A 48,230-nucleotide genomic window follows, 5' to 3' on the forward strand; every position below is an offset into this window, starting at 1 on the left:
GTCTGTGAGGCGCCCACTATACTCAGGATGAGAGCTGATGCAAGTTTTTTCTTGATAAAAAGCTATCCCGCCCCCTGATTTGGTTAATTATCCGGCCGGTTGCGTATTTTTTATTCATTTAGCCGGATGATTGTTCAGAAGAAAAAATGAAACCGGTTGCATAATAAAAGCGATTTGATATCGTTCGCATACATATTGTATTAATTCAAATTATTGGTTGGCGGATGGGTATGAGCAAAACCGGCAGGTATTTGTTGTGCGGCGTATTATTTTCTTTATTGGTTGGTTGTGAATCTCGCCCGACAGATAAAGGTCAGCAGTATAAAGACGGGCATCTGACACAGAATTTACAGGAAGTGGCGAGCGTCAACAGTCCCGGCGTGCCGGTCAATGGCCCGGACTTTCTGAAACAGGTGGAAGCCATCCGGACAACCTCACCGCGCCTGTACAATCAGTACAGCGAGAACTTCCGTGCGGTTGAAAACTGGCTGCGTTCCGGTGCGGATACCGCGCAGCTGCGGCAGTTCAACCTGCACAGCTATCAGATGGAAGGCAAAGATAACTACGGAAACGTGCAGTTTACCGGCTATTACACCCCGGTTGTTCAGGCCCGTCATACCCGTCAGGGGGAGTTTCAGTATCCTATCTACCGCATGCCGCCGAAAAAAGGCAGCCGCCTGCCAAGCCGTGCTCAGATTTACAGCGGCGCGCTGAGTGATAACTATGTCCTCGCCTACAGCAATTCACTGATGGATAACTTCCTGATGGATGTTCAGGGCAGTGCTTATATTGATTTCGATGATGGTTCTGAGCTGAACTTTTTCGCTTATGCCGGGAAGAACGGACACGGTTATACCAGTATCGGTCGTGTTCTGATCGAGCGCGGCGAGGTGGAAAAGAAAGATATGTCGATGCTGGCGATCCGCAAGTGGGCCGATAATCACTCTCCGCAGGAAGTGCAGGAATTACTGGAGCAAAACGCCTCTTTTGTCTTTTTCACACCGAAGCAGTTTGCACCGGTAAAAGGGGCGAGCGCGGTACCGCTGATTGCCAAAGCCTCTGTGGCCTCGGATAAAACCCTGATCCCGCCGGGTACCACGCTGCTGGCGGAAGTTCCGGTGCTGGATAACCAGGGTAATTTTACCGGCCGTTACGATATGCGTCTGATGATCGCGCTGGATGTCGGCGGGGCTATCAAGGGGCATCACTTCGATATTTACCACGGTATCGGCCACGATGCCGGGCTGATGGCCGGTTTCTACAATCACTACGGTCGCGTCTGGGTACTGAAAAAAGGGATCCCGCCGATCCTGAACCCGGCGCTGTAGTCTTTCATTCTTGAGGTGTATACTTCGCGATGAAGTATGCACCCGCATTATTTCTTAGTCGTTTCTGTCATTTTCACCGCAGGTTTCTGTATTATGCAAACCCTTTTATCTGATGCTTATCTGCAGCGTTTTGCCGGTATTGGTCGTCTTTATGGTCAGCAGGCGCTCCGTTTGTTTGCCCGCTCTCATTTCTGTGTTATCGGCATCGGCGGTGTCGGCTCGTGGGCGGCGGAAGCGCTGGCACGTACCGGAATCGGTGCCATTACACTGATTGATATGGATGATGTGTGCGTGACTAATACCAACCGGCAGATCCACGCCATGCAGGGTACGGTCGGGCAGCCGAAAATTGAGGTGATGCGGGAGCGGATCCTGGCCATCAACCCGGAATGTCAGGTGCATTGTACGGATGATTTTGTCACGCCGGATAATGTTGCGGACATGATGAGCCCGGGGTTTGATTATGTGATTGATGCTATCGACAGCGTCCGCCCGAAAGCGGCGCTGCTGGCCTACTGCCGCCGTAACAAAATTCCGCTGGTCACCACCGGCGGCGCCGGCGGGCAGATCGACCCGACTCAGATTCAGGTCGCGGATCTGGCGAAAACCTTACAGGATCCGCTGGCGGCGAAACTGCGTGAGCGCCTGAAATCAGACTACGGTGTGCGCAAAAACGGCAAAGGACGGCTCGGGATTGATTGTGTGTTCTCGACAGAGCCGCTGCGTTACCCGCAGGCGGACGGCAGCGCGGCCTGTGGTATGAAGAACAGTGCGGAAGGGAGTATGCGGATGGACTGTGCTGCCGGGTTTGGTGCCGCCACCGTGGTCACGGCATCCTTCGGGTTTGTGGCGGTCTCTCATGCACTGAAAAAACTGATGGCAAAAGCGGAGCGTGCTGCGGCTGAGTAAGCCTCTCAGGCGCTGAACCGCTGCGCTATGGCGCGGGCGGCATCAATCAGTGCCTGAATGCCGTTTTGTCTGGACTGGCTGAGCTGCGCGCTCAGTCCGTATTGTTCATACGCTGCGGATAAATCCGCAGATAACAGTGCAGCTGGTGTCAGACCTTCCGCTTCGGTCAGCAGTACCGCCAGCAGGCCTTTAACAATCCGCCCGTCACTGTCCCCCCAAAAATGCAGCGTACCATCGTTGCTTAGAGTGCCATCCAGCCAGACGCGGTTTTCACAACCTTTAATTTCGGTCTTTTCACCTTTGCTTTCCGGCGGCAGTGCCGGTAACTGACGCGCCAGCATCACCAGCTGACGGTATTTTTCCTCCCATGAGCGGCAGGCGGAAAAGGTTTCCGTGAGCTGCTCACGGCGGATAGTGTGGCCGAACGGGTGTGCCGGAAATGTGTGTGTCATTTTTTTCTCTCAGTCGTCAGTCAGGATTTCAAGGGCAAACTGTACCGCCTGCACCAGCTGACGGACATCATCCGGCTGATTATACGGCATAAAGGAGACCCGCAGACAGCCTTCCGTGCCCAGTGCCTGACACAGCGGCTGCGCACAGTGCTGCCCGTGGCGCAGGGCGATATTTTTTTCCGCCAGCAGCGTGGCAATATCGCTGTGATGAATACCATCGATATTAAAGGCCAGCAGCGGGCTGCCGGGGCTGCGGTAACTGCGGAAACCGGGCAGTTCCGCGAGTTGCTGCTCCGCACTGTCACACAGTGCAATGGTGTAATCGTGGGCGGCAGTGAGATCGATTGTATCCAGCCAGCGCAGGGTTTCCCCGAACGCAGTAACACCGGCCACATTCGGTGTTCCTGCTTCAAAACGGGCGGGAACCGGTGCCGGGGTAAAGCTGAAAAAGTCGGTATCCGTCAGCATTTTGCCGCCGCCCTGCCACGGCTGCATATCACTGAGCAGTTCCTGACGGCCGTACAGCACACCCAGTCCGTTCGGGCCATAGAGTTTGTGGGCGGAAAACGCATAGAAATCAACGTCACTGAGGGTGACATTCAGCGGGCGGTGAACCACGCCCTGAGCACCGTCAGCGACAATCAGTGCGCCGTGCTGATGTGCCAGCTGCGCTGCGCGGGCAATATCCGGCTGACAGCCGGTGACATTGGACATCTGTGTAACTGCCACCAGCCGGGTGTGCGGTGACAGCAGGGTTTCCAGCTGATCGCAGCACAGTGTTTTGTCCGCCGTCAGCGGCCATTTCACCAGAGTTGCCCCGGTCTGCTGTGCCAGCATGATCCACGGGATCAGGTTGGAGTGGTGTTCCATCTCACTGACAATGATTTCATCCCCCGGCTGCAGACGCGGGCGGAAAAAGCCCTGAGCGACCAGGTTCAGGGATTCGGTGGTACCTTTTGTCCAGATACAGCTGCGGGCATCTTCAGCCTGAATCAGCTGCCGCACAGCGTCACGCGCCTGCTCAAACTGTTCAGTGACGGCTCTGGCCTGCCGGTGATGGCTGCGGTGAACGGTCGCGCCGCTGTCATTCTGATAATAGCGGGCGGTGGCCTGTGTCATCACCTCCGGTTTAAGGGCAGTGGCGGCGCTGTCGAGAAAAACAGTGTCGCAGGCAGTCCCGGGAAAGGCGCGGCGGAATGTATCGGGAGAAAAGGTTTTCATCAGTGTTATCAACGGCAGTCTGAGATAAACAGAGCTTATGCAAAAAGTGCGGTATCCGGTACATCAGAGGCGGGAGCCAGGTGGTGACCGGCCGGATCGCGGAGGTAGCACCGTCAGCGACGGTTTACTATAATCAACATCGTGACGGCTTTCCAGACGGGGAAAACGTATCTGCGGACGGAAGGCAAAAAAAAAGCACCGCAATCGGCGGTGCATTCAAAAAATCACTATGGACAGACAGGGTAAATGTACAGGAAGTGAAAAAAACAGTAGCTTAAGCTACTATGTCCGGAACTCCCGGACAACTTGCAAACACAACATCACAACCACATAGCCAAAAGTTTTGCAGTATCGCTACCGTTCAACTTTTCGTTCCGGCTCAGGAAGTGGGCATACTATAGGTATTTGCTGGTGTATCATCAAGGGACAATTTATAATGCTTCGGATTACAAAAACTAATCCCGACTAAACTTACGTTACCGGTATCCGGATCTGACAGAAAAACCAGAAAATGTCCAAACGATTGCCTCCGCTCAATGCACTGCGTGTCTTCGATGCTGCCGCCCGTCATTTAAGTTTTACTAAGGCGGCGGAAGAGCTTTTTGTGACCCAGGCTGCAGTGAGCCATCAGATGAAAAGCCTGGAAGATTTCCTCGGGCTGAAATTATTCCGCCGCCGGAACCGTTCGTTGTTGCTGACGGAAGAGGGGCAGAGTTATTATCTCGATATTAAGGAAATCTTCTCAGCGATAAACGATGCTACGCGCAAACTCCAGGCGCGCAGTGCCAAAGGGGCGCTGACGGTCAGTTTGTCACCGAGTTTTGCGATCCAGTGGCTGGTGCCGCGTCTGTCCGGCTTTCATCAGGCCTATCCGGGCATTGATGTGCGGATCCAGGCGGTTGACCGCGAAGAAGATAAACTGGCCGATGATGTGGATGTGGCGATTTTTTACGGCAGGGGCAACTGGCCGGGTCTGCGTACAGACCGGCTGTATGCGGAATATCTGATCCCGGTGTGCGCGCCGTCACTGATGACCGGTGAACGGCCGCTCAAAACGCTGACCGATTTGTCGTATCATACACTTCTGCATGATTCATCCCGCCGTGACTGGCAGGCGTATATCCGCCAGGCGGATTTACAGCAGCAGGTTAATGTGCAGCACGGGCCGATTTTCAGCCACAGTGCGATGGTGATTCAGGCCGCAGTGCACGGGCAGGGCGTGGCACTGGTCAATAATGTTATGGCAAAAAATGAACTGGATGCCGGTCGCCTGGTGTGCCCGTTTAAAGATATTCTGGTCAGTAAGAATGCGTTTTATCTGGTGTGTCAGGACAGTCAGGCTGATTCCGGTAAAATCGCAGCATTCCGTCAGTGGATTATGGCGCAGGCGGCGAGTGAACAGGAAAAACTAGGTTGGATGACAAGTGAGCAGGATTAACCTGAACTTCACATAAGGTATGGCAAATGAATAGTCGGTTGATGTTAATTTTTGCCGGTTTCAGCGGCTTTTTTTATGTTGCATTCGGCGCAATCGGATCGCACCTTTTAACTCCGGTTCTGGCAAAGCACCAGATGGACTGGATTAATCTGGGTCTCCAGTACCAGATCTCACATACACTCGCCCTGATGGGGCTCGCCGCTGTGCTGATGCGCAAAGTGGTATTGTGGTTTTACTGGAGCGGACTGTTTTTCGGGATCGGCATTCTGTTGTTTTCCGGCAGCCTGTATTGTATGGCGCTGTTACAGATGAAATATTTTGCCTATTTTACGCCGGTTGGCGGGGTAAGTTTCCTGTTAGGCTGGTTTTGTGTATTGATTGGCGCGTTGCGTCTAAGGAAAGTGGCTTCCGGCCATGAATAAAATAGCATTATATTGCCGTCCGGGTTTTGAAAAAGAGTGTGCCGCTGAGATCACGGATAAAGCCGGACGTCTTGAGATTTTTGGTTTCCCGCGGGTGAAAGAGAACAGCGGTTATGTCATTTTTGAATGCTATCAGCCGGATGATGCCGATCGCATTGCAAAAGAGATCCCGTTTAAAGAACTGATTTTTGCCCGTCAGATGATAGTTGTCGGCGAACTGCTGAAAAACTTACCCGAAAATGACCGGATTTCGCCGATCATGGGGATGCTGACCGGTGTGGTGGAGCGTGCGGGTGATCTGCGCGTCGAAGTGCCTGACACCAACGAAGCCAAAGAGCTGATGAAGTTCTGCCGTAAATTCACGGTGCCGCTGCGTGCGGCACTGCGTCAGGAAAAACTGCTGCTGGCAAAAGAGAACCGGGGCCGTCCGGTCATTCACGTTTTCTTTATCGCGCCGGGCTGCTGCTATGTTGGTTATTCGTATTCAAATAATAACTCGATGTTCTACATGGGCATCCCGCGTCTGAAATTCCCGTCAGATGCACCGAGCCGCTCCACCCTCAAGCTGGAAGAAGCATTCCATATGTTTATTCCGTACGACGAATGGGAAGAGCGTCTGGAAGGCGGATTACAGGCGGTGGATCTGGGTGCATGCCCGGGCGGCTGGACGTATCAGCTGGTGAAACACAGTATGCGTGTTCAGGCCGTGGATAACGGCCCGATGGCTGAAAGCCTGATGGAAACCGGTCAGGTGCGCCATCTCCGTGAGGACGGCTTTAAGTTCGTGCCGACATCCAAAAATATTACCTGGCTGGTCTGCGATATGGTGGAAAAACCGGCAAAAGTGGCTGCGCTGATGACCACCTGGATGGTTAACGGCTGGTGCCGCGAGACGATTTTCAACCTCAAACTGCCGATGAAAAAGCGCTATGAAGAGGTATCCCATATCCTCGAAAAAATGGCTTCTGAAATGAAAGAGCAGGGCGTGAATGCGCTGATCCACGCGAAACATCTGTACCATGACCGTGAGGAAATTACGGTGCATGTCCAGCGGGTGTGGGGTGCATATAACCCGGATCGGGTGTTCTGATGAATAATCCCGGCAATTATTGCCGGGATTCTTTTTTGTATCACTTCACTTTCGGCAGGAAAGAGATATCCATGTAGTATTTATCAGGATTTTTCTTGTCCACATAAACGGTGACAAACTCCTGATTAATAAACGGTGACGGGTCAAACGCAATATTGTGGCTGTAATACAGTTTCACCGTGTTTGCCGCAGTGTCATGCATCTGTGCTACAATCTGAAACGGGCTGCGGCCGTTGATATTGATCGTGGTATTCAGGATCACTTCACTGAACCGGGCTTTGACCGGCATCCCTTCCCGCAGCAGGCGCTGACCGGATTTACTCCGCAGATACATGATAATCAGCGGCAGCGTACCGACCAGTGCAAATACTGCCCCCATTCCGAGAAGAATCACGGCTCCGCCGTACAGACCGCCGAAAGCGTGGATAACCGCGTTATCCGGGCTGCCCGGCTGGTAAATAACATCAATGTCGTCACCCAGTGCATTGCGGTAACCGCTGCTGCAATAAGAGGACTCCATGACATACTCTTCCTGCCCGTCAGTGTATTTCACTACAGGGCAATAAGAAGCACCGTCATCCGAGCGGTGAACAGACAGATCGATAATTTGTCCGGTGACCACTATCCCGCTTTTTTCCTGTGAATAACCGGAAAGGTAAAAGTAACTGCCGCCCATCAGCATCAGCAAACCAATAACTGCAAAAATCCCTGAAATAATGCGTGCTTTCGTAAACATAAGCCATCCGCTAGCTGGTTAATATATTAATAAAACCGAGTGTAGAGGATGGCTGCCGGTTTACCTAACGATTTCAACTTAAGCTAAATTTGACCGGATTATTCCTAACGAAACTGAGTAAACACAGGCACTCCGTTTGTCTGGTTTAAGAGCTGCTGTTTCCCGCCGGTAAGCGCAGCTGGCTGAGATTTCCCTGTAAATGCAGATCCCGCTTCAGGGTGGCGACGTCACGGCAACTGTAAGCCATGGTTTTTCCGTCGATGAGTTTCTGACGCCATTTTTCCGGTACCTGGTCAATGTGGCTGTAGAGTGAATCCAGGTCAGCAAAGGTGCTGAGCAGTGTGGCCGCTGTTTTCGGGCCGATACCGGTGATACCGGGAATTTTACTGCTGCTGATACCGCTTAAGCCCCAGAAGTCCGGTAATTGCTGTGCGGTAACACCAAATTCGGCGGCAATAAACGGCATATCGAGCCAGCGTTTCTGAAAATAGTCGCGGATCTGGATCTGCGGGGAGAGCAGCTGGCAGTAGCCTTTGTCGGTGGATACTATCGTCACCCTGTGTCCCGCCTGACCGACTTTGTGCGCCAGTGTGGCGGCGAGATCATCCGCTTCATCGCCTTCGGAATGCCATGCCAGGATGCCGTGACGGGCAAACATCTCCCGCAGCAGCGGCAGTTCCTGCCGGACAACCTCCGGCATCTCACTGCGCCCGGCTTTGTAACCCGGCAGCAGCTGATGACGCCAGCTGTGACTGCGGTCGTCTTCATCAAAGACCGTGACCGCGTGTGTCGGTTGTGCATGATTCAGGATCTGCATCAGCGCCTGCTCACAGACCAGCAGGCCGGACTGGCTCTGCACGGCGTAGATCCGGCGGATCAGATTCATTGCATCGATAATCAGTAAATGGATCATAGTCGCTATATATAATTTCCCCGCCGGCGGCGGGGAAACAGTTCAGATAAAAAGTATCAGCGGATGATTTCGTAGCATGGCTCGTAAGCCGTGCCGCCCGGTAATTTCATCCGGTGCTGTTCCACAAATCCGCGCAGCATGACATCCATCCGCTGCATAATGGCTTCTTCGCCGTGGATTTTGAACGGCCCGTGCTGTGCGATAGCCTGCATACCGTTTTCTTTTACGTTACCGGCGACAATACCGGAGAATGCACGGCGCAGATCCGCCGCCAGTTTTTCCGGCTCCTGATTGCGGTACAGGTTCAGTGCGGTCATATTTTCATGTGTCGGTTCAAACGGATGCTGCAAATCACCGGCAATTTTAATCGACCAGTTGAAGCTGTAAGCATCACCGGTGCTGCGGCGGTTATCTTTCACTTCCGGCATGGCGCGTTTCATCACACGGGCAACTTCCACCGGATCATCAATAATGATCTGATAATGGCGGGTGGCTTCTTCGCCCAGAGTGTTGATGACGAAATCATTGAGCACACGGAAATAGTCGGCGCTCTCTTTCGGCCCGGTCAGTACCAGCGGCAGTACCTGATCTTTGTTTTCCGGATGCATCAGGATCCCCAGCAGATAGAGCAGCTCTTCAGCTGTGCCGACCCCGCCCGGGAAGATGATGATCCCGTGTGCCAGGCGGACAAAGCTCTCCAGCCGTTTTTCGATATCCGGCATGATGATAAGTTCGTTCACCAGCGGGTTAGGCGGCTCAGCGGCAATAATGGACGGCTCGGTCAGACCGATAAACCGGCTGTTTTTGTACCCCTGCTGGGCATGACCGACAGCCGCGCCTTTCATCGGCGCTTCCATGGCACCCGGTCCGCAGCCGGTACAGATATTCAGCTCGCGCAGCCCCAGCTCGTTGCCGACTTTACGCCCGTACAGGTATTCGGTTTCATTGATGGAGTGACCGCCCCAGCAGACGATCATATTCGGATCTTCATCAATATGCAGGGCACGGGCGTTACGCAGAATAAAGAAAATCAGGTTGGTGATATGCGCGCTGTTATCCAGATTCAGACCGCGGCAGCGCTCGGCATCGGTGATCTGGGTCTGTACGAACAGGATATCGCGCAGCACGGCAAACAGGTTCGCCTGGAGTGAACGGATAATTTTACCGTCAACAAACGCATTCTGCGGCGGGTTCACCAGTTCGAGTTTTACCCCGCGCTCACGGCGCAGCACGTTAATATCAAAATCCGGGAAACGGGACAGTAATTCATGACTGTTATCCATCTGGCTGCCGGAATTCAGCACCGCCAGCGAACAGTTGCGGTACAGACGGTACAGGTGACTGCTTGCTGTCCGTTTCAGAACATCAACTTCAAGCTGGGAAAGCAGATCCATAGAGCCTAACGGGCTGATATGTGTGATCAAGTAAAACTCCTTGTTATCCCGTGGATAAATTGTAGTCGTACAGGTTGCGCGCTGTCTGCCTTACTGACGGGCGAGACGGTCCGCAGACGGTGTAAAGTCCGTATTGGTGCGCCACGGATTGATATCCAGCCCGCCGCGCCGTGTATAACGGGCATAGACAGTCAGGGCAACCGGGCGGCAGTGTGTGTTCAGATCGGTAAAAATCCGCTCAACGCACTGCTCATGAAACTCGTTATGGTTGCGGAATGACACCAGATACCGCAGCAGTTTTTCACGATCAATTTTGGGGCCGCGATACTGTATGGCGACGGAGCCCCAGTCAGGCTGCTGTGTAATCAGGCAGTTTGATTTTAGCAGGTGGCTGACTAACGTTTCTTCAACGACATCGTCATTTTCATTGACGGCATCAATAAGATAATCACTGCTGAACTGATAATCAGTAATTGTAATATCCTGATAATCGATACACTCGCCGGTAAAATCAATGATTTTTTGTTCCGTGAACTGATCCGGGCGCAGCAGTTCCACTGTTACCGTTCCCTGTGCACAGGCGCTTAAATCCTGCTCCAGTGTGCGGCGGACATCATCCGCAGAGGCAAATACCGTCTGGTTAAAGCTGTTGAGATAGAGCTTGAAGCTCTTGGATTCGATCAGATTCAGCCCGGCGGCATCGAGGGAAACATAGCCGAGCGCAATGCAGGGCACGCCGTTCGGCTGTAGCCAGGAGAGTTCATAGAGTGTCCACAGATCCGCACCGCGAAAAGGCAGATTATCCGCATGCAGATGCAGTGCATCCCGGTTGAGGCTGCGCGGCACACCCTGTAACAGAGCGGGATTGTAATGCTGCTCATAACCGGTTTTTTTACCGAGCGTCAGTGACGCCAGTTCCGCCTTTCCTTCATACAGAGACATAAATAACCCTTTTACCTCAGGTGAAAAATAGTACCGCCTGTCGCCAATACAGTCTGTCATACGTTACTATAGCGGCATGATACTTTTATGTTTAACAGGTTTTGCGATATGACCCGCACAGTTTCTCAGGCGTTACATCAGTTTACCCGGCATTATGTCGGTTTATGGCAGGAAAAAACAGGTTTACCGCCGATCAGTCACGATCTTTATGGTATTCCTTCCCCGTGTATTATCCGCACCGGTGATGAGTGTGTGTACTGGGAACCGGCGGAATTCACTGCAGACAAGCATTTGCAGCCGGTTGAAAAAGCGCTGGATATTCAGCTGCACCCGGATATCAGTGAATTTTACACGCAGCAGTTTGCGGGGGATATGCAGGCTGTTTTCGAGGACATTCAGCTCAGTCTGGTACAGGTCTGGAGTGAGGATGATTTTATCCGCCTGCAGGAAAACCTGATTGGTCATCTGGTCACGCAGCGCCGTCTGAAACTGCCGCCGACACAGTTTATCGCCACACTGGAATCGGAATTTGACATGATTTCCGTCTGTAACCTGAGCGGAGAAGTGATCCTCGAAACGTTCGGCACCACAAAGCGCCGGGTGCTGGCGGCGGATACGGCATCATTTCTGTCACAACTGACAGCAGTATGCCCGGCATAAATATCACTGACAGCGGTGTGGGATTTTACCGGTGATGACTGTAATACGGTCTGCCGTAAAATGATGATTTACTTAAAATAATCATTAAATTCAGATAGTTAGTGTTTCTGTGTCACTGTGGTTTCCCGCCGGTATTATTGTTTGTCACGCCGTGCTGCGGCATGCTGTCTGTGCCCATAAGGAAGTGGACGGAAATACACGGATGTATTTTCAGCAGAGACAGGATGTTATTTTATTAAAAACGAGGGGGATTTTTCCCCTCGTTTTTAATCCCCCCGCAACTCCCCGTTATGCCTTTTTATGTCTTCCGGACAGGAATTGATTTTTACTTATCTGACCTCAATGTTACGCTACAGATATCAGCGGCATTGGCTGCGGAAAATGAATTTTACAGCGTAAACAGGTTTCAGTTATGACAAAACATCAGCAGATTATTGCGATTCTGACGGACATCGAGAATGAGATGCGCGCCGTCGATCTGTGGCAGGGGCAGCCTCCGGCAGCAGAAGCATTTGAAAGCGGACTGCCGTTTGCGGTGGATACCATGAATGCCCACGAGTGGTTACAGTGGATCCTTATCCCGCGTCTGTATGCCATGATTGAACAGGGCGCAGCACTGCCGTCCGCTTTTCAGATAGCCCCGTATTTTGAAGAGCACTACAGAGGGGACGAACAGGCTGCACGCTATCTGGTGCTGCTTGACCATTTACGGGCACTGGACGGGCTTTTCGCGTGACACAATCATTGCAGGACACGCCATTACCGGAAAAACCATTACTGGAAATCTGTTATCAGGATGAACATATCGTCGCGGTGAATAAACCCGCCGGATGGCTGGTACACCGCAGCTGGCTCGACCGTCATGAAACGGTATTTGTGATGCAGACACTGCGTGACCAGATAGGTCAGCATGTTTTTCCTGTTCACCGCCTGGACCGGCCGACCTCCGGCGTGCTGCTGATGGGGTTGTCGTCTGAGGTGGCCCGGCTGCTGTCGCAGCAGCTTGAGCGGCATGAAATGCAGAAAACCTACCATGCGGTGGTGCGCGGCTGGATAGAAGAAACGGCGACACTGGATTACCCGCTGGTGGAAGAGCTGGATAAAATCGCCGATAAATTTGCGGCGGAAAAACCGGCACAACCAGCAGTGACACACTACCGCCCGCTGGCGAAAGTGGAGTGTCCGGTGGCTATCGGGCGCTATCCCACATCCCGTTTTACCCTGACGGAACTGAAACCGGAAACCGGACGCAAACACCAGCTGCGCCGCCATATGCAGCATCTGCGGCATCCGATTATAGGTGATACCGCGCACGGTGATCTGCGTCAGAACCGGGGATTCACCGAACACTTCGGCAGCCGCCGGCTGATGCTGCATGCATCTGAACTGGCACTGACACACCCGGTCAGCGGGGAGCCGCTGGTACTGCATGCCGGTTTCGATGAAACCTGGCAGAGGGTGGCGGAACAGCTTGGCTGGACATTACCCTGATTTATTAATAATTTGATTTTACTGATGAAAAAGGACGGATAATGGCACGTATCGGTATTTTTATCGGCACAGTTTACGGCAACTCGCTGGCTGTGGGTGAAGAGGCGCAGACCATTCTGGAGCAGGCCGGTCATGAAGTGGTGTTATTTGATGAACCGGAACTGTCACAGTGGAAAGATTATCTCACGGATGTGGCACTGGTGATCACCTCCACTACCGGGCAGGGCGATCTGCCGGATAATATCCGCGAACTGTTTGCCGGTCTGCGGGATGACATCGGTTATCAGCCGTCGCTGCGCTACGGCATTATCGCGCTGGGTGACAGCAGTTATGATAATTTTGCCGGCGGCGGCCGTCAGTTCAATGAATTACTGCAGGAGCAGCATGCGCAGCGTATCGGCGAGATGCTGGTGATTGACGGCGCGGAAGTTGCCGCACCGGAAGAGTTCGCACAGCCGTGGCTGACTGCCTGGGCGGCACTGGTCAGCTGATCACGGAAAACAACGCCGCAGCGGCTTTGCAGCACTGCGGCAGTGTTTCATCCGGTTACTTGCGGGTCAGTTTTTCCAGATCGCTTTCAATTTCGGCGATCTTATTGGACACCACATGCTCCAGATGGCGGAGATCGTCGAGGATCTTACGCTTCAGATCGATTTCCGGCATTGCGCTTTCGGTCTGCTGGCAAATAGTATCCAGTTCTTCAATGACATAACGCAGGTTGCTGTTGATCTCGTTAATCTCTTTGAAACCCTGTGCATCCTGAATGGTCTTGCGCTGACGCGGGTATTTGAACTTCACGCTCTTGGCAAAAAACTCGCCTTTATCCTTGCGGAAATAGATTTTCAGAATGTCATTGTTCGCTTCCTGACGAAGAGTATAGCGATCAATATCTTCAGGATGCGTAATTCCCAGACTTTTTAAATTGTCGTACATGTGCGCCACCTAATTGATTGTTATTCTGTCCTGTTCCCGCCGCAAAAGGCGGAAGATAAGATGCACGGATAAAAAAATAGCGGAGTTATTATCCGCTATTTCTGAGATTAGTCTATGGTGCGTAACAATTCATTAATTCCGACCTTACCGCGCGTTTTTTCATCCACTTTTTTGACAATCACCGCACAATAGAGGCTGTAACGGCCATCTTTTGACGGCAGATTACCGGAGACAACCACAGAGCCCGCCGGGACACGACCGTAATGGATTTCGCCGGTTTCGCGATCATAAATTTTGGTGCTCTGGCCGATATACACGCCCATGGAAATCACGGAGCCGGTTTCCACAATCACCCCTTCCACCACTTCGGAACGCGCGCCGATAAAGCAGTTGTCCTCGATAATGGTCGGATTGGCCTGTAACGGCTCTAATACCCCGCCGATACCGACACCGCCGGAGAGATGCACGTTTTTCCCGATCTGCGCACAGGAGCCGACCGTCGCCCAGGTATCGACCATCGTGCCTTCATCCACATAGGCACCGATATTGACGTAAGACGGCATCAGCACAGTATTGCGGGCGATAAACGCTCCGCGGCGGGCTGCCGCAGGCGGTACCACCCGGAACCCTTCGCGCTCAAAACGCGCCTGGTCGTAATCCGCGAATTTCATCGGGACTTTATCAAAGTAACGGGATTCAGCCCCGTCCATCACCTGATTGTCACTGATACGGAAAGAGAGCAGCACTGCTTTTTTCAGCCACTGATGTGTCACCCAGGTGCCGCCGATTTTTTCAGCGACCCGCAGTTTTCCGCTGTCCAGTAACTCAATCACCTGATTAACTGCGTCACGCAGTGCAGGGGTGGCAGTTGCCGGTGTCACAGCGGCGCGATCTTCAAAGGCGGATTCAATAATGGCCTGTAATTGCTGCATCGGTGTTTGTTTCCTTTTATCTGGTGCTTTGATGAATTTACTCTGTTTTATCCTTTGAATTGAGGGCTTTTGTCAACCGTTCAGTCAGTTCTTCCTGAATATTTTTATCCAGCGCTTTATTATCCTTATCCGTCAGAATAAAAATATCCTCGACTTTTTCGCCGGTTGTGGTGATGCGCGCGCCGTGCAGCTGAAGGCCGAGTCCGGCAAAAATCTGACCAACTTGTGCCAGCAGCCCGGGTTTATCCAGCGCATATAATTCCATGTAGCTGCGCAGGCCGCGTTTATTGTGAATAAACTTCACCCGTGTCGGCACATCAAAATGGCGCAGTTTGGCGGGCGCGGTCCGGGTGCGGTGGTTCGGTACATAGTCTGTGGTGACTGCGCAGGCCAGTGCTTTGCGGATGGTGTCATGGCGATCGGCGGCGAGAGGCTTGCCGTCCGGCTCCAGTACCACAAAGGAATCCATTGCCATATTGTCGCGGTTGGTAAAAATCTGGGCATTCTGAACACTGAGATTACGGCGATCCAACTCGCTGACCACCGAGGCAAACAGAGAAGGGCGGTCGTTGCACCAGATAAAAATTTCACTGCCGCCGTGGCTGCGCTGGTTACTGATCAGGATCAGCGGTGATGCCATATCATTTTTCAGCAGTGCCCCGGCGTGCCAGGCAAGCTGCTCCGGGGTATGGCGCAGGAAATAATCCGCATGACAGCGCGACCAGAACCGGTTCAGTTTCTGCTCATCGGCACCGTCCTGACGCAGCAGAGCCAGCGCGCGATCGCGGTGGTGGCGGATCCGCTGGCGCAGATTCGGTTTGTTATGCACTCCGCGTAATAACTGGTTCTCGGTGCTGATAAACAGCTCGCGCAGCAGACTGCGCCGCCAGCCGTTCCAGAGTGAAGCATTGGTCGCCCATATATCGGCAACAGTCAGGCAGATAAGGTAACGGAGCCGCTCTGTGCTCTGTACCTCACCGGCAAAGGTACGGATCACTTCCGGATCCTGAATATCCCGGCGCTGTGCGGTCACCGACATCAGCAGGTGTTTTTCCACCAGCCAGCTGACCAGGTCTGTGTCTGCTTCATTCAGGCCGTGATATTCACAGAACTCCCGTGCATCTGCCGCACCAAGAACGGCATGATCACCCTGTCTGCCCTTGGCGATATCGTGGAACAGAGCCGCGAGGCGCAGCAGTTCCGGCTGCGGCAGTTTCGGCCAGACATCCACACACACCGGATGATTCACCCGCTCGGATTCCAGCCTGAAAGTATCGATTTTTCCCAGCACCCGCAGTGTGTGTTCATCCACGGTATAGGCATGGAACAGATCGAACTGCATCTGCCCGACAATATTGCCCCACAGCGGCATATAGGCACCCAGCACGCCGTGACGGTGCATCGGAACAAACGCAGCACTCACACCGCGCGGATGGCGCAGGATCGCGATAAACAGCTCTCTGGCCTCCGGATACTCCATCAGCGGACGGCTGAGGTGCCGCCGGGCATGGCGCAACTGACGGAGCGTACCGGAATGAATACCGGTGATGGTGTCATCGCAGGCCATGCGGTAAAACATCCGCATAATGGCCGCGGGATCCTCACTGAACAGCGAATCACGGATAAGCCCGATACGGTGGCCGTACAGCTGAAAATCCTTATCAAGTGGTTTTGGGGTATCGTGGTGCCCGGCGTGCAGAATAGCTTCGTCGAACAATTGCAGCAGCATCTCATTGAGTTCGGACACGCGGCGGGTGACGCGGTAATAGGCTTTCATCATCCGCTCGACCGGCTGGTTGTGCTCGCCGTCATACCCGAGCTGCTCCGCCACACTGAGCTGGCGGTCAAACAGCAGGCGGTTATCGTAGCGGCTGAGGGACAGATGCAGGGCAAAGCGGATGCGCCAGAGCATATCCAGACATTCATTCAGCTCTTCCCGTTCGGCATCGGTCAGAAATCCGGAACCGGCCATTTCATACAGCGATGTCGCGCCGAAATGACGGCGGGCCACCCAGAGCAGGGTGTGGATATCACGCAGCCCGCCCGGACTGCTTTTGATATCCGGCTCCAGGTTATAACTGGTGCTGTGATAGCGGGCGTGGCGCTCTTTCTGCTCTGCCAGTTTGGCGGCAAAAAAGCGTGGTGACGGCCAGAAGCTGTCATTAAATATCTGCCGCTGTAACTGCAGGAACAGCGGCAGGGTGCCGCAGATAAGCCGCGATTCAATCAGGTTGGTGGCGACAGTCAGGTCGCCGAGCCCTTCGCGGAGACACTCATCGAGGGTGCGGACACTGTGGCCGACCGTCAGTTTCAGATCCCACAGCACGGCAATAAACTCACCGATTTTCGGCGTGAGTGCTTCCGGCAGCGGGGCTTTGCTCAGAAGCAGAATATCGATATCCGACAACGGATGCAGTTCCCGGCGACCGTAACCGCCGACGGCCACCAGGGCGAAATCCGCCACCTCATCAAAACTGAAAAACTGCCACAGGCGGATCAGCAGCTGATCGATATAATCACTGCGGGTCAGCAGCAGGGTATGAACAGGCTGGCCTTCGCGGAAAGCCTCCGCCTGCCAGCGGCGGTAATGCTCCAGATGTTCCCGCAGCACAGGCAGTTGCAAATCATCATCAGTAAAGGATAACGGCGAGGCGGGTTTCAGGGCTGATGCGGTATTCCGGGCATTGTCCATACGGGATCCTTGTGGCAGAGGCGTTCTGCTGCAAGGTTACTGCGTCAGCGGGGAAATAACCAGTTTTTTGCCGGTCCGCCGGGGTTATATCAGCACCGGGCCGGACATCGGGATAAACTGCAGAATAATGCGTTTGTTTTCATCATCCACGCGGTAAATCAGGCAGCTGCGGAAGTAGTTATGCAGGACATCACTGAGGTTAATATAGGTATCTTCAGCGATCCCGCAGCCGTTGCTCTGTCCGTCAGTACGGCACATACCCTGATTGACGATATCTTTCAGATACGGGGAGGATTGCAGGATTTCCGGTGCGTTATCATCGGTACTGAAACTGAACAGAGCGCGATCCGGTGGGGCGGTCAGCCGGGTGATACGGTAGCTTTCCCCGGCATTCAGGTATTGTCTGCTCTCGGTTGCCAGCGCGGTGGTATCAATATTCAGGGCAGTGATGCTGATCCGGCCGTTGAAATAGGGATTTTCTGTCGGCAGCAGGATGTTTTTCCGCGTCGGAAACGATTGTTGTGACAACGCAACCAGCGTGAAATAGGAGCCGAGACTGCTTGCCGGGACATACACTGACTGGTGATCAAATACCGGTTTGGTAAAGGCCAGATCAAACAGATTCAGTTCGTAAACATTCTGGTGGATCTGCACACCGACAGCATACCCGCGCGCGACAAACTCTTTCTGCCACCAGCCGAACGACTTGGTCAGGAAATAAAACGGTACCAGCATGACAAGCAGGATCAGTGTGACAATACCAATAATGATACAGGCAGATTTCCGGGGGGAAGTTGTCATTCCGGTTATTCCTCAGCGTCCTGACGGCGGGGAGGTATCATGTCCGGCATGTGCGCCGGACATGAATACAGGGCGGTTACTGCGCAACGAGAATACGGGAAAGCGCACCTTCCTCGTCTTTACGCAGGGTCATGATTTCACAGCCGTCATCGGTGACAACCAGCGTGTGTTCATATTGCGCGGATAAGCCGCGATCTTTGGTTTTGACAGTCCAGCCGTCTTTCATGGTACGGATACGGTAATCGCCGGTATTCAGCATCGGTTCGATGGTAAATGCCATGCCTTTTTTCAGCACCACACCGCCGTCATCGCCGTCATAATGCAGCACCTGCGGCTCCTCATGGAAACCTTCGCCGATACCGTGGCCGCAGTAATCGCGCACGACAGAGTAATCATGGCCTTCCGCAAATTTCTGGATAGCTGCACCGATAGTCCGCAGGCGGATGCCCGGTTTGACCATACGCAGTGCCAGATAGAGGCTTTCCTGTGTCACGCGGCACAGACGCTCGCCCTGAATCGTCGGTTTTCCGGCGATAAACATGGCAGAGGTGTCGCCGTGGAACCCGTCTTTGATAACGGTAACATCGATGTTCACAATATCGCCGTTTTTTAAGATTTTATCTTCGCACGGAATGCCGTGGCAGACCACATCATTGACGGAGATACAGACAGATTTCGGGAAGCCGTGGTAGCCGAGACAGGCGGAAATGGCCTGCTGCTTTACCGTAATATGCTCGTGGCAGATGCGGTCGAGTTCACCGGTACTGACACCCGGCACAACATGCGGGGCGATAATTTCGAGCACTTCGGCCGCAAGACGACCGGCGACACGCATCTTCGCGATGTCGTCTTCTGTTTTGATTGTGATTGCCATAATTATTAATATCCGAACCGGGAATGCCCGTTACTTTACTTAGGAAACTGGTACTGAGACGCAGTATGTTATCAGCCGGAGAAAAGGATGCCAATCATTGCGCGGAAACCCGGCGGGCAACGGATAACCGCCGGCATGAAAACTGAAGAAAATGTGGTATCGCTGCTGCTTTTATGGTATAAAGCGCGCCGGCATTCCGTGTATTTTGCCCGGTTGCCGGAAACTTAAATTAACTCAACTGTTATAACACACACGAATCGGCACGTGCGCCGGGGTGCTCCGAAGCTTAACGCTGACAGGGAGTCGGAAGCATGGGATTCGTGGAGGCATAACCCCAACTTATTATTTACAGAGGTTTAAAATGGCTACTGTTTCCATGCGCGATATGCTCCAGGCGGGCGTTCACTTCGGTCACCAGACTCGTTACTGGAACCCGAAAATGAAACCATTCATCTTTGGTGCCCGTAACAAAGTGCATATCATCAACCTGGAAAAAACTGTTCCGATGTTCAACGATGCATTAGCTGAACTGAACAAAATCGCTTCACGCAAAGGTAAAATCCTGTTCGTAGGTACCAAGCGTGCTGCAAGCGAAGCGGTACAGGAAGCTGCAATCAGCTGTGACCAGTTCTTCGTGAACCACCGCTGGTTAGGCGGTATGCTGACTAACTGGAAAACAGTTCGTCAGTCAATCAAACGCCTGAAAGATTTGGAAGCACAGTCTCAGGACGGTACTTTTGACAAACTGACCAAGAAAGAAGCGCTGATGCGTACCCGTGAACTTGGTAAGTTAGAAAATAGCCTGGGCGGTATCAAAGACATGGGCGGTTTACCTGACGCTCTGTTTGTTATCGATGCTGAGCACGAGCACATTGCAATCAAAGAAGCAAACAACCTGGGTATCCCTGTATTTGCTATCGTTGATACTAACTCTGATCCGGACGGTGTTGATTTCATCATCCCTGGTAACGACGATGCAATCCGTGCAATCAAGCTGTACCTGGGCGCAGTCGCGACTTCTGTCCGCGAAGGCCGTTCACAGGATCTGGCTGTTCAGGCTGAAGAATTAGCCGCTGAATAATCTGAGTCCGCTCTCTGAGCGCTCTTATTAACCAGGTATTGCTGCAAATGGTTAGGGAGCCGTCATGGCTCCCTATACGCATCTGATATACGAACAACTCCCCGCAGAAACAGTTTCTGCGGGCTCATCGAGGAAATAACATGTCTGGAATTACCGCTGCACTGGTAAAAGAACTGCGTGAACGTACTGGCGCAGGTATGATGGAATGTAAAAAAGCACTGGTTGAAGCAAACGGTGATATCGAATTAGCTATCGATAACATGCGTAAATCCGGCCAGGCAAAAGCAGCGAAAAAAGCAGGCCGCGTTGCTGCTGAAGGCGTTATCTTATCTGCAGTCAGCGCAGATGCTAAATTCGGCGCACTGATCGAAGTTAACTGTGAAACAGACTTCGTTGCAAAAGATACCGGTTTCCTGGCATTCGCACAGGACATCCTGAATTTCGTTATGGCTGAGAAAACTGCTGATGCAGAAGCTATCGTTGCGAAATTCGAAGAACAGCGTGTTGCACTGGTTGCTAAAATCGGTGAAAACATCAGCTTCCGTCGCGCTGCTATCTTAGAAGGCGACATCGTTGGTTCTTACATGCACGGCGCACGTATTGGTGTTCTGGTTGCTGCAACCGGCGCAAACGAAGAACTGGTTAAACACATTGCTATGCACGTTGCGGCAAGCAAACCTGAATATACCAAACCTGAAGATGTTCCTGCTGATGTTGTTGCTCACGAGAAACAAATCCAGCTGGATATCGCAATGCAGTCCGGTAAACCTCAGGAAATCGCAGAGAAAATGGTTATCGGCCGTATGAACAAATTCACCGGCGAAATCTCTCTGACCGGTCAGCCGTTCGTTATGGAACCAAGCAAATCTGTCGGCGACCTGCTGAAAGAAAACAAAGCAGACGTGACTGCATTCATCCGTTTCGAAGTGGGTGAAGGTATCGAGAAAGCTGAAGCTGACTTCGCTGCAGAAGTCGCGGCAATGAGCAAATAATCATTGCATATCAGAGCCGCCGGAAGGCGGTTCTGTTTTATCTGCAGTACCCCTGTTTATCATCCGGGCATCCGTCCGGGTATCTCTGGCAATAAATTCATCTGTTTAGGACAGAACACCATGGCTACCAATGCAAAACCTGTTTATCAACGTATTCTGCTGAAGCTCAGTGGCGAGGCTTTACAAGGGAATGAAGGTTTCGGAATTGATGCGACTGTACTTGACCGTATGGCGCAGGAAATTAAGGAACTGGTTGAACTGCAGATTCAGGTCGGTGTCGTTATTGGCGGGGGCAATCTGTTTCGCGGCGCAGGCCTGGCCGAAGCCGGTATGAACCGCGTTGTCGGTGACCATATGGGTATGCTGGCAACCGTGATGAACGGTCTGGCAATGCGTGATGCACTTCATCGCGCTTATGTGAATGCGCGGCTGATGTCTGCGATTCCGCTCAACGGCGTTTGTGACAATTACAGCTGGGCTGAGGCAATCAGTCTTTTACGTCACGGTCGTGTGGTTATTTTTTCTGCCGGAACAGGCAACCCATTCTTTACCACGGATTCTGCGGCCTGTCTGCGCGGGATCGAAATTGAAGCGGATGTGGTACTGAAAGCCACAAAAGTGGATGGTGTTTACTCAGCCGATCCGGCCAAAGACCCGGATGCGGTGCTGTATGAAAAACTCAACTATCAGGATGTGCTGGAACGCGAACTGAAAGTGATGGATCTGGCGGCCTTTACCCTGGCCCGTGACCATAATCTGCCAATCCGTGTTTTCAACATGAATAAACCCGGCGCATTACGCCGTGTCGTGATGGGCGAGAACGAAGGTACCTTGATTTCGCGTGACTAAACGCCGGGACACCGGCGGAATTTGACGGTATCATTTATAAATCGATTCGCCAAAATTATAATGCGGGCCGCGCGACAGGCACGGTCTGAAAAATTACCCGTTTCCAAGGACTCATAACGTGATTAATGAAATCCAGAAAGACGCGCAGGAACGCATGGAAAAATGCGTCGAGTCGCTGAAATCCCAAATCAGTAAAGTGCGCACCGGCCGTGCTTCCCCGAGCCTGCTGGACGGTATCGTTGTTGAATATTACGGTACACCGACTCCGCTGCGTCAGTTAGCTAACGTGGTTGCGGAAGATTCACGCACCCTGGCTATCACTGTGTTTGACCGTTCCATGTCACCGGCTATCGAAAAAGCGATTATGGCCTCTGACCTCGGTTTAAACCCGTCATCTGCCGGTACGGTTATCCGTGTTCCGCTTCCTGCACTGACTGAAGAACGTCGTAAAGACCTGATCAAAGTCGTCCGCGGTGACGCTGAACAGGGTCGTATTGCTGTGCGTAACGTCCGCCGTGATGCGAACGATAAAGTTAAAGCACTGCTGAAAGACAAAGAAATCAGTGAAGATGATGACCGCCGTTCCCAGGACGACGTTCAGAAAATGACTGACCTGTTTATCAAAAAAATCGATGATGCACTGGCAGCAAAAGAAAAAGAGCTGATGGAATTCTGATCCGGATGCTGTGCTGAACAGAACATATAAAAATAGTGCCCTCAGGCACTATTTTTTTACTTATCAGTTGCGGAAATGACTTCTCACCCTCTGTTGACCAAAGTGCTATACTTTTGCGATTCGAAATAACGATAAAGTAACATTGAGCATTTATCATGAAAGGTTTGGCAATTCTCGGATCCACAGGATCTATCGGTAAAAACACACTCTCGGTTATTCGTCAGCACCCGGATCTGTTCCGTGCAGTGGTTCTGGCAGCCGGGAAAAATGTTCAGACGATGTTTGAACAGTGTCTGGAATTTAAACCCCGCTATGCGGTGTTATCCGACGAAGTGGCTGCCGGTGAATTGCGCATTCAGCTGAAACTCCACGGCAGTGCAACCGAAGTGCTCAGCGGCAGTGCCGCTATCTGTGAAGTGGTTCAGCTTGATGAAGTGGATCAGGTAATGGCTGCCATTACCGGTGTGGCCGGGCTGCTGCCGACCCTCGCGGCTATCCGTGCGGACAAGCGTATTCTGCTGGCAAACAAAGAAGCGCTGATCACCAGCGGGCGTCTGTTTTTTGCCGCCATGAGCACCAGCCGCGCTGAACTGTTTCCTATCGACAGCGAACACAATGCGATTTTCCAGTCCCTGCCGACCGGCGTGCAGTTATCTCTCGGGCATGCTGACCTGACTGCCGAAGGTATTGATTCCATTATCCTGACCGGCTCCGGCGGCCCGTTCCGCGAAACCACCTTATCTGAACTGGCAAATATGACGCCGGATCAGGCTTGTGCACACCCGAACTGGTCAATGGGACGTAAAATTTCCGTGGATTCCGCCACGATGATGAATAAGGGCCTTGAATATATTGAGGCACGTTATTTCTTTAATGCATCAGCAAAACAAATGGAAGTGATAGTGCATCCGCAGTCGGTGATCCACTCCATGGTCCGCTATACTGACGGGAGTATCATCGCGCAACTGGGCACCCCGGATATGCGCACCCCGATCAGCTATTCCATGAGTTATCCGGGCCGTATCACTGCCGGGGCTGAACGACTTGATTTTACCCGTATGGGCGGCCTGACATTCACTGAGCCGGATTATAACCGTTACCCGTGCCTGAAACTGGCAATTGAAGCCTGTGATGACGGGCAGGCGGCAACCACGGCAATGAATGCAGCGAATGAAGAAACCGTGCAGGCATTTTTACAAAACAGAATCCGTTTCACAGATATCGCGCAAATAAACCGTATGGTAGTGGAAAATCACCGGTTCACGGAACCTCAGTCAATTGATGATGTCCTTATTATTGATAAACAGGCGCGGGAACTGACCCGTAAATCAATCGGAAAAATCGCGAAGTAATTAATTTATATTAACGGGTTGCGTTTGTCGGTGAATAGCGCAAGTGATATAGTTCAGCGTTGCGATTTCTGTAAATCAGATTTTTAATGACCGGTTAATAACACCATGACGCTATCACTGACAAACAGAGACAACACCGTGAACCTGCACGGTGTTTTTGTGTCTGACGCCATGTATTAACCGATACCTCAAAGGATTAACTTGCGTGACAGTATCCAGTGAAAATGCCTCAGAAAAGCCGGGACCTCAGCATGTCGCCATTATTATGGACGGCAACGGCCGCTGGGCAAAAAAACGCGGAAAATTGCGGGTTTCCGGCCATCGCGCAGGGATCAAATCGGTCCGCAGTTCGGTCAGTTTTGCCATCAAAAACCAGATAAAATCCCTGACACTTTATGCCTTCAGCAGTGAAAACTGGAACCGTCCTGAACAGGAAGTCCACTCACTGATGGAGTTGTTTGTCTTTGCGCTGGACAACGAAGTCAAAAGCCTGCACAAACACAATGTCAGATTATCCGTCATCGGTGATATCAGCCGGTTCAGTCCGCGTCTGCAGGAGCGTATCCGCCGCGGTCAGGTGCTGACCGCCAATAACACCGGTTTACAGCTGAATATCGCCGCCAACTACGGCGGGCGCTGGGATATCACCCACAGTGTGAAGCAGGTGATAGCACAGGTGCAGCGCGGGGAATTGTCCGCTGAAGATGTCAGCGAACAGGATATCAGCCGTCATATCTCGCTGCATGACCAGCCGCCGATTGATCTCGTGATCCGCACCGGTGGTGAGCACCGTATCAGTAACTTCCTGCTCTGGCAGGTTGCGTACGCCGAATTTTATTTTACAGAAGTGCTGTGGCCTGACTTTGATGAAAACGCATTCAGCGATGCGGTGACTTCTTTTACACAGCGTGAGCGCCGTTTCGGCGGAACCACACCTGATGATCAGTCTGAGCAGGCTCCGGGAGGAAATGTTGCTTAAGTACCGTCTAATTACTGCCATTATTTTAATTCCGCTGGTACTGCTGGCGATGTTTATGCTCGCGCCACAGCATTTCGGCTGGGTGGTGATTGCCGTATGTGGTCTGGCCGGCTGGGAATGGGCGCAGTTTGCCGGTCTGAAAGGTGCCGGACAGCGTATTGTCACCGGTGTCGTATTTGCCGCCGGTCTGGCTGCGTGGCAGTTGACACTGGATATGAATAACCTGATGGCGGATGCTGCTGTACAGGTCAGCCTGTGGGCGGCGCTGGTCTGGTGGATCTGCGCGGTGCTGCTGGTGATCAGTTTCCCGAAATCCGCCGCGCTGTGGAAAGATTCTGTGATTATCCGCCTGATCTTCGGTGTGGTGACCATTGTTCCGTTTTACAGCGGCATGATGGTACTGCGCAACCAGGGATATGCGGGTGGTGATGTGTATCAGGGAGCCTGGTGGCTGCTGTATGTCATGCTGCTGGTCTGGGCAGCAGATTCCGGGGCGTATGCCTTCGGCCGTTTGCTGGGCAAACACAAAATGGCACCGCGTGTCTCGCCGGGGAAAACCCTGGAAGGTCTGGCCGGTGGCCTGATTACCGCCGGGCTGGTGTCCTGGCTGTTCAGCCACTATTCGCCGTTACAGACACTGCCGGAAAATCTGATTATTGTGTCAGTGATTGTGGTTCTGATTTCCGTGTTCGGTGATCTGACCGAAAGCATGTTTAAACGTCAGTCCGGCGTGAAGGACAGCAGTCAGCTGATCCCGGGGCATGGCGGCGTGATGGATCGCATTGACAGCCTGACCGCGGCAGTACCGGTATTTGCCGGTCTGATCCTGTTAGTATTCTCCGGCTTTTAAGCACTCCGGGAGCAGACAGAAAACGCATGATGACTTTTATCTGGAACTCAGCCGCGTTTGTTATCGCGCTGGGGATTTTGGTTACCGTACATGAGTTCGGGCACTTTTGGGTGGCCCGGCGCTGCGGTATTTTTGTCGAACGATTCTCCGTCGGTTTCGGCAAAGCACTCTGGCGGCGTACAGACAAACACGGGACAGAATTTGTCATCGCAATGATCCCGCTCGGCGGCTATGTCAAAATGCTGGATGAGCGCGTGGCACCGGTAGCACCGGAGCGCCGTCATCAGGCGTTTAATAACAAAACCGTCGGCCAGCGGGCGGCAGTGGTCAGTGCCGGGCCTGTTGCTAACTTTCTGTTAGCTATCGTGGCGTACTGGATTGTGTTTATGATCGGCGTGCCGGCGGTTCGCCCGGTCGTGGCGGATATCCGCGCGGGATCGGTCGCAGAACAGGCAAATATTTTGCCCGGGATGGAACTAAATGCCGTTGACGGCATCGAAACGCCTGACTGGAATAGTGTGCGGATGGCGATGATCAGTAAAATCGGCGATGATTTTACCGTTCTGAATGTGATTCCGGAACCGGGGTCAGCCCCGGCGGAAAAACGCCTGGATCTCACCCGCTGGAAATTTGATCCGGAAAAACAGGATGCTGTCCTGTCTCTGGGTATCATGCCGGTGTCCGCAAAGGTCAGTAATGAGATTAATGCACTGACGCCCGGGGGGCCTGCTGAAAAAGCCGGTTTACAACCGGGGGACAGGATCGTTAAAGTAAGCGGGGAGCCGCTTACGGTCTGGCAGCCGTTTACGCTCTTTGTACGTAATAGTCCCGGTAAAACGCTCGATTTACTGATTGAGCGGGGCGGAGAACATATTAATATGCCTCTCACACCGGAGATAAAAAACAGCGGCGGCAGTAAACAAATTGGTTTTGCCGGTGTCGAATTAAAGGTTATTCCGCTCGACCCGCAGTATATTACGGAACATCAGTACGGGCCGGTGGAAGCGGTCGCTGAGGCGACCGGGAAAACCTGGCAGTTAATGAATCTGACCGTGAAAATGATCGGCAAGCTGGTGACCGGTGATGTAAAACTGAATAATCTCAGCGGTCCGGTATCGATTGCGAAAGGTGCCGGTATTTCCGCCGATTCCGGCTTAGTGTATTATCTGATGTTTCTGGCGCTCATCAGCGTCAATTTAGGGATCATAAATCTGTTCCCGCTGCCAGTTTTAGATGGTGGACACCTGTTATTCCTGCTTATCGAGAAGATAAAAGGCGGGCCGGTGTCTGAGCGTGTACAAGACTTCAGTTATCGTATTGGTGTAATGGCACTGGTACTGTTGATGGGGCTTGCACTTTTCAATGATTTCTCCCGCTTCTGATTAAGGAAGACCGGGACCGGTAAGGAAAACGCATAACAACGATGGCGATGAAAAAGTTGCTCATAGCGTCGCTGCTGCTTGGCAGCTTCACTGCATACGGTTCAGACGGATTCGTGGTTCAGGACATTCAGTTTGAAGGTCTTCAGCGCGTCGCCGTTGGTGCTGCATTACTGAACATGCCTGTCCGTGTCGGAGACACGGCCAGTGATGAGGATATCGGACGTACCATTCGCGCACTGTTCGCGACGGGTAACTTTGAAGATGTCCGCGTCCTGCGTGAAGGTAATGTACTGCTGGTTCAGGTGAAGGAACGTCCGACCATTGCAAATATCACCTTCTCGGGTAACAAATCCGTGAAGGACGATATGCTCAAACAGAACCTGGAAGCATCCCGTATCCGCGTCGGGGAAGCCCTTGACCGGACGATGCTGTCAAACATTGAAAAGGGGCTGGAAGATTTCTATCACAGTGTCGGTAAGTATAACGCAACGGTAAAAGCCGTTGTCACACCACTGCCGCGCAACCGTATTGATGTGAAATTCGTCTTTGCGGAAGGTGTATCCGCGACTATTCAGCAAATCAATATCGTCGGTAACACTCAGTTTACCACAGCTGAACTGGTTAACCGTTTCCAGCTGCGTGATGATGTACCGTGGTGGAACCTGGCGGCTGACCAGAAATACCAGAAACAGAAACTGGCCGGTGACCTTGAAACCCTGCGCAGTTTCTATCTGGATCGCGGTTACGCGAAATTCAATATTGATTCGACTCAGGTCAGCCTGACGCCGGACAAAAAAGGTATCTATATCACCGTCAACGTGACCGAGGGCGATCAGTATCAGATTGCCGGGGTTCAGGTTGCGGGGGAAACGGCCGGTCACTCCGCTGAAATCACCGAGCTGACCGCCATTGAGCCGGGTTCACTCTATAATGGTGCTCAGGTCACCAAAATGGAGAATGATGTCAAAAATATGCTCGGCCGTTACGGCTATGCGTATCCGCGCGTCATGACCCAGCCGGAAATTAATGAAGCCGATAAAACCGTGGTTCTGCATGTGAATGTGGATGCCGGTAACCGTTTCTATGTCCGCCAGATCCGTTTCGCCGGTAACGACGTGAGTAAAGACTCCGTTCTGCGCCGTGAAATGCGTCAGATGGAAGGGGCATGGCTGGGTAACGATCTGGTTGAAGCCGGTAAAGAGCGTCTGAACCGTACCGGTTACTTTGAAACCGTTGAGGTGGAAACCCAGCGTGTGCCGGGTGTGCCGGACCAGGTCGATGTCGTTTATAAAGTCAAAGAGCGTAACACCGGTTCCCTGAACTTTGGTGTGGGCTTCGGTACTGAGAGCGGCGTCAGCTTCCAGGTGGGTGTCACCCAGGATAACTGGTTAGGTACCGGTTATCAGGTTGGTGCGAACGCCAGTAAGAACGACTACTCAACGTACGCGGAATTGTCACTGACTGACCCGTTCTTCACGGTTGATGGTGTGAGTCTCGGCGGCCGTATTTTCTACAACGACTTCCGTGCGGATGATGCGGACTTGTCCGGTTACACCAACAAAACTTATGGTGTGGACGGAACGCTCGGCTTCCCGATCAACGAAAATAACTCTCTCCGTTTAGGTCTGGGTTATGTGCATAACACCCTGTCACGTATGGAACCACAGGTTAATATGTGGCGCTATCTGCACTCAATGGGTGAAACACCGAACTATAAAGATCGCGCAGAATTCCGTGCCGATGACTTCACGCTGACAACTGCCTGGGTTTATAACAACCTCGACCGTGGTTACTTCCCGACCTCCGGTGTGAAATCCACCGTGAGTGCGAAAGTCACGGTTCCGGGTTCTGATAACGAATACTATAAACTGATCGCTGATACCACCGGTTACTACCCGATTGATGAAAACGGTAGCTGGGTTGTGATGGGACGCGGTCGTTTAGGCTTCGGTGATGGTCTCGGCGGCAAAGAACTGCCGTTCTATGAGAACTTCTATGCCGGTGGTTCCGGTACCGTCCGTGGTTTCCGCTCGAATACTATTGGTCCGAAAGCAGTCTATTATGACGGGTCATCCGATAAGTTACGCGGCGACAGCCCGTCCCGTGATGCTATCGGGGGTAACGCGATGGCAGTGGCCAGTATGGAACTGATCACACCGACACCGTTTATCGACGAAAAATACACGAATTCTGTCCGCACATCACTCTTTGTGGATGCCGGTACAGTGTGGGATACCAATTGGGACAATACTGAGCTTATGCAGAAGTATGGTATTCCTGATTACAGTAAAGCAGGGAACATCCGTGTTTCCACCGGTGTCGCGTTCCAGTGGATTTCTCCGCTCGGACCATTGGTCTTCTCGTATGCGAAGCCAATCAAAGACTACCAGGGTGACCGGACAGAACAGTTCCAGTTTAATATCGGTAAGACCTGGTAATTGCAGTACAGAGTTACCATACGTAATAACCAGTACGCTCAGTGTGCAAAGGGAATCTTTACCATTGGGTTTAATATCCAACCAGTAAATGGTGTTTAAAGGGGTTTTATTGTGAAAAAGTTATTAACTGCTGCCAGCGTGGGTATGGTATTAGCGATGTCTGCCGGTGCTGCTCAGGCTGCTGACAAGATCGCGGTTGTCAATATCGGTGAAGTTGTCCAGAAAATGCCGGGCCGTGAAGCGGCAGCAAAACAACTGGAAAGCGAATTCAAAAGCCGTGGTACTGAACTGCAGAGTTTAGAAAAAGATCTGCAGACCCGTGCTCAGAAACTGCAGAAAGACGGCGCGACCATGAAAGACAGCGAGCGTCAGAAACTGGCAGGTGAATTCGACACCAAACGTGCTGACTTCGCGAAAAAAGCCCAGGCATTTGACCAGGATTTCCAGAAACGTCAGATGGAAGAACGCAACAAAGTCATGAAGCGTGTTGAAGATGCAGTGAAATCTGTTGCTTCAAAAGGCGGATATGACGTTGTGATCGATGCTAACGCAGTTGCTTACTCTGTTTCCGGCATTGATATCACTGCTGACGTTCTGAAACAGGTTAAATAATTAATGTCTTCCATTCGATTAGCTGATCTCGCTCAGCAGTTGAATGCAACGTTACACGGTGATGGCGATCTCGTCATCACCGGTATCGCGCCTATGCATTCAGCAAACAGCGGGCAAATTACCTTTCTGTCTGATGCCCGTTACCGGGAAAAACTGGCCGGTTGTCAGGCGGGTGCTGTGGTATTGCGTGAAGACGATTTACCGTTTTGTCAGGTCGCCGCCCTTGTGGTGAAAGACCCGTACCTGGCGTATGCGCATATGGCGCAGATTATGGATACCACACCGGCTCCGGCTGAGAATATCCATCCGTCTGCCGTGATTGACCCGTCAGCCTCTCTCGGGGCAAATGTGTCGGTCGGTGCGAATGCTGTCATTGAGTCCGGCGTGGTTCTGGGTGACGATGTTATCATCGGCGCAGGATCTTTTGTCGGCAAAAATACCACCATCGGTGCCAAAACCCGTATCTGGGCCAATGTCACCGTGTACCACGGGATTGTGATTGGCGAAGGTTGCCTGGTTCATTCCAACACTGTTATCGGTGCGGACGGATTCGGTTATGCCAACGATCGCGGTCAGTGGGTTAAAATCCCTCAGCTGGGTTCCGTCATTATCGGTGACCGGGTTGAAATCGGCTCCTGTACCACTATCGACCGTGGTGCATTAGAAAATACGGTAATCGGTAACGGTGTTATCATTGATAACCAGTGCCAGATTGCCCATAACGTCATAATCGGCGACAACACCGCAGTAGCCGGTGGTGTGATTATGGCCGGGAGCCTGAAAATCGGCCGCAACTGTATGATTGGCGGAGCAAGCGTCATTAATGGTCATATGGAAATCTGCGATCGCGTCGTCGTGACAGGCATGGGCATGGTAATGCGGCCTATCACCGAACCGGGTGTATACTCCTCCGGTATTCCGTTACAGCCAAATAAAACATGGCGTAAAACTGCCGCGCTGGTAATGAACATCAGCGAAATGAATAAACGCCTCAAGGCGGTCGAACGGCAGTTGGATAACGACGATAAATAACAGCGCATTTTGCGGTATTTTTGCGGCCTGCTAACCGCGTGACGGGTATAGCAGGCCGTGTTATTAATAAGACATATGACAAATAGACAGGAAGAGTATTCTGATGAGTGACAACCATACTCTCAAAATTGATGAAATTTTAGAGCTTCTTCCGCACCGGTATCCGTTCTTGTTAGTGGATCGCGTGCTGGATTTTGAAGAAGGTAAATTTTTACGTGCCGTGAAAAACGTATCGTTCAATGAGCCGTTTTTCCAGGGGCACTTCCCGGGCAAACCGATTTTCCCGGGCGTTCTGATTCTGGAAGCGATGGCGCAGGCCACCGGCATTCTGGCGTTCAAAAGCCTCGGTAAATTAGAGCCGGGCGAACTGTATTATTTTGCTGCCATCGATGACTGTCGCTTTAAACGCCCGGTACTGCCGGGAGACCAGATGATCCTCGAAGTGACTTTCCATAAGGAACGCCGTGGCGTTGCCCGTTTCACGGGTGTTGCGAAAGTTGACGGAGAAGTTGCCTGCGAAGCTACCATGATGTGTGCACGCCGCCGTGAGGGGTAATAAATGATCGATAAAACCGCCCGGATCCACCCGTCTTCCATTATCGAAGACGGCGCCGTTATTGGTGCCAATGTCACCATCGGTCCTTTCTGCTGTATTGGTGCGGATGTTGAGATCGGTGAAGGGACTGAAATCAAGTCCCATGTTGTGATTAATGGTCATACCAAAATTGGTCGTGATAACCAGATTTTCCAGTTTGCCTCCATTGGTGAGATAAACCAGGATCTGAAATACAAAGGTGAACCGACCCGCGTAGAGATCGGTGATCGTAACCGTATCCGCGAAAGTGTGACTATTCATCGCGGCACCGCGCAGGATACCGGCGTTACCCGTATCGGTAACGACAACCTGCTGATGATCAATGCCCATGTTGCTCACGACTGTGTGATCGGCAACCATTGCATCATTGCCAACAACGGAACCCTGGCGGGTCATGTCACGCTGGATGATTATGTCATCCTGGGTGGCTTATCGGCTGTTCATCAGTTCTGCCGTATCGGTGAGCACGTGATGGTCGGCGGCTGTTCCGGTGTGGCACAGGATATTCCGCCGTTCTTAATCGCGCAGGGTAACCATGTGACCGCCTTCGGCCTCAATGCTATCGGTCTCAAACGCCGTGGTTTTGATAAAGACGATATCAGTGCGTTACAGAATGCGTATAAGGTTCTGTACCGCAGTAATCTGACGCTGGCAGAAGCCAAAGTGCAGTTAGCTGAACTGGCGAAAGAAAATGTCCATGTAAAAACCTTCGCTGACTTCCTGGATACCGCTGAACGCGGGATCATCCGTCCGTAATTGCGGGGGCTGCCATGTCGGTATCACCTCGTCCGCTCACGATAGGTATTGTCGCCGGAGAAACCTCCGGCGATATTCTCGGCGCAGGTTTAATGCGCGCACTGAAAGAAAAATATCCGGATGTTCGTTTCACCGGGGTTGCCGGTCCGCTGATGCAGGCGGAAGGCTGTGAAACCTGGTATGAAATGGAAGAGCTGGCCGTGATGGGCATTGTGGAAGTGCTGGGTCGTCTGCCGCGTCTGCTCTCCATCCGCCGTGATCTCACCCGCCGTTTCCGTGAACTGAAGCCGGATGTTTTTGTCGGCATTGATGCGCCGGATTTCAATATCACCCTGGAAGGACGGTTAAAATCTTCCGGGATCAAAACGATCCACTATGTCAGCCCGTCAGTCTGGGCGTGGCGGCAGAAGCGGGTCTTTAAAATCGCCAAAGCGACCAATTTGGTGCTGGCTTTCCTGCCGTTCGAAAAAGCATTTTACGATAAATACAATGTGCCGTGCCGCTTTATCGGCCATACCATGGCGGATGCACTGCCGTTACAGCCGGATAAAGCCGCTGCCCGTGATGCGCTGGGGCTGGATCCGTCCGCGCCGTGTCTGGCAATACTGCCGGGCAGCCGTCACGCGGAAGTGTCGATGCTCAGCGACGACTTCCTGAAAACCGCGCAATTGCTGCGGCAATCGCTGCCGGATTTACAGATTGTGGTGCCGCTGGTGAATGCGAAACGCCGGGCCGAGTTTGAAGCTATCAAACAGGAAATTGCGCCTGAACTGGATGTGCATCTGCTTGATGGCCATGCCCGTGATGCCATGATTGCCTCGGATGCCGCATTGCTGGCATCAGGTACGGCAGCACTGGAATGTATGCTGGCGAAATGCCCGATGGTCGTGGGCTACCGCATGAAGCCGTTCACGTTCTGGCTGGCGAAACGGCTGGTCAAAACCCCGTATGTGTCATTGCCGAATCTGCTGGCAGGGCGCGAAATCGTGCCGGAACTGTTACAGGATGAGTGCCGCAGTGATCTGCTGGCAAATGCACTGCTGCCGCTGTTGCAGGGCGGTGAAGCCGTGGATAAACTCAGAGAAACCTTCCTGGAACTCCATCAGAAGATCCGTCTTGATGCGGATAATCAGGCGGCACAGGCCGTATCAGATATAGCGAGTAATTAATGGATTTTGTTTATCCGGACGCGGCACTGATTGCCGGTGTCGATGAAGTCGGCCGCGGGCCGCTGGTCGGCGCGGTGGTAACCGCTGCCGTTATTCTTGATCCGCAGAACCCGATCGACGGTCTGGCGGATTCCAAAAAGCTCACGGAGAAAAAACGTGAGCGCCTGTTTGCTGAAATTCAGGAAAAGGCACTGTACTGGAGCATAGGCCGCGCTGAAGCGGCTGAAATTGATCAAATCAATATTTTGCAGGCCACATTCCTGGCGATGCAGCGGGCGGTTGCCGGGTTACCGGTGCGTCCGGGTTTTGTGCTGGTGGACGGCAACAAAGCGCCGGATTTTGGTGTCCCTGCTCAGGCAGTGATCAAGGGCGACGGGCTGGTACCTGAAATCAGTGCGGCATCGATACTGGCAAAAGTCACGCGGGATCGCGAAATGGCGGAGCTGGATAAACAATTCCCGCAGTACGGATTTGCAAAACACAAAGGTTACCCGACGGCGCTGCATCTTGAGATGCTGGCACAGTATGGGGTGACAGAGCATCACCGAACCAGTTTTGGCCCGGTCCGCCGCGCGCTGGCCGGTATCAGTCAGTGAGGATGGCGTAATGGCGGAACCGCGTTTTATTCATCTTAATATTCACAGCGACTATTCCATGATTGACGGACTGGCGAAAACCGGTCCGCTGGTCAAAAAAGTGGCGTCGATGAATATGCCGGCGATGGCGATTACGGACTTCACTAACCTGTGCGGACTGGTGAAATTTTACGGCAGTGCGCACGGCGCCGGGGTGAAACCGATTGTCGGTGCGGACTTCCTGATGGAAAGTGAGCTGCTGGGTGACGAACCGGCATCACTCACGATTCTGGCACGCAATAATACCGGTTATCAGAACCTGACCCTGCTTATCTCTGAAGCCTATCAGAAAGGCTACGGTTCACTGGGGCCGACCATTCAGCGCGACTGGCTGGTTAATCATAAAGAAGGGCTGATTATTCTCTCCGGCGGGCGCAAGGGGGATGTCGGTAAGTTTCTGCTGCGCGGTAATCATGTCCTGGTGGAGCAGGCGCTGGAATTCTGGCAGACCCACTTCCCGGACAGCTTCTATCTGGAGCTTATCCGTACCGGTCGCCAGGATGAGGAAAGCTATCTGCATGCTGCGGTACAGCTGGCAACGGAGAAATCCCTGCCGGTGGTGGCGACCAATGATGTCCGCTTTATCAGCAGTGAAGATTTTGACGCCCATGAAATACGCGTTGCTATTCATGACGGTTATACATTAGCGGACCCGAAACGTCCGAAGCTCTACAGCCCTCAGCAATATCTGCGCAGTGAGGACGAGATGTGCGAGTTGTTCGCCGATATCCCGGAAGCACTGCAGAACAGCGTCGAAATTGCTAAGCGTTGTAACGTCACTATCCGTCTCGGCGAGTATTTCCTGCCGCAGTTCCCGACCGGGGATATGAGCACGGAAGATTATCTGGTCAAACGCTCGCAAGAGGGACTGGAGGAGCGCCTGGCGTTCCTGTTCCCGGATCCGGAAGTGCGTGCGCAGCGCCGCCCGGAATATGACGAACGTCTGGATATCGAACTGAAAGTGATTAACCAGATGGGCTTCCCCGGCTACTTCCTGATCGTGATGGAGTTTATCCAGTGGTCGAAGGATAACAATGTGCCGGTAGGGCCGGGACGTGGTTCCGGTGCCGGTTCACTGGTGGCGTACTCCCTGAAAATCACTGACCTGGATCCGCTGGAGTTCGATCTCCTGTTCGAACGCTTCCTGAACCCGGAACGTGTTTCCATGCCTGACTTCGACGTCGATTTCTGTATGGAAAAACGCGACCGCGTGATTGATCACGTGGCAGAGATGTACGGGCGTGATGCCGTTTCCCAGATTATTACCTTCGGTACCATGGCGGCAAAAGCGGTGATCCGTGATGTCGGTCGTGTGCTGGGGCATCCGTACGGGTTTGTTGACAGAATTTCCAAACTGGTGCCGCCGGATCCCGGTATGACACTGGAAAAAGCCTTTGCGGCAGAGCCGCAGCTCGGCGAGGTGTATGAAGCCGATGAGGAAGTCAGGGCGCTGATCGACATGGCGCGTATCCTGGAAGGGGTAACGCGTAACGCCGGTAAACACGCCGGTGGTGTGGTGATCGCGCCGACAAAAATTACTGATTTCGCGCCGCTTTACTGCGACCCGGAAGGAAATAACCCGGTCACACAGTTTGATAAAAACGACGTGGAATATGCCGGTCTGGTGAAGTTTGACTTCCTCGGTCTGCGCACACTGACGATTATTGACTGGGCGCTGGGCATGATTAACCCGCGCAATGAGAAAAAAGGCAAGCCGCCGGTGGATATCGCGGCTATCCCGCTCGACGATCAGAAAAGCTTCGATATGCTGCAACGCTCGGAAACCACAGCGGTTTTCCAGCTTGAATCCCGCGGTATGAAAGATTTGATCAAACGTCTGCGTCCGGACAGCTTTGAAGACATGATAGCCCTGGTGGCGCTGTTCCGTCCCGGCCCGCTGCAGTCGGGCATGGTGGATAACTTTATCGACCGTAAACACGGACGTGAGGCTATCTCTTACCCGGATGTGGAATGGCAGCATGAATCCCTGCAGCCGGTACTGGAACCGACGTACGGCATCATCCTCTATCAGGAACAGGTGATGCAGATTGCCCAGGTGCTGGCGGGCTATACCCTGGGCGGCGCGGATATGCTGCGCCGTGCAATGGGTAAGAAAAAGCCGGAAGAGATGGCAAAACAGCGCTCGGTATTTGAAGAGGGCGCAGTCAAAAACGGCGTGGATGCCGAACTGTCCATGAAAATCTTTGACCTGGTGGAAAAGTTCGCCGGTTACGGATTTAACAAATCTCACTCCGCTGCTTATGCACTGGTTTCCTATCAGACACTGTGGCTGAAAGCACATTATCCGGCGGAATTTATGGCTGCCGTGATGACGGCGGATATGGATAACACCGAAAAAGTCGTCGGGCTGGTGGATGAATGCTGGCGGATGGGGCTGAAAGTCCTGCCGCCGGATATCAACAGCGGACTGTATCACTTCCATGTCAATGATGAAGGTGAGATAGTCTATGGTATCGGTGCGATTAAAGGTGTCGGCGAAGGCCCGATCGAAGCAATTCTGGAAGCCCGTAAGGACGGGTATTTCAAGGATATTTTTGATTTGTGTGCCCGCACGGATACCAAAAAACTGAACCGCCGCGTAATGGAAAAACTCATTATGTCCGGCGCGTTTGACCGTCTGGGGCCGCACCGCGCTGCGCTGATGTCCTCACTGGAGGATGCGCTGAAAGCCGCGGATCAGCACGCCAAAGCGGAAGCTATTGGTCAGGCGGATATGTTCGGGGTACTGGCGGAAGCACCGGAGCAGGTAGAGCGCTCTTATGCCAATATTCCGAAATGGCAGGATGAAATTATCCTTGAAGGGGAACGGGAAACACTCGGACTGTATCTTACCGGACATCCGATAAACCGTTATCTGAAGGAAATTGAACGCTATACTCATGGTTTACGTCTGAAAGATGTTAACCCGACACCGCGCGGTCAGATGACCACGGTCGTCGGTCTGGTGCTGGCTTCCAAGGTGATCACCACCAAACGGGGAAACCGGATTGGTGTCTGTACCCTCGATGATCGTTCCGGCCGGCTGGAAATTATGCTATTTTCCGATGCACTGGAACGTTACCAGCATCTGCTCGAACAGGATCGTATTCTGATCGCTTCCGGGCAGGTCAGCTTTGATGATTTCAGCGGCGGGCTTAAAATGGTGGTCAGGGAGCTGCTGGATATCAGTGAAGCACGCGAAAAATATGCGCGCGGGCTTGCTATCTCGCTCACGGACGGGCAAATTGACGAACAACTGCTGCACCGGCTGCGCGGTGCCCTTGAACCGCACCGCTCCGGGACAATACCGGTTCACCTTTATTACCAGAAGGACGATGCCAGAGCGCGGATGCGTTTCGGTGCCACCTGGCGGGTCACCCCGACCGATACCCTTCTGACGGATCTGCGGACTCTGCTGGGTAATGAGCAGGTAGAATTAGAATTTGACTAAAATAGGAACATTATGAGTCTTAATTTTCTGGATTTTGAACAGCCGATTGCCGAGTTAGAGGCGAAAATTGATTCGCTGACCGCGGTCAGCCGCCAGGATGAATCACTCGATATCAATCTTGACGAAGAAGTTGAACGCTTACGGGCGAAGAGTCTGGAACTGACACGTAAGATTTTCGCTGACCTGGGTGCCTGGCAGATTGCTCAGCTGGCACGCCATCCGCGTCGTCCGTATACCCTGGATTACGTCAAACTGATCTTTACCGATTTTCAGGAACTGGCAGGCGACCGTGCATATGCGGATGACAAAGCGATTGTCGGCGGGATTGCCCGTCTGGACGGTCGTCCGGTGATGATTATCGGCCATCAGAAAGGCCGTGAAACCAAAGAGAAAATCCGCCGTAACTTCGGCATGCCGGCACCGGAAGGTTACCGCAAAGCCCTGCGTCTGATGGAATTGGCAGAGCGCTTTAATCTGCCGGTGATCACCTTTATCGACACTCCGGGGGCCTATCCGGGCGTGGGCGCGGAAGAGCGCGGCCAGTCCGAGGCGATTGCCCGTAACCTGCGTGAAATGTCCCGTCTGAAAGTACCGACTGTCTGCACCGTGGTCGGGGAAGGCGGTTCCGGCGGTGCACTGGCAATTGCAGTGGGCGACAAAGTGAATATGCTGCAATACAGCACTTACTCTGTTATTTCACCGGAAGGCTGTGCCTCGATTCTGTGGAAAAGTGCCGATAAAGCGCCGATCGCCGCAGAAGCGATGGGTATCACTGCACCGCGTCTGAAAGAGCTGAAACTGATCGACAATGTGATCCCTGAGCCGCTGGGCGGCGCGCACCGTGATTATGAAGCGGTTGCCGCATCCCTGAAAGCACAGATCCTGTCTGATCTGGAAGAGCTGGATAAACTGGACAGCGAGTCTCTGGCTAATCGCCGCTATGAGCGCCTGATGAGCTACGGCTACTGCTGATAACCGGTTGTGGATACTGCCTTTTGTGAATCACTGTCTGCCGTGTTCCGCCGTGTGTTTGCCTCTCAGCAGGCAATCCTGGCGGGACTGAGCGGCGGGCTTGATTCCGTTGTCCTGCTGCATGCTCTGCGGCAGTGGCAGACCACTGAGCGCCCGGCGCTGCGGTTGCGGGCAGTCTACATTCATCACGGATTAAACCCGCTGGCAGATGACTGGGCAGAACACTGCCGGACATTCTGCGGCTCACTCTCTGTTCCGTTTCAGGTGTGCCGCGTGCAGGTGGATCCCCGCAAAAAAGGGATCGAAGCTGCCGCCAGAGATGCCCGCTATCAGGCTTTCCGCGAAGTCATCGCCACCGATGAGGCGCTGGTAACCGCGCAGCATCTGGATGATCAGAGCGAAACCTTTTTTCTTGCCTTAAAACGCGGCAGCGGCCCTGCCGGTCTCTCTGCTATGCCGGAACAGATGGCATTCGGTGCCAATCCGCTGATCCGTCCGTTACTCTCCTTCAGCCGTGCTCAGCTCGAACAGTATGCGCACTATCATCAACTATCCTGGGTCGAGGATGACAGTAACCAGGATCGCCGTTATGACCGCAACTTTCTGCGTCATGCGGTATTACCGCAACTGAATGCCCGCTGGCCGCACTTTGCTCAGGCGGTTTCCCGCAGTGCTGCACTTTGCGGTGAGCAGGAAGCCCTGCTGGATGAATTGCTGCTGCCGGAGCTTATGCAGTTAACAGATGCTGATAACGGGTTGTCTTTTATCCCGCTGCTCAGCGCAGGGACGGCAAAACGTAATGCTGTACTGCGCCGCTGGCTGAAGCACTGTGGTGTGCAGATGCCGTCACAGCACCAGCTGGCTCTGCTCTGGCAGGAAGTGGCACTGGCGAAACCTGATGCGGAACCGGGCTATTATCTGAAACCGGTCACTATCCGCCGTTATCAGAACAAATTGTATGTAACAGAAAAAACAGCCGGATTATCAGAATACTGTCTGCCGTGGGATCTGCACTCTGCATTGTTATTGCCGGATGATGCCGGGATTTTACGGGTGGCGGAAGCGGTCACTTCTCCGGACAGAGTTTCTGTGGTGCGTCCGCCGCGCCCGGATGAACAGGTGGCGGTCCGGTTTGGTTTGCAGGGGCATTATCATATCTGCGGTCGTGATCGCGGGCGGTCAGCCAAAAAGCTGTGGCAGGAGTCCGGCGTTGCGCCCTGGTTGCGCGAACGCACACCGCTGCTCTGGTACAACGATACGCTGATAGCGGCGGTCGGGGTATTTGTCACGAAAGAGGGCAAAGCGGATGAGGCAAAACTGATGATTATGCAGGAGAAAAGCAACCCCGCGGACGGGGTTGCAGAGTTATTCAGGACGGTGAGTGATCAATAACCACTGTTCCCAGTTCGGGATGACTGAAGCTGACAATCGAGTCCAGACGAAGCTCCCGCAGTTCGTTGTCAATCGTAACAACGAGGTATTCCACTTTCTTCCGGAGCACCAAATCGGTCGCTTTTCCTGTCAGAACATCGCCCCCCTGTAAGGTCACTTCCAGTACCATATGATGCTGGCAGGCCAGTTCGAGGTTGTCATAGTCATCACAATTAATTGGTTGATATTCGTTTTCTGCAGACATATTCCCTCACCATACTTTCGCTTGCGGTATCATCCGCGGATGGTTATTCAAATAGCCTCATCGCTCCCAGCAGACTATATCATAGTTATCATATTGGCTATTACTGATTACATTTTATTGTCGGCAAAACATATTGTTTATCACTGTTTTGAATAAAATCATTGCCAATTTAAAAATAAAAATGCGTAATTGTCTGAAAGCGCGTGAATATACAAAAACTGACAATCATTTTGCTAACATTACCGCATCTGATGTTCAGGGGGAAACATGAAAAATCTGACAAAACTCTTATTGGCGGCAGGCATTTTCAGCATTACGGCCTGTAGTTCGACAGTGGTTGTGCCACCAACGCCGGAAGTCCATGTTCTTGACCGTGCCTATAATGGTGTGGTTCCGTGTGCCGATTGCTCCGGCATGGATGTGACCGTTTTACTGGAAGGTGACGGCACCTATGTTATGCAGCGCACTTATCTGGAAACCCGCGACGGCAACCAGACCTTCTTTGAAACCGGGACCTGGGCGAAAGACGGTGAGAAACTGCGCCTGACCGATACCGCCGGGCAGCGTGCTTACTATGATCCGCAGGATAAATCGCTGGTGATGCTGGATATCGACGGCAATCCGGTTAAATCGGATCTGAATTACACCCTGAAAATGGTGAAACCGGTACAGCTGAAAGGTGAATACCGCTATATGGCAGATGCGGCAACCTTTAAAGATTGCCAGACCGGCGTGGTTTACGCGGTACCGGGCAATATCGGCTTAGAGCAGGGTTACGGTAAGCTGGGTGTTGAAGGCGGTAAACCTGTCTATCTGGAAGTGGAGGGGTATTACACCATCCGTCCGTCCATGGAAGATGGCCAGTTTGATCAGGCACTGATCCAGACCGGTAAATCCGTACTGGATAAATCACGCGGCTGTCAGTAAGTTCTCTGAATCCCGCAGATATAAAAAAGGCTGAACAGATGTTCAGCCTTTTTGTATTCACAGCACTGATAATCAGGCAGTGATGATTTTCTCTTTCAGCACACTGACAACATCGTCCAGCGCGATCAGGGATTTATCTTCGCTGCGGCGGTATTTGTATTCCACCACACCGCTGTCGAGGTTGCGATCACCGATAACGATGGTATGCGGGATCCCCATCAGTTCCATATCAGCAAACATCACACCCGGACGCTCTTTACGGTCATCAAAGATCACTTCAATGCCCTGAGCGGTCAGGTCAGCGTAGAGTTTTTCCGCTACTTCTTTCACGCGGTAAGATTTGTGCATATTCATCGGCAGCAGAGCAACCTGGAACGGTGCAATCGCATCCGGCCAGATAATCCCGCGATCATCGAAGTTCTGCTCAATCGCTGCCGCGACAATACGGGTCACCCCGATACCGTAGCAACCCATAAAGACCACTTCGTTGTGACCGGCTTCGTTCTGAACTGTCGCTTTCAGTGCTTCGGAATATTTTTTACCGAGCTGGAAGATATGACCGACTTCAATCCCGCGCTTGATCATCAGCGTGCCTTTGCCGTCCGGGCTCGGGTCACCGGCGACCACATTACGGATATCCGCCACTTCCGGCAGAGCAGCATCACGCTCCCAGTTGATACCGAAATAGTGTTTACCGTCGATATTGGCACCGGCACCGAAATCACTCATCATGGCAACGGTACGATCAGCGACTACCGGCAGCGGCAGATTCACCGGCCCCAGTGAACCCGGGCCTGCATTCACGACTGCACGGATCTCTTCTTCTGTCGCGAACTCCAGCGGAGCAGCAACCAGCGGGTGTTTTTCTGCTTTCACTTCGTTGAGTTCGTGATCACCGCGCACCAGCAGTGCAACCAGTTTGTGGCCGCTCTCTTTGCTGCCGTGAACAATCAGGGTTTTGACGGTTTTCTCAACCGGCAGATTAAACTGTTCGACCAGCTCCGCGATGGTTTTCGCGTTTGGTGTATCAACCAGTTCCATTGCTTTCTGCGGCGCAGGGCGCTCAGTAATGTTGCAGACCGCTTCCGCCAGTTCAATATTGGCGGCGTAATCGGACTCAGAGGAGAAAATCACATCATCTTCGCCGCTCTGTGCCAGGACCTGGAACTCGTGGGATGCACTTCCGCCGATAGAACCGGTATCTGCCATTACTGCACGGAAATCCAGACCGATACGATTGAAGATTTTACTGTACGCCTGATACATCGTATCGTACGTTTCCTGCAGTGAATCCTGGGTCAGGTGGAAAGAGTACGCATCTTTCATGATAAATTCACGGGAGCGCATCACACCAAAACGCGGACGGACTTCATCACGGAATTTGGTCTGGATCTGGAACACATTCAGCGGCAGCTGTTTGTAAGATGTCACTTCGTTACGGATGATGTCCGTGACCACTTCTTCGTGCGTCGGACCCAGCACAAACTGGCGATCGCCGCGGTCGGTGATACGGAGCAGCTCCGGACCGTACTGTTCCCAGCGTCCGCTCTCCAGCCATAAATCTGCGGGCTGAACCACCGGCATGGAGATTTCCAGTGAACCGGCATTTTCCATCTCTTCACGTACGATTTTTTCAACTTTGCGTAATACGCGGACACCGGTCGGCATCCAGTTGTACAGACCTGAAGCAAGTTTACGGATCATCCCGGCGCGCAGCATCAGCTGATGACTGACCACTTCGGCGTCAGCAGGGGTCTCTTTCAGAGTAGAGAGCAGATATTGGGTAGTACGCATTATTTAGGTTCCATTAGAACGACAAACATGTCTTATCGCAGAGGTATTCTGCGCAGAAGTGAAATTAAGCCTGACAGTTTACCAGTGACTGCCGCGCCCCAAAAGGGGTTTAGCGTTTTTCCAGACTGATGACTTCGGTCACGCCGTCACGGATATGCCAGCGGACATTTAAATCCAGCAGATGGACCGCATAGATTTTATCGTCAGCCTGTTGTTTTTTATACGCCGGACGCGGATCCTGCGCCAGTACCTGAGTGATAAAACGCGCCAAATCAGGATATTGTGCGGCCTGAGCCGTTATGAATTGCTGTGCCGCAGTACTGAATACGACCGGCATATCGGCAGGCGGCTCTTCCTGCGCAAAACCGGCCAGTGCGCCGGGTACGGATTCAGCATAGGGCAGATAGGGTTTGATATCCAGCACCGGTGTGCCGTTAAGCAGATCCAGGCTGCCGAGGGAGAGATACGCCGTATCGCCGTCGTAACAGACTTTTTTCAGTTCAACCAGCGACATCCCGATTGGATTCGGGCGGAAGGTGGAGCGGGTGGCAAACACACCCATTTTGGCATTACCGCCAAGGCGCGGCGGACGTACCAGCGGACGCCAGCTGCCGGCAGGAATATCATGGAAAACAAAGATGACCCATACGTGACTGAACTGTTCCAGTCCGCGCACACAGTCGGCGTGATTATAGGGAGCCACAAAGTGCAGTTCCCCGGTACCATCCTCAACCAGCCCCGGCTGGCGCGGAATCGCAAATTTTTCCTGCCACGGTGAGCGGATAAACCCCACGGGCGAAAATGAAAACTCAGACATCATCAACCTTAATCGCAGTACCTTCGCATACCGCCAGCTGCTTACAACCCTGCGCGGGGTTCACGGCACACTGGTGGAGTAACACGGCATCTGCTTTCAGTTTTCCGGCCCGGTACAGCATTTGCTTACGGGCTGCCGGAATACCGGACTGTGCAGGGTTTGCCGCTTCCCGGCAATTCTGACCCAAAACCACGCCAAGGTCACGGAAAGGTTTACCCAGCAGTTCTTCCGGATGGAGATAGAGTTTGACGCGTGATGCTGCGGATGTTGATTTGGCTTTTTTACCGGCCGGTTTTTTCAGCCGCATATCGGCGTATTGCGCTTGTTCCTGCTCAGAATGGCTCTGACGGAAAGAACATCCCGCGATGAGAAGAGCAAGCAGGCTGATAATAAGCACTCGCATGAAAAGAGATCCTCTGGCTGCACAAAACAGAAAGCAATGGCAGGTGAAATATTATTATTTATATGCTGAACATTTAATGATTATAACAAAATAAAAAGGGTGAACAATTGTTCACCCTCAGTGTAATATTCTTTGATTAAAGATAAAAGAACTTAGCAGTTATTCTGAATTCCCGGTCTTTTACCAGCCTTTCACCGCACCGCCGTTGAAGACTTTATCTGCTTCATTAAAGACTTCATCTGACTGATATGCCTGAACAAACTCTTTCACCGCTTCGCTGTCTTTATTATCTTCACGGGAGACAATAATGTTGACGTAAGGTGAATCTTTATCTTCGACAAATAAACCGTCTTTGGACGGGGTTAAGTTGATCTGGCTGGCGTAAGTGGTGTTGATCACAGCCAGGTCGATCTTATTATCATCCAGTGAACGCGGCAGCTGCGGGGCTTCCAGTTCGATCAGTTTCAGACCTTTCGGGTTTTCAACCACATCAAGCACGGTCGGCAGCAGACCGGTGCCTTCTTTCAGTTTGATTAATCCCTGCTTCTGTAATAACAGCAGTGAACGGCCGAGGTTAGTCGGGTCATTCGGCAGAGCAACCTGTGCGCCGTCCTGTAACTCATCCAGTGATTTGATTTTCTTTGAATAACCGGCAATCGGATAAACAAAGGTATTGCCCACTGTTGTTAATTTGTAGTTACGGTCTTTAATTTGCTGATCCAGATACGGCTTGTGCTGGAATGCGTTCAGATCGATATCACCACGGCTGAGAGCTTCGTTCGGCATGACGTAGTCGTTGAACGTGACCAGTTCCACATTCAGGCCGTATTTGTCTTTGGCGACTTTTTTCGCCACTTCCGCCACCTGCTGTTCAGCTCCGACGATCACGCCGACTTTGATACTTTTCGGATCTTTTTCATTCTGTCCGCAACCCGCCAGCACTAATGAACCCAGCAAAGCACCGGCAACGACAAGCGATTTTAATTTAAAAGCCATCTTTTCTTTCCTCGTTCTGTTTAATACGCGTTCGCAGTCAGTGCGGCGCGGGGAGAGTCTTATTTGTGGGTAACGGCCTTAACCAGACGATCACCACATACCTGAATAATAAAGACCAAAACAACCAGCAATGCCAATACCGTATTCATAACGACTGCGTTATATCCGACATAACCATACTGATAACCAATCTGACCTAACCCGCCTGCACCGACAGCACCACCCATTGCGGAGTAACCCACAAGTGTGATCAGCGTAATGGTCGCGGCATTGATCAGTCCCGGTAATGCTTCCGGCAGCAGGATCTTGCTGACAATCTGTAATGGTGTGGCACCCATTGCCCGTGATGCTTCAATCAGTCCTGACGGGATCTCCAGCAAGGCGTTTTCCACCATACGGGCAATAAACGGTGCAGCGCCGACAGTCAGCGGCACAATGGCGGCCTGTAACCCGATAGATGTACCGACGACTAACCGGGTAAACGGAATCATCCATACCAGTAAGATAATGAACGGAATCGCGCGGAAGATATTGACCAGCACGGACAGGGTCCGGTACAGGCTTTTATTATCCGCAATTTGCCCCGAACGGGTGATATACAGCAGTACCCCCACCGGCAGGCCGATTAAAAATCCCAGAAAACCGGATGCAAATGTCATGACCAGGGTTTCCCAGATGCCTTTAACTAACAGTAAAATCATTCCTTCAGACATAACCGAGAACCTCTGTTTTTACGTGGTGTTCTTTCAGAAAATCAATGGCCGCTTCAACATCCTGCGGGCTGTTGCCGTCCAGTTCTGCCAGCATGACACCAAATTTCACACCGCCCGCATAATCCATCTGAGAACTCAGAATGCTGATATCAATATTGAATTTGCGTGATGCAATCGAGATCAGCGGCGCATCGACAGACTGACCACCAAACTCCAGTTTCAGCAGCGGCCCCAGGCCTTCCGCCGGTTCCGGTTTCAGGCGTGCCAGATAATCTTCCGGCACATCCAGGTGCAGCGTGGATTCAATAAAGGCCTGTGCCACCGGCGTTTTCGGATGAGAGAACACTTCACTTACCGTATTCTGCTCAATCAGCTGTCCGCCGCTGATAACCGCCACCTGGTCACAGATGCGTTTCACCACATCCATCTCATGGGTGATCAGCAGGATAGTTAACTCCAGCCGGCGGTTGATGTCTTTCAGCAGTTCCAGAATCGAACGGGTGGTTGCCGGATCCAGGGCGCTGGTGGCTTCATCACACAGTAACACCTCTGGTTCGTTTGCCAGTGCGCGGGCGATAGCCACACGCTGTTTCTGACCACCGGACAGATTTGCCGGATAAACATCCCGTTTGTCAGACAGACCGACCAGGTCAAGCAGCTTCACAACCCGTTTTTCAATTTCCGCTGCCGGTACGCGATCCAGTTCCAGCGGCAGCGCGATGTTCCCGAAAACAGTACGGGAAGACAGCAGGTTAAAGTGCTGAAAAATCATTCCGATGCCGCGACGGGCACGGGTTAACTCTTTATCGTTCATCTTAGTGAGGTCACGGCCGCCGACGAGTACCTGTCCGGATGTCGGCCGTTCCAGCATATTCACACAGCGGATAAGCGTACTTTTCCCGGCGCCGGAAGCACCAATCACACCGTAAATCTGTCCTTGCGGGACGTGCAGGTTAATATCAGAAAGTGCCTGTATTTCGCGATGACCCTGCTGAAAAACCTTATTTATATTCGTCAGCTTTATCATGTAATTATTATTACCTTGTTACGTGAAACTGGTTGTTCACCAGATGATTTTCGGATGTTAAGATGTCTGGACGGCTAAGTCAACAGGATTTAGTTATCAGGCCGCATTCTCATTCCGTATCAAATAAGCGATACTAAATACATTATTGATGACGGACTAAGAGTGTAACCATGGGTATCCCCGCAGTATTTCTGGACAGAGACGGCACCATTAACGTAGATACCGGCTATCTCCATGAGATTGATGATTTTCAGTTTATAGAGAACGCGATTGAAGCAATGCAGGCCATCAAGCAGATGGGCTACGCTTTAATCATAGTCACAAATCAGTCGGGTATCGCCCGCGGTATGTTTACCGAAGATCAGTTTATGCATCTGACAGAGTGGATGGACTGGTCTCTGGCGGATCGCGGCGTTGATCTGGACGGTATCTATTATTGTCCTCATCATCCGGAAGGGACTGTCGAAGAGTTTCGTCAGGAGTGCAACTGCCGTAAACCGGCGCCGGGTATGCTGCTGGATGCACAGAAATTCCTGAAGATCGATATGAGTAACTCTTATATGGTAGGGGATAAGCTCGACGACATGCTGGCCGGACGGGCTGCCGAAGTGGGTACAACCGTATTAGTACGCACCGGTAAACCGGTAACGGAAGACGCTGAAGCGGCGGCAGATATTGTGATTAACAGTATCGCGGATTTACCTGCACTGCTGAAACCCGTACAAAAAAGCGCAAAATCACCTAAAAAGTAACCCGATTGGGTGTTTTATCTGCAAACAGAAAAAAAGTTGAAATAAACACTTGCGTGATCTCAGCGAGTGTCTATAATGCGCCACCACTGACACGGAACAACACGCTGACAAGCGGT

The 48,230-nt window shown here is 52.4% G+C and carries 47 protein-coding genes; 29 read left to right on the plus strand and 18 right to left on the minus strand.

Annotated elements, in window-relative coordinates; translation table 11 throughout:
• Positions 1 to 230 precede the first annotated feature (230 nt).
• Positions 231 to 1,328: a murein transglycosylase A gene (mltA, locus tag AB7038_RS13190; RefSeq protein WP_369453460.1), complete on the plus strand. Its 1,098-nt coding sequence runs from the start codon at positions 231 to 233 to the stop codon at positions 1,326 to 1,328.
• Between the two features lie 93 nt (positions 1,329 to 1,421).
• Entirely contained in the window at positions 1,422 to 2,237 is an 816-nt protein-coding gene (gene tcdA, locus AB7038_RS13195) for a tRNA cyclic N6-threonylcarbamoyladenosine(37) synthase TcdA (protein WP_369453461.1), read from the plus strand.
• A 5-nt stretch (positions 2,238 to 2,242) separates the two neighbouring features.
• Here the strand turns inward: tcdA and csdE are convergent, their stop codons facing one another.
• A complete protein-coding gene (csdE, locus tag AB7038_RS13200; RefSeq protein ID WP_072872089.1) occupies positions 2,243 to 2,689 on the minus strand; it encodes a cysteine desulfurase sulfur acceptor subunit CsdE in 447 nt (148 codons plus the stop codon).
• 9 nt (positions 2,690 to 2,698) lie between these two features.
• Positions 2,699 to 3,910 (minus strand): cysteine desulfurase CsdA, encoded by a 1,212-nt coding sequence (gene csdA / locus AB7038_RS13205; RefSeq protein WP_369453462.1) that lies wholly within the window; start codon positions 3,908 to 3,910, stop codon positions 2,699 to 2,701.
• A gap of 511 nt (positions 3,911 to 4,421) precedes the next feature.
• On the opposite strand from csdA, the gene AB7038_RS13210 reads away from it, so the two are divergent.
• Genes AB7038_RS13210 through rlmM form a run of 3 tightly spaced genes read left to right on the plus strand, consistent with a single transcriptional unit; the run spans position 4,422 to position 6,860 of the window.
• Positions 4,422 to 5,348, plus strand: coding sequence for a transcriptional regulator GcvA (locus tag AB7038_RS13210; protein WP_004242201.1), 927 nt, complete (start codon positions 4,422 to 4,424; stop codon positions 5,346 to 5,348).
• 26 nt (positions 5,349 to 5,374) lie between these two features.
• On the plus strand, positions 5,375 to 5,770 hold the full coding sequence (locus tag AB7038_RS13215; protein WP_015422457.1) for a DUF423 domain-containing protein: 396 nt from the start codon (positions 5,375 to 5,377) through the stop codon (positions 5,768 to 5,770).
• Positions 5,763 to 6,860, plus strand: a complete 1,098-nt coding sequence (gene rlmM, locus AB7038_RS13220) for a 23S rRNA (cytidine(2498)-2'-O)-methyltransferase RlmM (RefSeq protein ID WP_369453463.1) — start codon at positions 5,763 to 5,765, stop codon at positions 6,858 to 6,860. The genes AB7038_RS13215 and rlmM overlap by 8 nt, the downstream gene beginning before the upstream one ends.
• A gap of 40 nt (positions 6,861 to 6,900) precedes the next feature.
• Here rlmM and AB7038_RS13225 read toward each other — a convergent pair whose 3' ends face one another.
• The 4 genes from AB7038_RS13225 to queF all read right to left on the minus strand — a co-directional run bounded on the left by AB7038_RS13225 (position 6,901) and on the right by queF (position 10,845).
• Positions 6,901 to 7,596 (minus strand): DUF3592 domain-containing protein, encoded by a 696-nt coding sequence (locus tag AB7038_RS13225; protein WP_369453464.1) that lies wholly within the window; start codon positions 7,594 to 7,596, stop codon positions 6,901 to 6,903.
• Positions 7,597 to 7,741: 145 nt separating this feature from the next.
• Positions 7,742 to 8,509, minus strand: a complete 768-nt coding sequence (gene xni, locus AB7038_RS13230; RefSeq protein WP_369453465.1) for a flap endonuclease Xni — start codon at positions 8,507 to 8,509, stop codon at positions 7,742 to 7,744.
• A 56-nt stretch (positions 8,510 to 8,565) separates the two neighbouring features.
• Positions 8,566 to 9,933 carry a nucleotide 5'-monophosphate nucleosidase PpnN gene (gene ppnN / locus AB7038_RS13235; RefSeq protein WP_072872094.1) on the minus strand — a complete coding sequence of 456 codons (1,368 nt, stop codon included), beginning with the start codon at positions 9,931 to 9,933 and terminating at the stop codon, positions 8,566 to 8,568.
• Positions 9,934 to 9,993: 60 nt separating this feature from the next.
• Positions 9,994 to 10,845: an NADPH-dependent 7-cyano-7-deazaguanine reductase QueF gene (queF, locus tag AB7038_RS13240; RefSeq protein ID WP_072872095.1), complete on the minus strand. Its 852-nt coding sequence runs from the start codon at positions 10,843 to 10,845 to the stop codon at positions 9,994 to 9,996.
• 108 nt (positions 10,846 to 10,953) lie between these two features.
• Between queF and syd the strand changes: the two genes are divergently transcribed.
• The 4 genes from syd (at position 10,954) to AB7038_RS13260 (ending at position 13,487) form a co-directional block, all read left to right on the plus strand.
• The gene (gene syd, locus AB7038_RS13245) at positions 10,954 to 11,505 is read left to right on the plus strand and encodes a SecY-interacting protein (protein WP_141178737.1); all 552 of its coding nucleotides are present in this window, start codon (positions 10,954 to 10,956) and stop codon (positions 11,503 to 11,505) included.
• Positions 11,506 to 11,917: 412 nt separating this feature from the next.
• Complete coding sequence (locus AB7038_RS13250) at positions 11,918 to 12,241, plus strand: YqcC family protein (RefSeq protein ID WP_368889737.1); 324 nt, start codon at positions 11,918 to 11,920, stop codon at positions 12,239 to 12,241.
• Positions 12,238 to 12,996: a tRNA pseudouridine(65) synthase TruC gene (gene truC / locus AB7038_RS13255; protein WP_318669490.1), complete on the plus strand. Its 759-nt coding sequence runs from the start codon at positions 12,238 to 12,240 to the stop codon at positions 12,994 to 12,996. The genes AB7038_RS13250 and truC overlap by 4 nt, the downstream gene beginning before the upstream one ends.
• Positions 12,997 to 13,037: 41 nt before the next feature.
• A complete protein-coding gene (locus AB7038_RS13260) occupies positions 13,038 to 13,487 on the plus strand; it encodes a flavodoxin (RefSeq protein ID WP_072872099.1) in 450 nt (149 codons plus the stop codon).
• Between the two features lie 55 nt (positions 13,488 to 13,542).
• On the opposite strand, the gene AB7038_RS13265 is transcribed toward AB7038_RS13260, so the two are convergent.
• The 5 genes from AB7038_RS13265 to map all read right to left on the minus strand — a co-directional run bounded on the left by AB7038_RS13265 (position 13,543) and on the right by map (position 19,228).
• Positions 13,543 to 13,929 carry a DUF3461 family protein gene (locus AB7038_RS13265; RefSeq protein WP_004237217.1) on the minus strand — a complete coding sequence of 129 codons (387 nt, stop codon included), beginning with the start codon at positions 13,927 to 13,929 and terminating at the stop codon, positions 13,543 to 13,545.
• A gap of 107 nt (positions 13,930 to 14,036) precedes the next feature.
• Positions 14,037 to 14,861, minus strand: a complete 825-nt coding sequence (gene dapD, locus AB7038_RS13270) for a 2,3,4,5-tetrahydropyridine-2,6-dicarboxylate N-succinyltransferase (protein WP_004242209.1) — start codon at positions 14,859 to 14,861, stop codon at positions 14,037 to 14,039.
• A gap of 37 nt (positions 14,862 to 14,898) precedes the next feature.
• On the minus strand, positions 14,899 to 17,553 hold the full coding sequence (gene glnD / locus AB7038_RS13275) for a bifunctional uridylyltransferase/uridylyl-removing protein GlnD (protein WP_369453466.1): 2,655 nt from the start codon (positions 17,551 to 17,553) through the stop codon (positions 14,899 to 14,901).
• A gap of 84 nt (positions 17,554 to 17,637) precedes the next feature.
• On the minus strand, positions 17,638 to 18,354 hold the full coding sequence (locus AB7038_RS13280; protein ID WP_369453467.1) for a hypothetical protein: 717 nt from the start codon (positions 18,352 to 18,354) through the stop codon (positions 17,638 to 17,640).
• 76 nt (positions 18,355 to 18,430) lie between these two features.
• Positions 18,431 to 19,228: a type I methionyl aminopeptidase gene (gene map, locus AB7038_RS13285; RefSeq protein ID WP_369453468.1), complete on the minus strand. Its 798-nt coding sequence runs from the start codon at positions 19,226 to 19,228 to the stop codon at positions 18,431 to 18,433.
• 361 nt (positions 19,229 to 19,589) lie between these two features.
• Between map and rpsB the strand changes: the two genes are divergently transcribed.
• The 18 genes from rpsB (at position 19,590) to tilS (ending at position 40,441) form a co-directional block, all read left to right on the plus strand.
• The gene (gene rpsB / locus AB7038_RS13290; RefSeq protein ID WP_004242214.1) at positions 19,590 to 20,309 is read left to right on the plus strand and encodes a 30S ribosomal protein S2; all 720 of its coding nucleotides are present in this window, start codon (positions 19,590 to 19,592) and stop codon (positions 20,307 to 20,309) included.
• Between the two features lie 140 nt (positions 20,310 to 20,449).
• Positions 20,450 to 21,301, plus strand: coding sequence for a translation elongation factor Ts (gene tsf, locus AB7038_RS13295; RefSeq protein ID WP_025153754.1), 852 nt, complete (start codon positions 20,450 to 20,452; stop codon positions 21,299 to 21,301).
• Positions 21,302 to 21,421: 120 nt separating this feature from the next.
• Positions 21,422 to 22,150, plus strand: coding sequence for a UMP kinase (gene pyrH / locus AB7038_RS13300; RefSeq protein ID WP_015422460.1), 729 nt, complete (start codon positions 21,422 to 21,424; stop codon positions 22,148 to 22,150).
• Between the two features lie 118 nt (positions 22,151 to 22,268).
• Complete coding sequence (gene frr / locus AB7038_RS13305; protein WP_004242216.1) at positions 22,269 to 22,826, plus strand: ribosome recycling factor; 558 nt, start codon at positions 22,269 to 22,271, stop codon at positions 22,824 to 22,826.
• Positions 22,827 to 22,981: 155 nt separating this feature from the next.
• Positions 22,982 to 24,178 carry a 1-deoxy-D-xylulose-5-phosphate reductoisomerase gene (gene ispC / locus AB7038_RS13310; RefSeq protein ID WP_369453469.1) on the plus strand — a complete coding sequence of 399 codons (1,197 nt, stop codon included), beginning with the start codon at positions 22,982 to 22,984 and terminating at the stop codon, positions 24,176 to 24,178.
• Between the two features lie 265 nt (positions 24,179 to 24,443).
• Positions 24,444 to 25,157, plus strand: coding sequence for a polyprenyl diphosphate synthase (uppS, locus tag AB7038_RS13315; RefSeq protein ID WP_004237228.1), 714 nt, complete (start codon positions 24,444 to 24,446; stop codon positions 25,155 to 25,157).
• Positions 25,150 to 26,007 carry a phosphatidate cytidylyltransferase gene (gene cdsA, locus AB7038_RS13320; protein WP_349418957.1) on the plus strand — a complete coding sequence of 286 codons (858 nt, stop codon included), beginning with the start codon at positions 25,150 to 25,152 and terminating at the stop codon, positions 26,005 to 26,007. Before uppS ends, cdsA begins: the two co-directional genes overlap by 8 nt.
• A 26-nt stretch (positions 26,008 to 26,033) precedes the next feature.
• Positions 26,034 to 27,389, plus strand: coding sequence for a sigma E protease regulator RseP (rseP, locus tag AB7038_RS13325; RefSeq protein WP_368889732.1), 1,356 nt, complete (start codon positions 26,034 to 26,036; stop codon positions 27,387 to 27,389).
• A 41-nt stretch (positions 27,390 to 27,430) separates the two neighbouring features.
• A complete protein-coding gene (gene bamA, locus AB7038_RS13330) occupies positions 27,431 to 29,827 on the plus strand; it encodes an outer membrane protein assembly factor BamA (protein WP_368889731.1) in 2,397 nt (798 codons plus the stop codon).
• 111 nt (positions 29,828 to 29,938) lie between these two features.
• The gene (locus AB7038_RS13335; protein WP_004242223.1) at positions 29,939 to 30,439 is read left to right on the plus strand and encodes an OmpH family outer membrane protein; all 501 of its coding nucleotides are present in this window, start codon (positions 29,939 to 29,941) and stop codon (positions 30,437 to 30,439) included.
• A 3-nt stretch (positions 30,440 to 30,442) separates the two neighbouring features.
• On the plus strand, positions 30,443 to 31,471 hold the full coding sequence (gene lpxD / locus AB7038_RS13340) for a UDP-3-O-(3-hydroxymyristoyl)glucosamine N-acyltransferase (protein WP_015422461.1): 1,029 nt from the start codon (positions 30,443 to 30,445) through the stop codon (positions 31,469 to 31,471).
• Between the two features lie 103 nt (positions 31,472 to 31,574).
• Complete coding sequence (gene fabZ / locus AB7038_RS13345; protein ID WP_004237234.1) at positions 31,575 to 32,027, plus strand: 3-hydroxyacyl-ACP dehydratase FabZ; 453 nt, start codon at positions 31,575 to 31,577, stop codon at positions 32,025 to 32,027.
• 3 nt (positions 32,028 to 32,030) lie between these two features.
• Positions 32,031 to 32,822: an acyl-ACP--UDP-N-acetylglucosamine O-acyltransferase gene (gene lpxA / locus AB7038_RS13350; protein ID WP_004237235.1), complete on the plus strand. Its 792-nt coding sequence runs from the start codon at positions 32,031 to 32,033 to the stop codon at positions 32,820 to 32,822.
• 14 nt (positions 32,823 to 32,836) lie between these two features.
• Entirely contained in the window at positions 32,837 to 33,991 is a 1,155-nt protein-coding gene (gene lpxB, locus AB7038_RS13355; protein ID WP_369453470.1) for a lipid-A-disaccharide synthase, read from the plus strand.
• Positions 33,991 to 34,587: a ribonuclease HII gene (gene rnhB / locus AB7038_RS13360; RefSeq protein WP_262883678.1), complete on the plus strand. Its 597-nt coding sequence runs from the start codon at positions 33,991 to 33,993 to the stop codon at positions 34,585 to 34,587. Before lpxB ends, rnhB begins: the two co-directional genes overlap by 1 nt.
• A 10-nt stretch (positions 34,588 to 34,597) precedes the next feature.
• Positions 34,598 to 38,077, plus strand: a complete 3,480-nt coding sequence (gene dnaE / locus AB7038_RS13365; RefSeq protein ID WP_369453471.1) for a DNA polymerase III subunit alpha — start codon at positions 34,598 to 34,600, stop codon at positions 38,075 to 38,077.
• Between the two features lie 12 nt (positions 38,078 to 38,089).
• Entirely contained in the window at positions 38,090 to 39,049 is a 960-nt protein-coding gene (gene accA, locus AB7038_RS13370; protein ID WP_004237239.1) for an acetyl-CoA carboxylase carboxyl transferase subunit alpha, read from the plus strand.
• A gap of 9 nt (positions 39,050 to 39,058) precedes the next feature.
• Positions 39,059 to 40,441, plus strand: a complete 1,383-nt coding sequence (gene tilS / locus AB7038_RS13375) for a tRNA lysidine(34) synthetase TilS (RefSeq protein ID WP_369453472.1) — start codon at positions 39,059 to 39,061, stop codon at positions 40,439 to 40,441.
• Here tilS and rof read toward each other — a convergent pair.
• The gene (gene rof, locus AB7038_RS13380; protein ID WP_004237241.1) at positions 40,419 to 40,685 is read right to left on the minus strand and encodes a Rho-binding antiterminator; all 267 of its coding nucleotides are present in this window, start codon (positions 40,683 to 40,685) and stop codon (positions 40,419 to 40,421) included. The genes tilS and rof overlap by 23 nt on opposite strands.
• A 267-nt stretch (positions 40,686 to 40,952) precedes the next feature.
• On the opposite strand from rof, the gene nlpE reads away from it, so the two are divergent.
• Positions 40,953 to 41,612, plus strand: coding sequence for an envelope stress response activation lipoprotein NlpE (nlpE, locus tag AB7038_RS13385; RefSeq protein WP_004237242.1), 660 nt, complete (start codon positions 40,953 to 40,955; stop codon positions 41,610 to 41,612).
• Between the two features lie 72 nt (positions 41,613 to 41,684).
• Here nlpE and proS read toward each other — a convergent pair whose 3' ends face one another.
• The 6 genes from proS to metN form a co-directional block, all read right to left on the minus strand.
• The gene (proS, locus tag AB7038_RS13390) at positions 41,685 to 43,406 is read right to left on the minus strand and encodes a proline--tRNA ligase (RefSeq protein WP_368889727.1); all 1,722 of its coding nucleotides are present in this window, start codon (positions 43,404 to 43,406) and stop codon (positions 41,685 to 41,687) included.
• 109 nt (positions 43,407 to 43,515) lie between these two features.
• Positions 43,516 to 44,223 carry a tRNA (N6-threonylcarbamoyladenosine(37)-N6)-methyltransferase TrmO gene (tsaA, locus tag AB7038_RS13395; protein ID WP_214271568.1) on the minus strand — a complete coding sequence of 236 codons (708 nt, stop codon included), beginning with the start codon at positions 44,221 to 44,223 and terminating at the stop codon, positions 43,516 to 43,518.
• Complete coding sequence (rcsF, locus tag AB7038_RS13400) at positions 44,216 to 44,626, minus strand: Rcs stress response system protein RcsF (protein ID WP_024474940.1); 411 nt, start codon at positions 44,624 to 44,626, stop codon at positions 44,216 to 44,218. Before rcsF ends, tsaA begins: the two co-directional genes overlap by 8 nt.
• Positions 44,627 to 44,806: 180 nt before the next feature.
• On the minus strand, positions 44,807 to 45,622 hold the full coding sequence (locus AB7038_RS13405) for a MetQ/NlpA family lipoprotein (protein ID WP_025153738.1): 816 nt from the start codon (positions 45,620 to 45,622) through the stop codon (positions 44,807 to 44,809).
• 59 nt (positions 45,623 to 45,681) lie between these two features.
• Positions 45,682 to 46,335, minus strand: a complete 654-nt coding sequence (locus AB7038_RS13410; protein ID WP_004242237.1) for a methionine ABC transporter permease MetI — start codon at positions 46,333 to 46,335, stop codon at positions 45,682 to 45,684.
• On the minus strand, positions 46,328 to 47,362 hold the full coding sequence (gene metN, locus AB7038_RS13415; RefSeq protein ID WP_369453473.1) for a methionine ABC transporter ATP-binding protein MetN: 1,035 nt from the start codon (positions 47,360 to 47,362) through the stop codon (positions 46,328 to 46,330). Before metN ends, AB7038_RS13410 begins: the two co-directional genes overlap by 8 nt.
• 170 nt (positions 47,363 to 47,532) lie before the next feature.
• Here metN and gmhB point away from each other — a divergent pair, with 170 nt between their 5' ends.
• Positions 47,533 to 48,114: a D-glycero-beta-D-manno-heptose 1,7-bisphosphate 7-phosphatase gene (gene gmhB / locus AB7038_RS13420; protein WP_072872110.1), complete on the plus strand. Its 582-nt coding sequence runs from the start codon at positions 47,533 to 47,535 to the stop codon at positions 48,112 to 48,114.
• Positions 48,115 to 48,230 lie beyond the last annotated feature (116 nt).

This window comes from Morganella morganii, from assembly GCF_041099235.1.
GTDB classification, from domain to species: domain Bacteria; phylum Pseudomonadota; class Gammaproteobacteria; order Enterobacterales; family Enterobacteriaceae; genus Morganella; species Morganella morganii_E.

Bases quoted from the DNA above. Each gene is read 5' to 3' on its own strand.
- mltA (WP_369453460.1), top strand. From the start codon at position 231: ATGAGCAAAACCGGCAGGTATTTGTTGTGCGGCGTATTATTTTCTTTA.
- tcdA (WP_369453461.1), top strand. From the start codon at position 1,422: ATGCAAACCCTTTTATCTGATGCTTATCTGCAGCGTTTTGCCGGTATT.
- csdE (WP_072872089.1), bottom strand. From the start codon at position 2,689: ATGACACACACATTTCCGGCACACCCGTTCGGCCACACTATCCGCCGT.
- csdA (WP_369453462.1), bottom strand. From the start codon at position 3,910: ATGAAAACCTTTTCTCCCGATACATTCCGCCGCGCCTTTCCCGGGACT.
- AB7038_RS13210 (WP_004242201.1), top strand. From the start codon at position 4,422: ATGTCCAAACGATTGCCTCCGCTCAATGCACTGCGTGTCTTCGATGCT.
- AB7038_RS13215 (WP_015422457.1), top strand. From the start codon at position 5,375: ATGAATAGTCGGTTGATGTTAATTTTTGCCGGTTTCAGCGGCTTTTTT.
- rlmM (WP_369453463.1), top strand. From the start codon at position 5,763: ATGAATAAAATAGCATTATATTGCCGTCCGGGTTTTGAAAAAGAGTGT.
- AB7038_RS13225 (WP_369453464.1), bottom strand. From the start codon at position 7,596: ATGTTTACGAAAGCACGCATTATTTCAGGGATTTTTGCAGTTATTGGT.
- xni (WP_369453465.1), bottom strand. From the start codon at position 8,509: ATGATCCATTTACTGATTATCGATGCAATGAATCTGATCCGCCGGATC.
- queF (WP_072872095.1), bottom strand. From the start codon at position 10,845: ATGTCTCTGTATGAAGGAAAGGCGGAACTGGCGTCACTGACGCTCGGT.
- syd (WP_141178737.1), top strand. From the start codon at position 10,954: ATGACCCGCACAGTTTCTCAGGCGTTACATCAGTTTACCCGGCATTAT.
- AB7038_RS13250 (WP_368889737.1), top strand. From the start codon at position 11,918: ATGACAAAACATCAGCAGATTATTGCGATTCTGACGGACATCGAGAAT.
- AB7038_RS13260 (WP_072872099.1), top strand. From the start codon at position 13,038: ATGGCACGTATCGGTATTTTTATCGGCACAGTTTACGGCAACTCGCTG.
- AB7038_RS13265 (WP_004237217.1), bottom strand. From the start codon at position 13,929: ATGTACGACAATTTAAAAAGTCTGGGAATTACGCATCCTGAAGATATT.
- dapD (WP_004242209.1), bottom strand. From the start codon at position 14,861: ATGCAGCAATTACAGGCCATTATTGAATCCGCCTTTGAAGATCGCGCC.
- glnD (WP_369453466.1), bottom strand. From the start codon at position 17,553: ATGGACAATGCCCGGAATACCGCATCAGCCCTGAAACCCGCCTCGCCG.
- AB7038_RS13280 (WP_369453467.1), bottom strand. From the start codon at position 18,354: ATGACAACTTCCCCCCGGAAATCTGCCTGTATCATTATTGGTATTGTC.
- map (WP_369453468.1), bottom strand. From the start codon at position 19,228: ATGGCAATCACAATCAAAACAGAAGACGACATCGCGAAGATGCGTGTC.
- rpsB (WP_004242214.1), top strand. From the start codon at position 19,590: ATGGCTACTGTTTCCATGCGCGATATGCTCCAGGCGGGCGTTCACTTC.
- tsf (WP_025153754.1), top strand. From the start codon at position 20,450: ATGTCTGGAATTACCGCTGCACTGGTAAAAGAACTGCGTGAACGTACT.
- pyrH (WP_015422460.1), top strand. From the start codon at position 21,422: ATGGCTACCAATGCAAAACCTGTTTATCAACGTATTCTGCTGAAGCTC.
- ispC (WP_369453469.1), top strand. From the start codon at position 22,982: ATGAAAGGTTTGGCAATTCTCGGATCCACAGGATCTATCGGTAAAAAC.
- uppS (WP_004237228.1), top strand. From the start codon at position 24,444: ATGGACGGCAACGGCCGCTGGGCAAAAAAACGCGGAAAATTGCGGGTT.
- rseP (WP_368889732.1), top strand. From the start codon at position 26,034: ATGATGACTTTTATCTGGAACTCAGCCGCGTTTGTTATCGCGCTGGGG.
- bamA (WP_368889731.1), top strand. From the start codon at position 27,431: ATGGCGATGAAAAAGTTGCTCATAGCGTCGCTGCTGCTTGGCAGCTTC.
- lpxD (WP_015422461.1), top strand. From the start codon at position 30,443: ATGTCTTCCATTCGATTAGCTGATCTCGCTCAGCAGTTGAATGCAACG.
- fabZ (WP_004237234.1), top strand. From the start codon at position 31,575: ATGAGTGACAACCATACTCTCAAAATTGATGAAATTTTAGAGCTTCTT.
- lpxA (WP_004237235.1), top strand. From the start codon at position 32,031: ATGATCGATAAAACCGCCCGGATCCACCCGTCTTCCATTATCGAAGAC.
- lpxB (WP_369453470.1), top strand. From the start codon at position 32,837: ATGTCGGTATCACCTCGTCCGCTCACGATAGGTATTGTCGCCGGAGAA.
- rnhB (WP_262883678.1), top strand. From the start codon at position 33,991: ATGGATTTTGTTTATCCGGACGCGGCACTGATTGCCGGTGTCGATGAA.
- dnaE (WP_369453471.1), top strand. From the start codon at position 34,598: ATGGCGGAACCGCGTTTTATTCATCTTAATATTCACAGCGACTATTCC.
- accA (WP_004237239.1), top strand. From the start codon at position 38,090: ATGAGTCTTAATTTTCTGGATTTTGAACAGCCGATTGCCGAGTTAGAG.
- rof (WP_004237241.1), bottom strand. From the start codon at position 40,685: ATGTCTGCAGAAAACGAATATCAACCAATTAATTGTGATGACTATGAC.
- nlpE (WP_004237242.1), top strand. From the start codon at position 40,953: ATGAAAAATCTGACAAAACTCTTATTGGCGGCAGGCATTTTCAGCATT.
- proS (WP_368889727.1), bottom strand. From the start codon at position 43,406: ATGCGTACTACCCAATATCTGCTCTCTACTCTGAAAGAGACCCCTGCT.
- tsaA (WP_214271568.1), bottom strand. From the start codon at position 44,223: ATGTCTGAGTTTTCATTTTCGCCCGTGGGGTTTATCCGCTCACCGTGG.
- rcsF (WP_024474940.1), bottom strand. From the start codon at position 44,626: ATGCGAGTGCTTATTATCAGCCTGCTTGCTCTTCTCATCGCGGGATGT.
- AB7038_RS13405 (WP_025153738.1), bottom strand. From the start codon at position 45,622: ATGGCTTTTAAATTAAAATCGCTTGTCGTTGCCGGTGCTTTGCTGGGT.
- AB7038_RS13410 (WP_004242237.1), bottom strand. From the start codon at position 46,335: ATGTCTGAAGGAATGATTTTACTGTTAGTTAAAGGCATCTGGGAAACC.
- metN (WP_369453473.1), bottom strand. From the start codon at position 47,362: ATGATAAAGCTGACGAATATAAATAAGGTTTTTCAGCAGGGTCATCGC.
- gmhB (WP_072872110.1), top strand. From the start codon at position 47,533: ATGGGTATCCCCGCAGTATTTCTGGACAGAGACGGCACCATTAACGTA.